General features: G+C 68.4%; 55 protein-coding genes and 1 pseudogene (2 of these 56 running past the window's edge). 29 read left to right on the top strand and 27 right to left on the bottom strand.

Features of this window, described 5'->3' with window-relative positions; genetic code table 11:
* The 3 genes from RS85_RS19610 to RS85_RS18560 all read right to left on the bottom strand — a co-directional run.
* A protein-coding gene (locus tag RS85_RS19610) for a discoidin domain-containing protein (RefSeq protein WP_046014903.1) crosses the window boundary here: on the bottom strand, window positions 1-1,083 show its 5' portion. The gene continues 288 nt to the left of window position 1, outside the view; only the first 1,083 of its 1,371 coding nucleotides appear in the window; its start codon is at window positions 1,081-1,083; its stop codon lies off the left edge, out of view.
* 193 nt (window positions 1,084-1,276) lie between these two features.
* Window positions 1,277-1,630: a hypothetical protein gene (locus RS85_RS18565; RefSeq protein WP_046014902.1), complete on the bottom strand. Its 354-nt coding sequence runs from the start codon at window positions 1,628-1,630 to the stop codon at window positions 1,277-1,279.
* On the bottom strand, window positions 1,627-2,319 hold the full coding sequence (locus RS85_RS18560; RefSeq protein WP_046015020.1) for a hypothetical protein: 693 nt from the start codon (window positions 2,317-2,319) through the stop codon (window positions 1,627-1,629). The genes RS85_RS18565 and RS85_RS18560 overlap by 4 nt, the downstream gene beginning before the upstream one ends.
* 305 nt (window positions 2,320-2,624) lie before the next feature.
* On the opposite strand from RS85_RS18560, the gene RS85_RS18555 reads away from it, so the two are divergent.
* On the top strand, window positions 2,625-3,557 hold the full coding sequence (locus RS85_RS18555) for a hypothetical protein (RefSeq protein WP_046014901.1): 933 nt from the start codon (window positions 2,625-2,627) through the stop codon (window positions 3,555-3,557).
* Here the strand turns inward: RS85_RS18555 and RS85_RS18550 are convergent.
* Window positions 3,545-4,381 carry a sulfurtransferase gene (locus RS85_RS18550; protein ID WP_046014900.1) on the bottom strand — a complete coding sequence of 279 codons (837 nt, stop codon included), beginning with the start codon at window positions 4,379-4,381 and terminating at the stop codon, window positions 3,545-3,547. The genes RS85_RS18555 and RS85_RS18550 overlap by 13 nt on opposite strands.
* A 101-nt stretch (window positions 4,382-4,482) precedes the next feature.
* On the opposite strand from RS85_RS18550, the gene RS85_RS18545 reads away from it, so the two are divergent.
* The gene (locus RS85_RS18545; protein ID WP_046014899.1) at window positions 4,483-5,142 is read left to right on the top strand and encodes a GTP cyclohydrolase II; all 660 of its coding nucleotides are present in this window, start codon (window positions 4,483-4,485) and stop codon (window positions 5,140-5,142) included.
* Between the two features lie 29 nt (window positions 5,143-5,171).
* Complete coding sequence (locus RS85_RS18540) at window positions 5,172-5,600, top strand: MarR family winged helix-turn-helix transcriptional regulator (protein ID WP_235282486.1); 429 nt, start codon at window positions 5,172-5,174, stop codon at window positions 5,598-5,600.
* Between the two features lies 1 nt (window position 5,601).
* Here the strand turns inward: RS85_RS18540 and RS85_RS18535 are convergent, their stop codons facing one another.
* Both RS85_RS18535 and mscL read right to left on the bottom strand, forming a co-directional pair.
* Window positions 5,602-10,677, bottom strand: coding sequence for an Ig-like domain-containing protein (locus tag RS85_RS18535; protein WP_046014897.1), 5,076 nt, complete (start codon window positions 10,675-10,677; stop codon window positions 5,602-5,604).
* 75 nt (window positions 10,678-10,752) lie between these two features.
* Window positions 10,753-11,166, bottom strand: coding sequence for a large conductance mechanosensitive channel protein MscL (gene mscL, locus RS85_RS18530; protein WP_046014896.1), 414 nt, complete (start codon window positions 11,164-11,166; stop codon window positions 10,753-10,755).
* 279 nt (window positions 11,167-11,445) lie between these two features.
* Here mscL and RS85_RS18525 point away from each other — a divergent pair, with 279 nt between their 5' ends.
* Window positions 11,446-11,805: a helix-turn-helix domain-containing protein gene (locus tag RS85_RS18525; protein WP_046014895.1), complete on the top strand. Its 360-nt coding sequence runs from the start codon at window positions 11,446-11,448 to the stop codon at window positions 11,803-11,805.
* 14 nt (window positions 11,806-11,819) lie between these two features.
* On the opposite strand, the gene RS85_RS18520 is transcribed toward RS85_RS18525, so the two are convergent.
* Window positions 11,820-12,416, bottom strand: coding sequence for a ClpP family protease (locus RS85_RS18520; protein WP_046014894.1), 597 nt, complete (start codon window positions 12,414-12,416; stop codon window positions 11,820-11,822).
* Window positions 12,413-13,027: a ClpP family protease gene (locus RS85_RS18515; protein WP_046014893.1), complete on the bottom strand. Its 615-nt coding sequence runs from the start codon at window positions 13,025-13,027 to the stop codon at window positions 12,413-12,415. Before RS85_RS18515 ends, RS85_RS18520 begins: the two co-directional genes overlap by 4 nt.
* Window positions 13,028-13,183: 156 nt before the next feature.
* Here RS85_RS18515 and RS85_RS18510 point away from each other — a divergent pair, with 156 nt between their 5' ends.
* A complete protein-coding gene (locus RS85_RS18510; RefSeq protein ID WP_082087715.1) occupies window positions 13,184-13,654 on the top strand; it encodes an acyl-CoA thioesterase in 471 nt (156 codons plus the stop codon).
* Here RS85_RS18510 and RS85_RS18505 read toward each other — a convergent pair.
* Entirely contained in the window at window positions 13,651-14,919 is a 1,269-nt protein-coding gene (locus RS85_RS18505) for a trans-sulfuration enzyme family protein (RefSeq protein WP_046014892.1), read from the bottom strand. The two genes, RS85_RS18510 and RS85_RS18505, sit on opposite strands and share 4 nt — an antisense overlap.
* 112 nt (window positions 14,920-15,031) lie before the next feature.
* Between RS85_RS18505 and RS85_RS18500 the strand changes: the two genes are divergently transcribed.
* Entirely contained in the window at window positions 15,032-15,508 is a 477-nt protein-coding gene (locus RS85_RS18500) for an Lrp/AsnC family transcriptional regulator (RefSeq protein WP_046014891.1), read from the top strand.
* Window positions 15,509-15,530: 22 nt separating this feature from the next.
* Here RS85_RS18500 and RS85_RS18495 read toward each other — a convergent pair whose 3' ends face one another.
* Together RS85_RS18495 and RS85_RS18490 are read right to left on the bottom strand one after the other, a co-directional pair.
* Window positions 15,531-15,941 carry a hypothetical protein gene (locus RS85_RS18495; RefSeq protein ID WP_152642468.1) on the bottom strand — a complete coding sequence of 137 codons (411 nt, stop codon included), beginning with the start codon at window positions 15,939-15,941 and terminating at the stop codon, window positions 15,531-15,533.
* 143 nt (window positions 15,942-16,084) lie between these two features.
* Window positions 16,085-17,584 carry an MATE family efflux transporter gene (locus RS85_RS18490; RefSeq protein WP_046014889.1) on the bottom strand — a complete coding sequence of 500 codons (1,500 nt, stop codon included), beginning with the start codon at window positions 17,582-17,584 and terminating at the stop codon, window positions 16,085-16,087.
* Window positions 17,585-17,779: 195 nt separating this feature from the next.
* On the opposite strand from RS85_RS18490, the gene RS85_RS18485 reads away from it, so the two are divergent.
* The 15 genes from RS85_RS18485 (at window position 17,780) to RS85_RS18415 (ending at window position 32,928) form a co-directional block, all read left to right on the top strand.
* Window positions 17,780-18,766: an aldo/keto reductase gene (locus RS85_RS18485; RefSeq protein ID WP_046014888.1), complete on the top strand. Its 987-nt coding sequence runs from the start codon at window positions 17,780-17,782 to the stop codon at window positions 18,764-18,766.
* Window positions 18,767-18,926: 160 nt separating this feature from the next.
* The gene (locus RS85_RS18480; RefSeq protein ID WP_046014887.1) at window positions 18,927-19,856 is read left to right on the top strand and encodes a J domain-containing protein; all 930 of its coding nucleotides are present in this window, start codon (window positions 18,927-18,929) and stop codon (window positions 19,854-19,856) included.
* A 42-nt stretch (window positions 19,857-19,898) separates the two neighbouring features.
* Window positions 19,899-20,867 (top strand): hypothetical protein, encoded by a 969-nt coding sequence (locus RS85_RS18475; protein WP_046014886.1) that lies wholly within the window; start codon window positions 19,899-19,901, stop codon window positions 20,865-20,867.
* Window positions 20,868-21,048: 181 nt separating this feature from the next.
* Entirely contained in the window at window positions 21,049-22,056 is a 1,008-nt protein-coding gene (locus RS85_RS18470; protein WP_046014885.1) for a LacI family DNA-binding transcriptional regulator, read from the top strand.
* 38 nt (window positions 22,057-22,094) lie between these two features.
* Window positions 22,095-23,351, top strand: coding sequence for an extracellular solute-binding protein (locus RS85_RS18465; RefSeq protein WP_046014884.1), 1,257 nt, complete (start codon window positions 22,095-22,097; stop codon window positions 23,349-23,351).
* Between the two features lie 4 nt (window positions 23,352-23,355).
* Window positions 23,356-24,252 carry a carbohydrate ABC transporter permease gene (locus RS85_RS18460; protein WP_046014883.1) on the top strand — a complete coding sequence of 299 codons (897 nt, stop codon included), beginning with the start codon at window positions 23,356-23,358 and terminating at the stop codon, window positions 24,250-24,252.
* Window positions 24,249-25,091 (top strand): carbohydrate ABC transporter permease, encoded by an 843-nt coding sequence (locus tag RS85_RS18455; protein WP_046014882.1) that lies wholly within the window; start codon window positions 24,249-24,251, stop codon window positions 25,089-25,091. The genes RS85_RS18460 and RS85_RS18455 overlap by 4 nt, the downstream gene beginning before the upstream one ends.
* Before the next feature lie 30 nt (window positions 25,092-25,121).
* Window positions 25,122-26,123 carry a glycoside hydrolase family 130 protein gene (locus tag RS85_RS18450; protein WP_046014881.1) on the top strand — a complete coding sequence of 334 codons (1,002 nt, stop codon included), beginning with the start codon at window positions 25,122-25,124 and terminating at the stop codon, window positions 26,121-26,123.
* Window positions 26,124-26,127: 4 nt separating this feature from the next.
* A complete protein-coding gene (locus RS85_RS18445; RefSeq protein ID WP_046014880.1) occupies window positions 26,128-28,161 on the top strand; it encodes a hypothetical protein in 2,034 nt (677 codons plus the stop codon).
* 53 nt (window positions 28,162-28,214) lie between these two features.
* Window positions 28,215-28,550 (top strand): hypothetical protein, encoded by a 336-nt coding sequence (locus RS85_RS18440; protein WP_152642467.1) that lies wholly within the window; start codon window positions 28,215-28,217, stop codon window positions 28,548-28,550.
* Window positions 28,547-29,434 (top strand): hypothetical protein, encoded by an 888-nt coding sequence (locus RS85_RS18435; RefSeq protein WP_046014878.1) that lies wholly within the window; start codon window positions 28,547-28,549, stop codon window positions 29,432-29,434. The genes RS85_RS18440 and RS85_RS18435 overlap by 4 nt, the downstream gene beginning before the upstream one ends.
* 260 nt (window positions 29,435-29,694) lie before the next feature.
* On the top strand, window positions 29,695-30,201 hold the full coding sequence (locus RS85_RS18430; RefSeq protein ID WP_046014877.1) for a hypothetical protein: 507 nt from the start codon (window positions 29,695-29,697) through the stop codon (window positions 30,199-30,201).
* Window positions 30,202-30,252: 51 nt separating this feature from the next.
* Complete coding sequence (locus tag RS85_RS18425) at window positions 30,253-30,903, top strand: histidine phosphatase family protein (RefSeq protein ID WP_046014876.1); 651 nt, start codon at window positions 30,253-30,255, stop codon at window positions 30,901-30,903.
* 64 nt (window positions 30,904-30,967) lie between these two features.
* Entirely contained in the window at window positions 30,968-31,390 is a 423-nt protein-coding gene (locus RS85_RS18420; protein WP_046014875.1) for a Fur family transcriptional regulator, read from the top strand.
* Window positions 31,391-31,458: 68 nt separating this feature from the next.
* Window positions 31,459-32,928 (top strand): catalase, encoded by a 1,470-nt coding sequence (locus RS85_RS18415; RefSeq protein ID WP_046014874.1) that lies wholly within the window; start codon window positions 31,459-31,461, stop codon window positions 32,926-32,928.
* A 210-nt stretch (window positions 32,929-33,138) separates the two neighbouring features.
* Here the strand turns inward: RS85_RS18415 and RS85_RS18410 are convergent, their stop codons facing one another.
* A complete protein-coding gene (locus RS85_RS18410) occupies window positions 33,139-34,110 on the bottom strand; it encodes a hypothetical protein (RefSeq protein WP_046014873.1) in 972 nt (323 codons plus the stop codon).
* 27 nt (window positions 34,111-34,137) lie between these two features.
* Here RS85_RS18410 and RS85_RS18405 point away from each other — a divergent pair, with 27 nt between their 5' ends.
* Window positions 34,138-34,947, top strand: a complete 810-nt coding sequence (locus RS85_RS18405; protein WP_046014872.1) for an alpha/beta fold hydrolase — start codon at window positions 34,138-34,140, stop codon at window positions 34,945-34,947.
* 232 nt (window positions 34,948-35,179) lie between these two features.
* Here the strand turns inward: RS85_RS18405 and msrA are convergent, their stop codons facing one another.
* Window positions 35,180-35,722, bottom strand: coding sequence for a peptide-methionine (S)-S-oxide reductase MsrA (msrA, locus tag RS85_RS18400; RefSeq protein ID WP_046014871.1), 543 nt, complete (start codon window positions 35,720-35,722; stop codon window positions 35,180-35,182).
* Window positions 35,719-36,195: a peptide-methionine (R)-S-oxide reductase MsrB gene (gene msrB / locus RS85_RS18395; protein WP_046014870.1), complete on the bottom strand. Its 477-nt coding sequence runs from the start codon at window positions 36,193-36,195 to the stop codon at window positions 35,719-35,721. The genes msrA and msrB overlap by 4 nt, the downstream gene beginning before the upstream one ends.
* A gap of 153 nt (window positions 36,196-36,348) precedes the next feature.
* Here msrB and RS85_RS18390 point away from each other — a divergent pair, with 153 nt between their 5' ends.
* The 5 genes from RS85_RS18390 (at window position 36,349) to RS85_RS18370 (ending at window position 41,361) form a co-directional block, all read left to right on the top strand.
* Window positions 36,349-37,266, top strand: a complete 918-nt coding sequence (locus tag RS85_RS18390) for a DUF808 domain-containing protein (protein ID WP_046014869.1) — start codon at window positions 36,349-36,351, stop codon at window positions 37,264-37,266.
* A gap of 17 nt (window positions 37,267-37,283) precedes the next feature.
* Window positions 37,284-38,477, top strand: a complete 1,194-nt coding sequence (locus RS85_RS18385; protein ID WP_046014868.1) for a hypothetical protein — start codon at window positions 37,284-37,286, stop codon at window positions 38,475-38,477.
* A gap of 74 nt (window positions 38,478-38,551) precedes the next feature.
* The gene (locus tag RS85_RS18380; protein WP_152642466.1) at window positions 38,552-39,088 is read left to right on the top strand and encodes a GNAT family N-acetyltransferase; all 537 of its coding nucleotides are present in this window, start codon (window positions 38,552-38,554) and stop codon (window positions 39,086-39,088) included.
* A gap of 5 nt (window positions 39,089-39,093) precedes the next feature.
* Complete coding sequence (gene pnuC / locus RS85_RS18375) at window positions 39,094-39,798, top strand: nicotinamide riboside transporter PnuC (protein ID WP_046014867.1); 705 nt, start codon at window positions 39,094-39,096, stop codon at window positions 39,796-39,798.
* Window positions 39,799-39,978: 180 nt separating this feature from the next.
* Window positions 39,979-41,361: an LLM class flavin-dependent oxidoreductase gene (locus RS85_RS18370; protein ID WP_046014866.1), complete on the top strand. Its 1,383-nt coding sequence runs from the start codon at window positions 39,979-39,981 to the stop codon at window positions 41,359-41,361.
* 139 nt (window positions 41,362-41,500) lie between these two features.
* On the opposite strand, the gene RS85_RS19860 is transcribed toward RS85_RS18370, so the two are convergent.
* Both RS85_RS19860 and RS85_RS18360 read right to left on the bottom strand, forming a co-directional pair.
* Window positions 41,501-41,677 carry a hypothetical protein gene (locus tag RS85_RS19860; protein WP_046014865.1) on the bottom strand — a complete coding sequence of 59 codons (177 nt, stop codon included), beginning with the start codon at window positions 41,675-41,677 and terminating at the stop codon, window positions 41,501-41,503.
* A complete protein-coding gene (locus tag RS85_RS18360) occupies window positions 41,674-42,417 on the bottom strand; it encodes a MerR family transcriptional regulator (protein WP_046015017.1) in 744 nt (247 codons plus the stop codon). The genes RS85_RS19860 and RS85_RS18360 overlap by 4 nt, the downstream gene beginning before the upstream one ends.
* Before the next feature lie 61 nt (window positions 42,418-42,478).
* Between RS85_RS18360 and RS85_RS18355 the strand changes: the two genes are divergently transcribed.
* Complete coding sequence (locus RS85_RS18355) at window positions 42,479-42,685, top strand: DUF6194 family protein (RefSeq protein ID WP_046014864.1); 207 nt, start codon at window positions 42,479-42,481, stop codon at window positions 42,683-42,685.
* A complete protein-coding gene (locus tag RS85_RS18350; RefSeq protein WP_046014863.1) occupies window positions 42,682-43,218 on the top strand; it encodes a putative immunity protein in 537 nt (178 codons plus the stop codon). The genes RS85_RS18355 and RS85_RS18350 overlap by 4 nt, the downstream gene beginning before the upstream one ends.
* Here RS85_RS18350 and RS85_RS18345 read toward each other — a convergent pair.
* The 11 genes and pseudogenes from RS85_RS18345 to RS85_RS18295 form a co-directional block, all read right to left on the bottom strand.
* A complete protein-coding gene (locus tag RS85_RS18345; protein WP_046014862.1) occupies window positions 43,204-43,539 on the bottom strand; it encodes an L-rhamnose mutarotase in 336 nt (111 codons plus the stop codon). The genes RS85_RS18350 and RS85_RS18345 overlap by 15 nt on opposite strands.
* A gap of 60 nt (window positions 43,540-43,599) precedes the next feature.
* Window positions 43,600-44,691 (bottom strand): mandelate racemase/muconate lactonizing enzyme family protein, encoded by a 1,092-nt coding sequence (locus tag RS85_RS18340; RefSeq protein WP_046014861.1) that lies wholly within the window; start codon window positions 44,689-44,691, stop codon window positions 43,600-43,602.
* Window positions 44,679-45,140 (bottom strand): annotated as a pseudogene (locus RS85_RS18335) (gfo/Idh/MocA family oxidoreductase); the annotation flags it as partial. The gene RS85_RS18340 and the pseudogene RS85_RS18335, both read right to left, overlap by 13 nt.
* A 93-nt stretch (window positions 45,141-45,233) precedes the next feature.
* Entirely contained in the window at window positions 45,234-47,411 is a 2,178-nt protein-coding gene (locus tag RS85_RS18330) for a beta-galactosidase (protein WP_046014860.1), read from the bottom strand.
* Window positions 47,408-48,730, bottom strand: a complete 1,323-nt coding sequence (locus RS85_RS18325) for an alpha-L-fucosidase (protein WP_046014859.1) — start codon at window positions 48,728-48,730, stop codon at window positions 47,408-47,410. The genes RS85_RS18330 and RS85_RS18325 overlap by 4 nt, the downstream gene beginning before the upstream one ends.
* Window positions 48,731-48,759: 29 nt before the next feature.
* Complete coding sequence (locus RS85_RS18320; RefSeq protein WP_052703648.1) at window positions 48,760-49,578, bottom strand: carbohydrate ABC transporter permease; 819 nt, start codon at window positions 49,576-49,578, stop codon at window positions 48,760-48,762.
* Window positions 49,575-50,465, bottom strand: coding sequence for a carbohydrate ABC transporter permease (locus RS85_RS18315; protein WP_046014858.1), 891 nt, complete (start codon window positions 50,463-50,465; stop codon window positions 49,575-49,577). The genes RS85_RS18320 and RS85_RS18315 overlap by 4 nt, the downstream gene beginning before the upstream one ends.
* A gap of 28 nt (window positions 50,466-50,493) precedes the next feature.
* On the bottom strand, window positions 50,494-51,783 hold the full coding sequence (locus RS85_RS18310) for an ABC transporter substrate-binding protein (RefSeq protein WP_046014857.1): 1,290 nt from the start codon (window positions 51,781-51,783) through the stop codon (window positions 50,494-50,496).
* 59 nt (window positions 51,784-51,842) lie between these two features.
* A complete protein-coding gene (locus RS85_RS18305; protein WP_046014856.1) occupies window positions 51,843-53,021 on the bottom strand; it encodes an ROK family transcriptional regulator in 1,179 nt (392 codons plus the stop codon).
* A 65-nt stretch (window positions 53,022-53,086) separates the two neighbouring features.
* Window positions 53,087-55,216, bottom strand: a complete 2,130-nt coding sequence (locus tag RS85_RS18300) for an alpha-galactosidase (protein WP_046014855.1) — start codon at window positions 55,214-55,216, stop codon at window positions 53,087-53,089.
* Window positions 55,217-55,308: 92 nt separating this feature from the next.
* Window positions 55,309-55,768, bottom strand: the 3' end of a protein-coding gene (locus RS85_RS18295) for a galactose-binding domain-containing protein (protein WP_082087713.1). The gene runs 2,213 nt beyond the window's last position; only the last 460 of its 2,673 coding nucleotides appear in the window; its start codon lies beyond the right edge, outside the window — the gene reads right to left on this strand; its stop codon occupies window positions 55,309-55,311.

Raw genomic sequence — 55,768 nt, 5'->3', positions numbered from 1 at the left:
GGTGAGCCCGTCGTCCGATGCGGAGACCATCCAGTTGCGGGGATCCCGGTCGGGCTGGTCCGGGGCACTCGTGAGCACGTAGCCGGTCAGCGCGAGCTTCGCAGCGAGCTCCACCTGCCAGATCGCTCCGGCACCGGCATCCGCCACCTCCCACACCGTCGTCGGGTCGGCGTCGATGCTGCCGACGAGCGCGTCGGCGTGTCCGCTCGGCGAGGACACGTACACCGCGCTCCCCCGCGCCAGGTCCACGCCGCCGAGCGCGACCTCGGCCACCTGGAAGTGGCTGACCCCGGCCTTGGGCGCGAACACGATCCGAAAGTGGCCGTAGGCCGTCGTGTTCGAGAAGGAGAACGTCTTCGTGAGGCGCCTCTGCGCGAAGGGCGCCTCGCTGCGCGTGTCGAGCGTGGTCCAGGTCGTGCCGTCGGTCGAGCCCTCGAGACGCCAGTCCTGCGGGTCCCGGGCGGGCACATCGTTCGCGCTGGTCAGCGAGTACGAGGCCACTGCTGCGGGCTCGGCGAGGTCGGCCTGCCAGATCACCTCGGCGGGCGGGGCGATGAGGCACCACTTGGTACCGGAGTCGCCGTCGAAGGTCTTCTCCACGCTCTCGCCGCCCGACACGGTGTACGGGCCGCCGGGAGACGAGACGGCGGTCCGCGCGCCGAACGACACGGTGACCTCACCGAAGTCGCGGAACGATCCGAACCCCGTCACGCTCGTGTCGTAGGCACCGTCGGGCTGACCGGCGAGGGCGTTGTCGTAGTCGTTGACGCCGCCCCAGAAGCTCTGCTCGCTGAACTGGATCACCTCGGCATCCGGGTTGCCGAACAGCTTGGCCCCGAGTCGGGCGTTGCCGATCGGGAGCGCCTGGGTCTCCCAGCTGGTAGCGGGAGTGCCGTACCAGAGCGCATGCGTGGACAGCTCAGGTCGAGGGATCGCGCCGGCCGCGACGGCCCGCAGGGAAGTCCCCGACCCGAAGGTGGCGGCCGCGGCGGGCCGAGCCGCGAGGAACTGAGGGACGAAAGGAGCGAGGAGGGCGAGACCGCCCACCTGGAGCGCCTGACGGCGGGAAATGGGGTCCATCATCACAGCAAACCTCCGGAGCATCGTTGATCATCTGGTGCCGTGCGGTCTCGCAGTTCGATCATGCGAGACGCGTCACGAGACAGTGTGTGACACCAGACCTCGGATGTCTACAGACGATCGGACAGAGCGATTCGCCGAAAGTCAGGGACTACAGCGAGACAGTCACTTAGCGAGAGAGGCTTTGATCGGATGTTCAGGGGGATGCCGGGCGCTCCGGCTTGTCCGAGCCCGCGTCGTCGTCCGGCTCCGGGTCGTACAGAACAGGACGGTCGATGGTCTTCGTCACCTCGGCGGGATCGACCGCGAGAATCAGCATCGCGAGGATCAGCAGCGTCGCGATGAACGCACCTCCGCCGACGACCAGCGCGAGCGCCAGGGGCGTCAGCCCGTCGTAGGTCCCCTCGGCGATCGCCGTATTGACGCGGAGGGTGAATGCGCCGGTCGTGACGAGGGTGACGACCATCGCGAACACGCCGCAACCCAGCGCGATGCCGAGCAGGTGCAGCGGCCGCAGGATGTCTCGGCGGGTCGGCTTCTCGTCGCTCATCGCTCTCCTCCGCGCTCGGCCGAGGCTGCGCTCTGATCGGTGCCGGATGCCGTGACACGGTCACCCACCGGCTGTGCGTCGTCGGTCGCTGCCGTGCCCACGGCATCCGCTCGCTTCGGAGTCAGACCGGCGATGCCGAGGAAGACCGCGACGATCGCGGCGTAGCCGCCGAACATGCCGACGCCGAGGATGATGCCGGAGAGCAGGAACGTGCCGGCCTTGTCGATCGTGTACTCCTGGATGAATCCGGCGGGGATCAGCAGGAGGACGATGCCGAGGAGGATGCCGAAAGCGCCGACCGTCACTGCGTCGCGCGCCAGCGGATCGGCGGTGCGGCGAGCGCGGAAGCCGGCGAGGAGTTCGATCCCTCCGCTGAGGAGCGCCCAGGCCGAGACGACGACGAAGAAGAGGTCATCGGAGCGCCACGCCGGGATGCCGGTCGCCATGCCGGCGATGACGCCGAGCGCGGCGAGGAGCACGTAGGACCACCGCGATCCCTCCGGCAGCACGAGCCAGGCGGCGAGCACCTGGACCAGGGCCGTCACGAAGACGAAGCCGCTGAACACGGAGAGTCCGACGGGAGACGAGTGATCGGAGGAGAAGGTGATCATCAGCGCGGCGATGGCGGCGAAGAGCGCGCGCAGCAGTTGCACGTGTCGCATGGTGAATGCGCGGGCAGGGGCAGACATGACGATCCAGAGTCCTCCGGGGTGTTCCTCCCAGTCTACGCGGGGCCGCAGGGCCGACGCGTCGGAGGGCACGAGAGAGGTGTTCGTGAAGCCCGGTGGATCTCCCCAGATCGATCACCGGGCTTCACGACGAACGCAGCAAGGGGCTTCACTGCGATCGGACTGGACGTGCGCAAGGTCGGGCACCCTGCCCTTCGACGACACAGCCGATGACCACACTCGCCCACCCGGTCCCCTGAGGTGCACGTGCGCGGTCGTATGCTCACTCTATGGTTGTGGCTTTCACATACCTGAGGGGGCGTGTGATGAGTTTCGAATATGACGTTCCGGGAACGTCATCGGACGCGTTCGCCGGAGCGCTGCGTGATGCGATCAACGCGAAAGGCGTCACACTGTCGTGGCTGCAGCAGCGACTCAAGCGCCGAGGGAACCGCGTCTCGATGGCGACGCTCAGCTACTGGCGCTCGGGCGCCCGCAGCCCGGAGGGCGCCCAGTCGATGGCCGCACTGGCCGACATCGAGGACCTGCTCCACCTCGGCGAGGGAGAGCTCACCCGGCTCCTGCCCTCCACGAAGCGGACCGGACCACTCGGGCCGAGTCAGTTCCCGCTCAACGAGGAGACGATAGAGAACGCGGTCAAGGAGGCGTACGCCGCATTCGGCACGCCCTACCCCGACGCATCGCGCGAGGTGACGACGCATTCGGTGACCGACGTCGACGCGAACGGCAACCTGTCGTTCAGCAGCACCCGGAGTCTTCTCCAGGCGACCTCCGGCGTGGTGACCGCCACCCCGTTCCTCGAGGTGACGCCGGGCCTGCGCACCGCGCGGCCGATCTTCACCGCGGTGTCGGGCGGACATCTCGCCGGCGAGTATTCGCATGAGAGCGGCGAGGTGCACGGCGTGCTCTTCCAGCTCGATGCTCCGTTGACGGCCCCGGAGACGACGATGGTGGAATGGTCGGTCGAGTATCCCGCCGACTACCCGCCGACGCGTGAGACGGGTCACGGCGTGTCCCGTCAGTGCCGGGAGCTGCTCGTCTGGACGCGGTTCCACCCCGATGCCCTGCCGGACTGGTGCGAAGAGCGCGTCCAGACCCCCGCCGGCGTCACGGTCACGCCGGTGTCGCTCAACGGCAGCGGTTCGGTGCATCAGCTCCATCGCTCCTTCGGCCCGGGAGCCGTCGAGCTGCGCTGGGGTTACGGTCCCCGAGAGGAAGAGGACGGTCAGCCGGGCTGATCGCCCGTCGCCACGGGCCGGTCCGGCGTGTTCGACCATTGACTCCATGACCCGGGGAAGACCTTCGCCTCGATGCCGACCTCACTGAGGATCAGCGCGGTGTGCGCGGCCGTGACGCCAGAGCCGCAGTACGCGGCGACGGGAGTCCCTGCGGTCACACCGACCCGCGCGAAGTTCGCGCGGACGGTCTCGGCATCGAGCAGACGTCCCTCGGCGTCGAGGTGCAGCATCGTCGGGAGATTGCGGGCGCCGGGGATGTGCCCGGCCACCGGATCGAGCGGCTCGGTCTCGCCGCGATAGCGCTCGGGGGCGCGCACGTCGAGCAGGACGCCGGATGCCGGGAACGCCGCGGCCTCATCGATCGAGAGGGCGTCCCGACCGATCGGGTCGAGGATCACGTCTCCGGGCTCGGGAGCGACGTCGTCGGTCGCGAGGGGCTCGCCGGCTGCGGACCAGGCCCGCAGGCCGCCGTCGAGCACCCGCACGTCAGTGCCCGCCTGACGGAGGAGCCACCACGCGCGCGCCGCAGCCGTGCTCTTCGCGTCGTCGTAGGCGATCACGATGTCACCCTGCCGGACGCCCCAGCGGCGCGCCGCGGTCTGCAGCGTCTCGGTCGTGGGCAGCGGATGACGGCCCTCCGAAGGCTCGCCGTGCGTGGAGAGCTCGGTGTCGAGTGGGACATAGACGGCCCCGGGGATATGCCCCCGAAGGTAGTCCTCGTGGCCGTTCGGACGGTCGAGCCGCCACCGCACATCGATCAGCCGCACCGGTGCGCCCTCGGACAGAAGGGCCTGCACCTCGGACACGCTCACAAGACTGCTCATCCTTCGAGGCTAGCGAGTCGTTCCCGGCATCCGATCTCCCCCGTCTTCCGCCGTCACGACCGGACCGGGAATAGCGGCCGCCCCGTCGCGTTGCATCTCGCATGATTGAAACTTCAACCGTCGTGCCGGTGGCCACCGAGCGGACCCGTGTACGTGTACCGCTGCGCTTCGCCGACGGTTATGCCACGACGGCGGACGTGGTCACGTTCGCCGGACTGGTCGACGGCCGGGAGCACCTGCTGCTCGGCCTCGGCGACTGGCGGTCTGCGATGGAACGAGCGGATGCCGGTGGCGAAGCGCCGCTCGCGCGCCCGCACAGCGAGTGCCTGACCGGTGACGTCTTCGGCTCGGAACGCTGCGACTGCGGTCCGCAGCTGCGCGAGGCCGTCGAGCGGATCGCCGACGAGGGCGGCTTCCTGCTCTACCTCCGTCAGGAGGGTCGCGGCATCGGCCTGTACGCGAAGCTCGACGCCTACGCCCTGCAAGATGCCGGTCTCGACACCTACGAGGCGAATGTGGCGCTCGGGCACGGCGAGGACGAGCGCGATTACACGGTCGCGGCGCAGATGCTCGCGGCCATGGGCGTGGACGGCATCCGTCTGCTCAGCAACAACCCCGACAAGGCCGTGCAGCTGGAGCGCCTCGGCATCCGGGTCGCCGACCGCGTTCCCACCGCCGTGCACCTGTCGGACGCGAACTCCCGCTACCTGCAGGCCAAGCGCGACCACACCGCCCACACCCTCGACCTCTCCGCCGCGTGATGGACGACCGGCGACTCGACGACGCCGAAATGGCGACGTGGTTGCCCACGATCCGCTTCGTTCAGCTGCTGCCGCAGGTGCTCGACCGAGCTCTGAAGGCCGAGACCGGGTTGAATCACGCGCACTACGCGATCCTCATCACTCTGGCGGGCAGCGGCGAGGGCGTCGTGACGATGACCGAGCTCGCTCGGATCGCGGGGCTCAGCAGGTCGCGCCTCAGTCACGCCCTGGATTCCCTCGAGGAGCGCGGCTGGGTGACGCGATCCCCGTGCGGCAGCGACAAGCGCACGCTGTCGGCGACCCTCACGCCTGCCGGGCGCGAACTGCTGCGGTCCGCCGCCCCGGTGCACGTCGCGCAGATCCGCGAGCTCGTGCTCGATCCACTCACCGAGGAGGAGCGAGGCCAGCTCGGCGGCATCCTGACGAAGCTGCTGCCCGGGGTGGCGGCGGCGCTCTGACTCAGCCGGCGGACCGCCTGCGGATCAGCATCGCGACGCCCGCGAGCAGCAGTAGCAGCCCCGCACCGAGCGGCACCCACGGGACGGTGCCACCCGTCGTCGGAAGCGCCGCATCCGCCGACACCGTCACCGTCACCGTCGCGGTAACGCGCGTGCCGTTCGCATCCGCCACCGAGTACGTGATCGGGGTCGTGGTGCCCACGAACCCGTCGTCCGGGGTGAACACGATCCGGCCGTCGATGACGGTCCAGACTCCTTCGCCGGGAACCACGAGTTCTGTGACCAGCGCGCCGCCGGAGCCGACGATCCGCAGGGAGGCGCGGTCGAGCGGCGCGCCGTCAGTGCCGGGCGAGTCATCGCCGAGCACATCGATGACCACCTGAACGCCGGGTCGGGTGGTCGCCGTGTCGTTCCTGGCAATCGGATCGATGCCGGGAACGGTGATGGTCAGCCTCGACGCGGCCGCGTTGCCGAGCGAGTCGGTCACCGCGTAGGCGATAGGAGACGCGATCCCGCGGAATGTCCGAACCGGCGTGAAGGTGACCTGCCCGTCGGTTTCGATCTCGTACACGCCCTCGCCGGGAACGTCGAGCGACTTCCCGCGATCACCCAGCGTGGCACCCGCGGGCTGACCCGCGGTCGTGAACACGACGGATGCCGCGACGAGTGCGGCATCCGTGCCGTCGGCGCGCTGCCCGGGGCGGTCGTTACCGAGGATGTCGACCGTGACCGGCACGTTCTGCGGCGTGCGCTCCGCATCGGGATTCGCTGCAGGCCCGGGGCGCACCGTGACACTCAGGGCGGCCGCCGTCGACGAGCCGTTCTCGTCGAGGATCGTGTAGCGCACCGGCGTGGTGTCTCCGTGGAATCCCGTAGCGGGCGTGAACGTCACGGTGCCGTCGTCGCGCAGCGTGTAGACGCCCTCATCGGCGACGTCGAGCGTTTTCCCGTCGTCGCGGATCTCGGCGGCGAGCCCGGCCGGGATGCCGGACGCCTCGAACACCGCTGACGCCGGGTCCAACGGTACGGCGGGATCGCCCGGCTCATCGTTGCCGGCGACGTCGAACGTCACCGGGGTCGCGAAGGGCGTCGCAGCCGTGTCATCCGCCGCGGACGGGACGACCGGGACGACGTCGATCGTGATGGTCGAGGTCACGGCATTGCCGATCTCGTCGGTGCCCGTGTACGTCACCGGGGTGGCGGTTCCGCTGAACTGCGGGAGCGGCGTGAACTCGACCGAGCCGTCTGCCGCAGCCGTGTATGCGCCCTCTCCCGGCACCACGAGCCTGGTGCCGCCGTCGAGGACCTGCGCGTCGGCCGGCTGCCCGATCGTGGGGAACCGCAGCGTGCCGAGATCCCAGGCACCCGCCGAGTCGTCGGCATTCCGCGACGCGACATCGTTGGCGAAGGGCTGCTCCGTCACCGGGATGCCCTGCAGAGTCGTCTCCGTGTCCGGCGCGGCCGACGGGCCGGGCCGCACCGTGACCTGGATGCCGGCGTCGGCGGTCGTGCCGTTGGCATCCGTGATCCGGTAGAGCACCGACGTCGTCGTTCCTGTGAAGCCGGCCGCGGGAGTGAAGACGACGGTCCCGTCGGCACCCAGCACGAAAGTCCCCTGGCGGTCGATCGTCAGCGTGCGGCCGTCGGCGGACACAGCGACGCCGCCGGGCTGGCCAGCCACCGGAAAGACCGTGCTCGCGGGAACGAGCGGGGCGGACGTGTCTCCGGCACTGTCGTCGTCGAGCAGATCGAGCGCGACGGCCACGCCGTACGCCGTGGTCGCACTGTCGTCCTGTGCGCGGGGCGTCACGGGGGTGACCGTGATCGTGATGGTGGATGAGAGCGCCGCGTCGTGCGAGTCCCTGGCGGTGTAGACGACGGCGCTCGTCCGCCCCGTGAACTGCGGCTCGGGAGTGAAGGTGACCTGGCCTGCGGGGTCGGCGGAGTAGACGCCCTCTCCCGGCACCGTCAGCCTGGTGCCGTCATCGGCGACGGTCGCACCGGCGGGCTGACCGTCGATCGGGAAGGCGACGCTCGGCGGGAAGAGGACTCCGGTGTCGCATCCTGCCGGCCCGCCGGGATCAGCAGGGTCGCACGGATTTCCGAGATCGCTCGGGAAATCGTTCGCGAGGACGTCGATGACCGCGGCGGTGTTCTGCAGGGTGGTCTCGGCATCCGGTGCGGCGATGGCACCGCTGCCGACCGTCACCGTGATCTCCGCCGTCGCGGGCGTGCCGTTCTCATCGGAGACGCGGTAGGTCACGGGAGTCGCTGGGCCGCTGAATCCGGGCACGGGCGCGAACCGCGCGGTCCCTCCGCTCTGCACGGTCCAGGTGCCTTCGCCGGGTACGACGAGCGTCTTGCCTCCGTCGGTCGCATCCGGCGACGTGAACACCACCGAGGTCGGGACGAGGGGTGCGGATGCCGCTCCTGGTTCGTCGTTGGCGAGGATGTCGAGCATCACGGGCGTGCCACCCGGAGTCTTCGCGGCATCCCCGATCGCGGTCGGCGTCACGGCCGTTACCGTCACCGTGATGGTGCTCGACGCGTCGTTCCCGAACTCATCGGTGACGGTGTAGGTCACCGGAGTCGCCGTCCCGGTGAACTGCGGCTCAGGATCGAACGTGACCTCCGCGCTCGCCGGGGCGAATGTGTAGACGCCTTCGCCGGGAACCGTGAGCACTCGTCCGTCCGCGCTCAGCGCGCTGCCGGCTGGGAGAACCGGAGTCACATCGAATCGGAGCGAGTCGGCATCGAAGGTCCCCGCGCTGCCGTCCGCGGCCGTGCCGGGGACGTCGTTGTCGATCACCGGGAACGACACATCGACGTTCTGGGCGGTCGCGGCGGAGTCCGCCGAGGCGACCGGTCCGGGGCGAACCGTGACGGAGACGCTCGCGGAGCTCTGCTGTCCGTTCTCGTCGGTGATGCGGTAGGGGGTCGTGGCGGTGCCGGAGAAGCCGTCTGCCGGCGCGAACTCGACCCGGCCCCCTGGCGTCACACGCCAGGTGCCCTGAGGGGTCACGAGCACCGTGCCGCCATCGGTGGCCGCAGGGTCGGTGAGAACGGTCGAGGTGGAGACGATGGCCCCGCCGGGCCCGGGGCGGTCGTTCCCGACCACGTCGACGGTCACCGGCGTGCCGTGGGGAGTCGTGATCGCGTCGTTGACCGCGGTCGGATCGACCGCCGAGACGGTCACCGTGATCTTCGCCGTCGCCGGGTTGCCCAGGCTGTCGGTGACGCCGTAGGCGATGGTCGAGGCGGTCGGCCCGTCGAAGGTCGTATCCGGTGCGAAGGTCACGACACCGGTGGTCGGATCGATCGTGTACGCGCCCTCGCCCGGCACCTCGAGCCGGCGGCGATCGTCGCTGACGACGGTGCCGGCCGGCTGACCGGTGACCTCGAAGAGAACGGATGCCGGCGAGATCGTCACAGCCGTTCCGTCAGCGTTCCGTCCCGGAGCATCATTGCCGAGGACGGCGATCTGCACGCTCGCGCCCTGGGTCGTCGCGGCGGTGTCATCGGCCGCCGTCGGGCCCGGCCGTACCGTGCCTGTCGCGGTGGAGGTGGAGGTCTGGCCGTTGTCGTCGAGGATGCGGTACTCCGCCGTGGCGTCGCCGCTGAATCCCGGCGCCGGCGTGAACGTGATGCGGCCGTCCGTGCCGATCGTCCAGACACCGTCCGCGGTCTCGAGACGTTTCCCGCCGTCGGTCGCGGCCGGATTCGTGAACACGGTCCGATCCGGGAGGATCTCGCCGGTGCCCGGCTGGTCGTTCGTCGCTCCTGCCAGCGTGATCGGGTCTCCGAATGTCGCCACCCCCGTGTCCGCGACAGCGACGGGTGGAGGGAGCACATTGACGAACGAGCAATCGATGTTCGCCCCATCCGTGCCGGAAGGCGCGGTGAAGGTCGCCGTATTTCCCGAGCCGCTGGCGATGACGGTGCCGGCAGCATCCGTGCAGGACCACGTCGTCTCGTAGTCATCGAGGTCGGTGGTGCCGACGGGGTCCTGACGCATCGTGTACGTCTCACCGGGGATGATGAGCCCCGGTTCGCTCGTGACGCCGGCACCGTCATCGCCCGACGTGCTCGGAGGGAAGTCGGGGGTCGTGCCGTTCGGCCCGTACGAGCCGCCTTCCACGACGACGCGCGCTTGGTCCGTGGGTTGAGCGCGCGGTCCGTCGAAGCTGGTGACGATCTCCGCCGTCGAGGGGTTCGCGCAGGAACCCAGGTCCGCAGACGAGACGTCGGTCAGCGTGTAGGTGGTCCCGGTGGGCGCGCCCGTGATCGGGTTCGTCTTCTGGAGCACGGTGGTACCGCCGAGATAGAGAAAGCCATCGGATCCGAAGGCGATGCCGTTCGTCGCGACGGTGGTCGAACCTCGCGAGAGCTCTGTCGATGTCAGCGTGGTACCAGTGCCAGAGGTCGGGATGACACCCTCGGCCACATAGAGCGCTGCCACGGTGGCGCTTCCGGAGACGATGTAGAGCCGTCCAGCCTTGTCGAACGCCATGTCCCCATTGCGGCCAGGAGCGTTCACCGTGCTCACCGAGACGACGGGGCCCGGGGGTGCGGTGTTCGTCGCCGGATCGAAGACGTAGATGTTGACGGTCGTCCCCGCGTAGCCGCCGTAGTAGTAGAGCCCGTTCAGTGGGTTGACGGCACCCATCGTTCCCTGAGCGACGCCCGGGGTCTTCGGCGAGACGGTGATGGTGCCGTCAGCACTCGCCTCAGGCTCGTACTCGAGGACACTCGTGGATGTTCCGGCGATGGCGACCGATCCCCCGGCGCCGATACCCAGCTGGTTGGTCGCCGTTCCGGCATCCGCCGGGGTGGTGAACACGGGAGTCGTGGTCGTGCCGGTCGCCAGATCGATCTTCCCCACGTTTCCCGGCGAATGGGTGCTGAAGTACACCGTGTCGAAGCATTCCAGGGCCGCGGCGGCCGCCGCGGGTGCCGCTGGTCCGGTCGCGGTCAGTCCGGCGGCGAGCAGGACGACGGCTGTCGCGATGGCGAGCGGGCCCACCAGCGATGTCCGTCCCTTCTTCGCGCGGATGCGGGGGACAGATGACAGCGACATGCGGGGCCTCTCAACGGTGATCGACTGTGGGAGCAGTCGGTGCGCGCCGGCGGTCCAGCGCGCACGCGAGGGTTGTCAGACGGATCTGCGGGACTGCAGCAGATCGCGGATCTCGACGAGCAGCTCAGCCTCGCTCGGCAGCGGCGCGGGCTCGACGACCGCGGGGCGCAACCGGTCTGCACGCTCCTTCGCCTTGTTCATCGGCATCACGAAGACGAAGTAGACGACCAGCGCGACCGCGAGGAAGTTGATCACGGCACCGATGATCAGGCCGAAGGAGAACACCGACACCCCGCCGCCGAGGGTCTCCACCTTGACCTGCAGGGCCTCGTCCAGGCTTCCGGCGTTGAAGAAGAGGCCGATCAGCGGATTGATGAGAGCCTCCACGAGGACGGTCACGATGGAGGTGAACGCGGCTCCGATCACGACGGCGACCGCCAGTTCGATGACGTTGCCGCGAAGGATGAATTCCTTGAATCCGTTGATCATGTTGTTCCGTTCTCCGTTCGTGGTCGGGGCGGCGAAGGGAGCGAGGCCGACCCGGCGTGGTCGGCCTGCGCGCCCTACCCCGTGATCCCCAACAGGGTTGCGCCGACTCGTTCCCTGCAGCTGACGGATCGGCGGTCAGAAAATTACCAGGATCGCTTTCACGGTTTCCCCGCGAACTGTGAACGCGAACGCCCGTACGTCGTGGCCCGTGCCGAGCGGGCATTTCTGCTCTGAGCAGAACCGCTCGAACCGGACGGATGCCGCGGCATATCGTGAGGCATGACCGACATCGCTCCCTTCTCGCGCGCTCCCCGCCTCCCCCGCCGTCCGCAGCCGAGCGACCCCGAGCCCCTGTGGCGTCAGCTGCTCGGCGATCAGCTGCGACGCCGTCGGCATGAGCGCGAGGAGACGCTCACCGAGACCGCCGAGAAGGCCGGCGTCTCCCCGCAGTACCTCTCCGAGGTGGAGCGCGGTCTCAAGGAGCCGTCGAGCGAGATGATCGCGGCGATCAGCGGCGCCCTCGAGACCTCACTGATCGAGCTCACCAGCGCGGTGGCCGATGAGTTGCGGACGGCCATGGCACCGGCATCCGCCCTGGTCTCGAACGGTGGCCGCGCCGCCTTCGCGCTGGCCGCCTGAGCTGCGGCAACCGCTCAGCCGGCGACTCGCTCTCCGAGCACCGTGTCGATGAGGCCGTAATCGAGGGCGGCGGATGCCGTGAACACGCGGTCGCGGTCGGTGTCGGTCCGCAGCTCCTCGACCGTGCGCCCGCTGTGCCTGGCGAGGATCGCCTCCATGTCGGACCGCACGCGCACGACCTCGTCGGCCGCGAGGATCAGGTCAGGAATCGCACCGCGCGACTGGCCGGCGGGCTGGTGCAGCACGATCCGCGCGTGGGCGAGGGCGGACCGCTCGCCCGCTGCTCCCGCCGCGACGAGCAGCGCCGCCGGGCCGATCGCCTGGCCGACGCAGGTCGTGGCGATGCGCGGACGGATGTGCCGCATGGTGTCGTAGATCGCGAGCGCCGCGCCCGGATCGCCGCCCTCGCTGTTGATGTAGAACTGCACGCCGCTCTCGGGACTGTCGGCATCGAGGTGAAGGAGCTGGGCGATGAGCGCATTGGCGACGCCCGCATCGATGCCGGTGCCGAGGTAGATGACTCGTTCGGCGAGCAGATGGGAGTAGACGTCCATGATGCGCTCGCCGCGGGGGTGCTGGGCGATCACGTTGGGGATCGAGTAGGTGCTCATGCGCTCGTCCCCAGCCCGACGCGTGCACGTCGTCGCGGCATGATGTCGGCGAGGGAGCCGACGATCTCGTCGATGAAGCCGTAGTCCAGAGCCTGCGGGGCGGTGTACCAGCGGTCGTGCAGCGAGTCGTCGAAGATCCGCGTGATCGGCTGGCCGGTGTCGTCGGCGATGAGGCCGAGCACGGTGTCGCGCATGTGGCGCAGGTCGTCGGCCTGCGTCTCGATCTCGACAGCCGAGCCGCCGATGCCCGCGGAACCCTGATGCATGAGGATGCGCGCGTGCGGTAGTGCCCGGCGCTTTCCCCTGGTCCCTGCCGAGAGGAGGAATTGACCGGCGCTGCAGGCGAGGCCCAGCGCGAGCGTGGACACGTCGTTGGGCACGAGCCGCATGAGGTCGCGGATCGCCAGCATCGACGGCACCGAGCCGCCGGGCGAGTGGATCCACAGGGCGATGTCGGTGTTGGCGTCCTCCGCCGACAGGGCGAGCAGCTGCGTCATGAGCAGCGTGCCGTTGTCGTCGTCGAGGGCGCCGTCGAGCACGAGCACGCGCTCGTGGAACAGCGCGCGTCGGGCTTCGGGGCCGAACTGCGGGATGGGGTTGTCTTCGCTCATGCCCCCAGCATCCGTCCGTTCTCGCGCTCTCAGGCCGTGATCCGCCCCGGGCAGATCCGCCTTGAGCAGAGGGGTGCTCTCCCTCCTCCGCCGAAGGAAGGCGTATGAAAACCGCCCGTAACACCGCCGACTCATGAGACTCCTACGCTCGGCATCATGGCGAAGCAGACGGCACCCGCATGGCACTGGTCGGAAGACGGGATCAACTTCCGGACGCGAAAGTGGGTACGACCGGAAGACCTCAACGCGAACGGATCGCTGTTCGGCGGGAGCCTCCTGAAATGGATCGATGAAGAGGCGGCGATCTACGCGATCGTGCAGCTCGGCAACTACCGCGCGGTCACCAAGCACATCTCGGAGATCAACTTCGAGGCGTCGGCGGTGCAGGGCGACCTGGTCGAGATCGGTCTGACGGCGACGTACTTCGGCCGCACCTCGCTCACCATGCGGGCGATGGCGCGCAACATGATCACCCGCAAGCGCCTCCTCACGATCGAGAAGATCGTGTTCGTCAGCCTCGACGAAGACGGAGTGCCGACCCCCCACGGCTACACCGACATCACCTACGACCGCGATCGGATGCCGACGGAGCGGCTCGCGACCGGGACGATCCGCCTTCCCAGCTAACGCCGAGCGGCCCCCTTCTGCGCGAGCGGCCCCCTTTGAGCGCTGCGCAAGGGGCCGGTTCGCGCAGAGAGGGGCCGGTCGGCGGTGGGGGCGCGGGAACATTCGAACGCCTGCGCGAGGTCGGCGATCAGGTCGGCGGCGTCCTCCAGGCCGATCGAGAGGCGCAGCACGTCGGCGGCGGGGCGCGCCTCGGGAGGAACCGGGCGGTGCGTGAGCGCGGCCGGATGCTGGATGAGCGAATCGACACCACCCAACGAGACCGCGTGCGTGAACAGCGTCGTCGCGCTCGTGACGGCGGATGCCGCGGCGAAGCCTCCCCGCATCCGCATGGCGATCATCGCGCCGGTCCCTCGCATCTGACGTTCCAGGATGCCGTGCGGATCACCGTCGAGCCCCGGGTAGAAGACCTCGGTCACCTCCGGGCGGTCGATCAGCCACTGCACGATGCGCCGCGCGTTCTCCTGCTGCTGCCGCATCCGCACCGGCAGAGTCGCGAGCCCGCGGTGGAGCAGGTAGGCACCGAGCGGATGCAGGAGGCCACCGGTCACCGCTCGCACGCGGCGCAGCGCCTCGGCCGTCTGTTCGCTGCAGGCCACGACGCCGGCGATGACGTCGCCGTGCCCGCCGAGGTACTTCGTGGCGCTGTGCAGCGACATCGCCGCACCGAGGTCGAGCGGGTTCTGCAGGACCGGAGTCGCGAAGGTGTTGTCGACGACGACCGGCACCGTTGCCGCCTGGCGGACGACATCGGCGATGTCGGCGAGGTCGAGCGTCGGGTTGGCCGGCGTCTCGAGCACCACCAATCCTGTGTCAGGGCGGATGCTGCTCGCCACCTCATGCGGATCGCAATAGGTGACCTCCGCCCCGAGCAGACCCGAGCCGAGCAGGTGGTCGGTGCCGCCGTAGAGCGGACGCACGGCGACGACGTGCCGCTTGCCGACCGCGTTCGTGTGAGCGAGGATCACGGCCGTCACCGCCGCCATCCCCGAGCCGAACGCGACGGAGGCTTCGGCGTGCTCCATCTCGGCGAGCGCGTCTTCGACGCGCGCTACCGTCGGATTCCAGAGCCGGGCGTAGACCAGACTCCCGTCCGCGGGCGGCCGACCGCCGGTAGCCATCGCCTCGTACGAGTCGCCGCCGCGCTCGATGTCGGGCAGGGGGTTCGTGGTCGAGAGATCGATGGGCAGCGCGTGGACCCCGAGACCCTCGAGGTCGGAACGGCCGCTGTGGACGGCGACGGTGTCGGGATGCAGCGGTGCAGTCATCCCTCCACGTTGGCGGAAATTCAGTCCCAGCGCTTCACATCGACAGCATCCGCCACTTCAGTCGGGGATCTCGCTATTCTGAGCAACGACGCACGCCGATCGGAGGGCTTCGTTGTCCAAAGCACAAGGGACGCCACTCGATGAGATCGACCTCGAGATCCTCGCCGCTCTCACCCACGATGCGGAGATCACGAACAAGGCGCTCGCGCGCGGACTCGGCCTCGCGGAATCGACGTGCGCTCACCGCGTCCGCAGTCTTCGCGAGCGCCGCGTGATCCGCGACACGCGCATCCGCGTCGACGGCGCGGCGCTCGGTTTACCGCTGCAGGCGATCATCAAGGTGCGCCTGGCGAATCACACCGGTCCGAAGGTGACCGCGCTGTTCGATGCGCTCGCGAGCGTCCCCCGCGTGCTGCAGGTGTTCCATGTGGCGGGAGTCGACGACTTCCTCGTGCACGTGGCCGTCGAGGACGCGACTGCGCTGCGCGACATCGTGCTCGAGCACATCACGGTCCACCCCGTCGTGCGGGGCGCCGAGACGCAGCTCGTGTTCGAACTGCGCGACGGCAGCGGCCTGCTCGCCCGCTGACCCCGACGGGAACGCGTCGGCGTCAGGAGACGATGGAGACCGAACCCGTCTTGGTCGAGACGGTCGGAACGCTCGAGACGGTCGACACCACGCGCCGTGCAGGCACCGGCGCCTCCGCGCGCTCACGCCGACGCGCCTCGCGTCCGACCTCGGTGGCGTTCAGGATCGCTCGCACGACACCGCCGAGCACGAGCATCGCCACCAGGACGGCGCACGCGACGAGCAGCGGCATCCACTGATTGGCGAACGATGCCATGAAGCTCATCAGCGCGCAGACGATCCAGAGGCCCACGGCACCGCCGCTGAGCCCTCCGGCACCGCGGACGATCGCCACCGCCGCCACGATCGCGCAGACCGTGGCGAGCGCCGCCCCCACGATGCCGATCGGCACCATCACGGAAGCCAGATCGTTGGCCACCCTCAATGTCGTCATGACGACCCCCCGTCAGCGGAATGTCCGCTCCTTCGACACTAAGAGAGTGTCACCGAGAGGGCATCCGTCTCAAGAGCGACGCGGCATCATCCTCGAGAACGATCTTCTTCCTGCGCGTCCTGTTCCTTTTTCGTCGCGCGGCGTCACCGCCGGGCGCGCTCGGAGGGGCGTCGGCGCAGCGTGAGCCTGCGCATCCGGGAGGCGCGGATGGTCTGCAGCGGCTGGGTGATGACGGCATCCACGACCATCGAGCCGTCGGTCGGACCGACGATGGCCATCGCCGACGTCTCGGTTGCCTCGAGCGGATCGACGGGCATCCGTCCGAGATCGCGGTGCGCGCGAACATAGGCGGGGACGAGCAGGACGATCGCTCCGACCCACGCGAGCGGATTGCTCAGCGCGACGCCGTCGAACCCGATCCATGCACCGAGCACGATGGCCGCGCCCACGCGCATGATCAGTTCGATCACCCCGGTCACCGTCGGCACGAGCGTGTGGCCGAGTCCCTGGAGCGCGCCCCGCAGCACGAACAGGATGCCGAGCGCCCAGTAGCCGCAGCCGTTGATGATGAGCATCCGGTGCGCCATGTCGACGACCTCGTCCGACCCCTCTCCGACGAACAGGCGCACCATCGTCGCGCCGAAGGCGATCAGCAGTCCACCCAGCACGATGCCTGAGACGATCGCCATCCACGTCGCCTCGACCACCCCGCGACGGATGCGGTCGGGTCGACGACCGCCGTGATTCTGCGCCGCGTACATCGAGACGGCGAGGCCGAGCGAGGAGAGCAGCGCGACCGCGAGGCTGTCGACGCGGGATGCCGTCGTGTACGCCGCCACGGCGTCGGAGCCGAGCGTGTTCAGCGCGACCTGCACGGTGAGCGTGCCGATCGCGATGATCGAGGCCTGGAATCCCATCGGGAGCCCGAGGCGCAGGTGGTCGGCGATGTCGGCCCGGGTGATCCTCCAGTCGACGCGGCGCAGGTGCAGCATCGGGAGGCGGCGACGGACGAACTCGAGGCAGAGGAGGACCGAGACCGCCTGCGCCACGACCGTGGCGAGCGCGGCTCCGGCGACACCCCACTCCAGTGGCCCGACCATGAGGACGACCAGACCGACGTTCAGTGCGCACGAGACGGTGAGGAACACCAGCGGCGTGCGGGAGTCGCCGATCGCGCGGATGATCGCGGAGAGATAGTTGAAGAACATCGTCGCCCCGGCGCCGAGGAAGCTGATCTGCGTGAAGACCGTGGCCTCGGCCATCAGCTCGGGCGGAGTCTGCAGCAGAGCGAGAAGCGGCGCGGCGATCAGGGGCGCGACGACGGTCAGCAGCACGCTCGTCGCACCCGAGAGCAGCACGCCGGTCGCGACCGAGCGACGTACGGCGGCGTCGTCTCGCGCGCCGAAGGCCTGCGCGATCGGGATGGCGAAGCCGCTGGTCAGACCCCAGGCGAAGCCGAGCAGCAGGAACAGCAGCGGACCGGTCGCGCCGACGGCCGCGAGCGCGTTCACGCCGAGGTGACGCCCGACGACGATCGCGTCGGCGAAGTGGTAGAGCTGCTGAACGACGTTGCCGATCAGGAGCGGGATCGAGAAGGCGAGGATGACACGCCACGGGCGACCCGTGGTGAGGGGAGTGGCCATGAAGAAGCGGCTCGCAGAACTGGGGGATGATCGGGGGAGGCTCCAGTTTATCGAATCGATTCGGTGAGGGGGATCCCGATTCGGCGACGATCAGCTCGAGGGGTACTGTCAGGCCCTCCCTCACGGACGAGTCCGCGCGTAGCGTCGATTCCACAACCCGCGGATTCGCACCGCGGCCCGACCAAGGGAGCATCCATGCAGACACGCACACTCGGACAGGGCCTCGAGGTCTCGGCGGTCGGCCTCGGCTGCATGGGGATGTCGCAGAGCTACGGACCCAACCCGGGAAGCCGCGACGAGATGATCGGCGTGCTGCGGTCGGCTCTCGACCACGGCGTCACGTTCTTCGACACGGCCGAGGTGTACGGACCCTACGTGAACGAGGAACTCGTCGGCGAGGCGCTCGCACCGGTCCGCGATCAGGTCGTCATCGCCACGAAGTTCGGCTGGCGCATCGAAGACGGGAAGAGCGTGGGGCTCGACAGCCGGCCGGAGCAGATCCGCCGCGTCGCCGAGGAGTCGTTGCGGCGCCTGCGCACGGACGTGCTCGACCTCTTCTACCAGCACCGCGTCGACCCCGCAGTCCCCATCGAAGATGTCGCCGGCACCGTGGCCGAACTGATCGCGGAGGGCAAGGTGCGCCATTTCGGGTTGTCCGAGGCATCGGCATCCACCATCCGCCGGGCCCACGCCGTGCAGCCGGTCACCGCGCTGCAGAGCGAGTACTCGCTGTGGACGCGCGATCCGGAAGCGGACGTCCTCCCGGTGCTCGGCGAACTGGGGATCGGGTTCGTGCCGTTCAGTCCGCTGGGAAAGGGATTCCTCACGGGCACGGTCGACCGGAGCACGACCTTCGCCGAGGGCGACATCCGCGGGACGATCCCGCGCTTCAGCGAGGAGAACCGCGCGGCGAATCAGGCGCTCGTCGAGCACGTCGCCGGCCTCGCCGCGGCGAAGGATGCCTCCCCCGGGCAGATCGCACTCGCGTGGCTCCTCGCCCGCTCGCCCTGGATCGTGCCGATTCCCGGCACGAGGCGAACCGCGCGGATCGCCGAGAATGCGGGATCGACGGCCGTGGCGCTCTCGGCGGACGACGTCGCCGACCTCGACCGACTGGCCGACCGCGTCGGCGTCGCCGGCGACCGGTACAACCCGCAGCAGATGGGTTACGTCGACCGCTGAGCGGGCGGCGGCGACGCTCAGGTCGCAGATGGCGTCGCCTCCCGGCCGTGGAGGCGGCACGAACTGCGACCGGAACGAGCCGAGGCGGCCGGAACTGCGACCGGAACGCTGGGCGGCGGCGAGGCAATAGCCTGGATGCTGCGACGGCGGAAGGAGCGCGATGTTCGACAGTCCGCTCTCGGCGTCGGCGTACGAGGTGCTCGGCGTCGCCTCGACCACCGACGACGACGAGCTGCGGCGTGCATATCGCCTCCGATTGCGGCAGACCCACCCCGACACCGGCGGCGATGCGGCCGTGTTCATCCGCGTGCAGCGCGCGTGGGAGCTGGTCGGCACGCCGGAAGGCCGCGCGGCCTATGACCGCAGTCACGGCATCGGCATCGAGACCGAGTGGGGCGGATGGCGCGCCCCGAGCGCTCGCACCGACACTCGTCCGCGACCCAAGACCTACGGCGAGCCCGGTGCGTGGCGGCGTGCTCGGTACGTGGCCCTCCTGCAGGACTGGGCGGGCGAGGAGATCGCGGATCCGTACGCGCCGTCGCTCGTGCGCGCGGCACCCCGCGAGCTCAAGCGCCTGCTCGCCGACGCCCTCGCCGAAGAGGGCACGGCGGCCGCGGCATCCGGCCTGGGCATGGGCTTCACGCTGTGGCACGGCATCGCCGTGGCGGCATCCGCCGAGAAAGAAGTGACGGATGCCGCGGAACGACTCGACCACGTGATCCTCGGCCCGTCCGGCCTCTACGGCGTGATGTCGGCGGACTTCGGCGGCACGGTCGGTTTCCGTCGCGGCGAGATCACCGGTCCGAGCCTCGGGCACCGCGCGCCCGTCACGACTCTGCTCTCTCAGATCAACGCGGTCGCCCGTGCCGCCCGCGTGCGTTTCAGCGGCGCGATCGTCGCGCTTCCCGACGATGACCTGTCTCAGGCGGCGACGCCGCTCGGCAGCATCCGCGGTCTTCCCGTCGTGGTGATCCGTCGCAGCGCGCTGCCCGGCCTGCTGCGGCGCGGTCTTCCCGGCGCGCGGGTCATCGGCGGCAACGAGCTGTTCGACATCCGCACCCGCCTGACCCAGACCTCGCGCTTCGTCTGACACCCTCTTTCCCCCTTCCCGGGCCTCGGGTAGCGTGCGGGCATGGCGATCTCGACGACGCTCCGCGACTGGCTCCTCGACAGCGATCCCGCTCTGCGCTGGCAGGTCGAGCGCGATCTGATCGGGGCTGCGCCCGAGGTCTGGGAGGCGACCCGTTCCCACGTCGCGACCGAGGGCTTCGGTGCGGCGATGCTCGCCGAGGAGGATGCCGACGGCCAGTGGGCCGGCGGCTCGTACTTCCCCGCCGGCTACTTCGGCAGCGCCGAGGCGGAGCAGCCAGGGCAGCCGTGGGTCGCGACGACCTGGTCGCTGAAAGAGCTGCGCGAGTGGGGCCTGGATGCCGCGGTGCTGAGCGGCACCGCGGAGAAGCTCGCGGCGAACAGCCGCTGGGAGTACGACGATCTGCCGTACTGGGGTGGCGAGGTCGACGTGTGCATCAACGCGTTCACGCTGGCCACCGGGGCGTGGCTCTGCGTCGATATGACCGACCTCGCCCGGTGGTTCGTCGAGCACCGCCTCGAGGACGGCGGGTGGAACTGCGAGGCGGAGGAGGGCGATTCGACGCGGTCGTCGTTCCACTCCACGCTCAATGCACTGCGCGGGATGCTGACCTTCGAGCGCATCACCGGCGACGCCTCGCTGCGCGAAGCCCGGCACGGCGGCGAGGAGTATCTGCTGCGTCGACGGCTGATGTACCGCGAGTCGACCGGAGAGCTCGTGGGCGACTTCGTCGGGCAGTTCACCTATCCGCCGCGCCACCGCTACAGCGCCCTGACCGCACTCGATCACTTCCGCGAGGCGTCGCTGCTCGAGGGCACGGCGCCCGATCCGCGCCTCGCCGACGCCGTCGCGCTGATCCGCGATGCTCGGCAGCCCGACGGCACCTGGCTGCAGGGCGAGCCTCTCGCCGGACGCACCTGGTTCGCGGTCGACGTGCCGGAGGGCGAGCCGTCGAAGTGGCTGACTCTGGTCGGCACGCGCGTCCTCGACTGGTGGGATGCCGCAGGCTGAGCCCGCCGCATGGCCTGCGTTTCGAATCGCGCAACTGGTCGATAATCCCGCCGACTACCCGCCATTTGCGCGATTCGAAAGAGCGGAGACCCGTTGACAGGCCTCTGCAAACCGGTTTACACTCGTGCAAACCGGTTCAACCGCCCTACAGAGCGCCGGTGCGAAACCACGAGGAGGTGGCATGAGCCGCACGACGATCGCCGATGTCGCCCGCGAAGCCGGCGTCACGAAGGCCACGGTCTCGCACGCGCTCAGCGGCAACCGCCCGACCTCCGAAGAGACCCGCGCGAAGGTTCTGGCCGCGGCCGAGAAGCTCAACTGGGTGCCGAGCCAGAGCGCACGCGCCCTCGCGACGAGCCGTGCCAACGCGATCGCCGTCGTCTTGGCGCGCGACCCCGAGGTCATCGCGAACGACTCGTTCTTCCCCGCGTTCATCGCCGGTGTCGAGTCGGTGCTCGCCGAGACCGAGACCGCTCTGCTCCTGCAGGTCGTCACGGATCAGGATGCCGAGGAGCGGGCGTACCGCACGCTCAGCCACGGCCGCGCCGACGGCGCACTCCTGCTCGACCTCCGCGCCGACGACTGGCGCGTGCCGCTCCTGACCGAACTCGCCCTGCCCACGGTGCTGGTCGGCGCTTACGACCAGCCGACCTCGTTCTCGTGCGTCCGCACCGACGACGCCGCCCCGGTTCGGGAGCTCATCGCGCACCTCCGTGCTGCCGGCCACGAGCGCATCGCCCACGTCTCCGGCCCGCTCGACTACGTGCACTCCCGCGCTCGCGCGGATGCCTTTGTCGCCGACATCGGGTCCGACGAACTGCTCCGCGAGGGCGACTTCACCGCGGCGAGCGGCCGCGATCGCACCGAAGAGCTCCTGGCGCTCCCGGACCGCCCCACCGCCATCCTGTACTCGAACGACACCATGGCGATCGCCGGTCTCTCGTTCGCCCGCTCGCAGGGCCTCTCGATTCCGCGCGATCTCGCGATCTCGGGCTTCGACGACGACCACCTGTCGGCGCACCTCTCCCCCGCGTTGACCAGCGTCTCATCCGATCCCGCGGCCCGCGGCCGCGCGGCGGCCCGCCTGCTCCGCGCCGACATCTTCGGCGCCGACCCACGCACCGAGGTCGTCGACTGCAACGTCGTGCACTTCCGCGACAGCACCGCAGCGCGGTCGGCATCCGCATAACCCACCAGACAGTCAGCCCCTGTGTCGAGGAGGACACCATGAAGAAGATCCGAGCAGCAGCACTCATCGGCGCGGTCGCGCTGGTCGTCACCGGATGCTCGTCCGGCGGGGGCGGCGGAGCCGACGCCACCGGCCCGATCGACATCTGGCTCTCGAACAACGAGCAGGAGGTGGAGTGGGGCAAGGCCGTCGTCGAAGCCTGGAACGCCGAGCATCCCGATGAGAAGGTCACCGCACAGGAGATCCCCGCGGGATCCTCGTCGGAAGAGGCCATCACCGCAGCGATCACCGCGGGCACTGCGCCGTGCCTCGTGTACAACGTCGCTCCGGCGGCCGTCTCGGGCTGGGTCAAGCAGGGCGGACTGGTCGACCTCAGCACGATGGAGGGCGGCAGCGACTACATCACCGAGCGAGGCGGCGACGTCGAGTCGTACTCGACCGATGGCAGCTACTACCAGCTGCCCTGGAAGTCGAACCCCGTCATGGTCATGTACAACAAGGCACTCTTCACCGCGGCCGGCATCGACCCGGAGAACCCGCAGATGAACACCTACGACGCGTTCCTCGAGGGCTCCCGCAAGATCGTGGACTCCGGCGTGCAGAGCGCGATCTGGCCGGCGCCGACCAGCGAGTTCTACCAGCCGTGGTTCGACTTCTATCCGCTGTATCTCGCCGAGACCGACGGCACCATGCTCGTCGAAGACGGCAAGGCCACGGTCGATTCGGATGCCGGCCGCACGGTCGCCGAGTTCTGGGCGACCATCTACGAGGAGAAGCTGGCGCCGAACGAGGCGGCTACCGACGACGCGATGTCGTCGGGCACCACCGCGATGCAGCTCGCCGGCCCCTGGGCCATCCCGTCCTACGCCGAGACCGTCGACGTAGGATTCATGCCGGTGCCGACCAGCGACGGGCGCGAGACCCCGACGACCTTCGCCGACTCCAAGAGCGTCTCGATGTTCACCGCCTGCGAGAACCAGGGGACGGCGTGGGAGTTCCTGAAGTTCTCCACCAGCGTCGAGAGCGACGGCCAGTTCCTCGAGGCCACGGGCCAGATGCCGATGCGCACCGACCTGACCGAGAGCTTCGCGGACTACTTCGACGCGAACCCGAACTACGTCGCGTTCGCGGAGCAGGCCGAGGCCACGGCCGATGTGCCCAGCATCCCGAACTCGGTGGAGGCCTGGCAGGCGTTCCGCGACGCTTACTCCCCCGCGGTGATCTTCGGCAAGGACTCGATCGACGACTTCCTGAAGAACGCGTCGACCGAGATCGACGAGCTCGTCGCCGAGTGATCCGATGACCGACAACCGGCGGTTGCGCACCCGATGGCTGGGTGCGCAACCGATCGGCGGCCTCTTCACGCTGCCGTATTTCGTGTTCGTGATCGCGATCTTCGCCTACCCGCTCGCGTTCGCCGTCTACATCGCCTTCCACGACTACTTCTTCACCGCGCCGGGCACGGAACCCGACCGTCCGTTCGTGGGCTTCGACAACTTCGTCACCGTGCTCACCGATCCGCGGGTGCTCGAATCCTTCCGCAACACGCTCGTCTTCCTGGTGATCAACGTGCCGCTGACCGCGGTGCTGTCCCTCGTGCTCGCGGCGGCCCTGAACACCGGCATCCGCTGGGTGGCCGCGTATCGCGTGGCGTTCTACGTGCCGTACCTGACGGCAAGCGTCTCGCTCGTCGGCGTGTGGATGCTGCTGTTCTCGGGCAACGGCCTGATCAACTCGATCCTCGGGCCGCTCGCCCCTGAGCCGTCGTGGCTCGTGAACAGCGCTCTCGCGATGCCGATGATCGCGCTGTACGTGACGTGGAAGCAGCTGGGTTTCTACATCCTGCTGTATCTCGCGGCGCTGCAGAACGTGCCGAAGGAGCTGTATGAATCGGCCGAGACCGATGGAGCGGGCGCCTTCAAGCGCTTCCTGCACGTCACGGTCCCCGGCGTGCGCAGCGCCACGACACTCGTGCTGATCCTGTCGATCATCACCGGCGCGAACCTCTTCACCGAGCCGTACCTGCTCACGAACGGCGGCGGTCCGGATGGGGCTTCGTCGACTCCGGTGCTGCTCATCTACCAGCTGGGCATCCAGCAGCAGAACCCCGATACCGCGGCAGCCATCGGCATGATCCTCGTGATCCTCGTCGGGATGCTGTCGCTCGCGGCCAACCGAGCGACCAGGGAGCGATGATGAAACGCAGAAGCAAGGCTCCACGCATCATCAGCGTCATACTGCTGACGGTCGCGGCCATCGGGTTCGCCTTCCCGTTCTACTTCATGATCGTCGGGGCTTTCCAGGAGAGTCCGACGAACGCTCCGAACGAGCTCTTCCCGACGAGCGGCTGGACGGTCGACAACTTCGTCGCGATCGACTCGCGCATCGACCTGGTCGGCTCGCTGCTGAACTCGCTGATCTTCACGGCCGGCGTCCTGCTCGGCACCGTCGTCTTCGGCCTGCTGGCCGGGTACGCGATCGCCCGGCTCGACTTCCGCGGTCGCGGAGTCGTCTGGGTGCTCATGCTGCTCGTGCAGATGGTGCCGTTCCAGCTGCTGATGATACCGCTGTACGTGCAGATCACACGCAGCTACGGTCTCGGCGACTCGTACCTCGGCATGATCCTGCCGTTCGCGATCAACACGACGGCGGTGTTCATCTTCGTGCAGTTCTTCAAGGCGCTGCCGGTCGAGATCTTCGAGGCCGCGCGCATCGACGGCGCCGGTGAGATCCGCCTGCTCACGTCGGTCGCGATACCGCTGATCAAACCCGTGCTGGTGACCGTCATCCTCGTCACGTTCATCGGACCGTGGAACGAGTTCCTCTGGCCGTTCCTGATCACGAAGGATGCCACGCTGCAACCGCTCGCGGTGTCGCTCGCGAATTACATCTCGAACGTCGCGCAGTCCACGGCGAACCCGAACGGGGCGATTCTCGCGGGCGCGACCGCGCTGGCCTTCCCCGTCGTCATCCTGTTCATCGTCTTCCAGCGGTTCTTCCGCGCCACCGACCTCGGTGCAGCCGTCAAGGGCTGACCCATAGCTGCCTCACCAGAAAGGGCTTCCATGTTCACCGGAGCATCCTTCCCCCTCGGACCGTTCACTCCCTACGAGGGCAACCCGATCCTGCGCCCGCGCGGCGACAGCTGGGAATCGGCGAACCTCTACAACCCCGCGGCGATCGTCGACGGCGACGAGGTCGTGCTGCTCTATCGGGCGCACGCCGACGACATCATCTCCCACATCGGCCTCGCCCGCTCGAGCGACGGCGTGAACTTCACCCGCGAGGACGCGCCGATCCTCTCGCCCTCCGAGGATTACGAGACCTACGGCTGTGAAGACCCGCGCATCGCGCTCATCGACGGCACGTACTACCTCACGTACACGGGCTGGGATCGCCGTAGCGCGCAGCTGTGCTTGGCGACCTCGACGGACCTGCGCACTTGGACCAAGCACGGTCCCCTGTTCGACGACTTCGACACGTTCAAGACCATGGATCCTCGCGGCTTCAACTGGTCGAAGGCCGGAGTCATCGTGCCGCAGCAGATGCACGGCAAGTGGTGGATGTACTTCGGCGAGGGCGCGATCTACTGGGCGACCAGCGATGACCTCATCCACTGGACGCCCGGCACTGCCGACACCGAGCCGATGTACTCGCCGACCCCCGGCACCTGGGACGAGGCGCTCGTCGAGATCGGCACCTCGCCGGTCGTCACCGACAACGGGCTGCTGCTCTTCCTGACGAACGGCGCGACCCGGGTCGTGCACGACGACGGCTCGGTCGACGTCGACTACCGCTGCGGACAGATCGCGATCGATCCGGATGAGCCGACCAAGGTCATCGCGCGCCTGCAGGAGCCGTGGCTGCGGCCGCAGACCTTCGAGGACCTGCACGGTCTCATCTCGAACGTGACCTTCGTGGAGGGGCTCGTGAAGTTCCAGGAGAAGTGGTTCGCGTACTACGGGCAGTCCGACACGACCCTCGCCGTCGCCATCCACGATCCGGCGGAGCCCTGGGGCCGCGCGCTGCGCGATGCCGCGCATTCCTCTTCGAATTCCGGGGAGTGACGACATGGACACCTCACGACGCTCGTTCCTGACCATTGCGGCGACGGCATCCGCTCTCGCCCTCCTCCCGACGGATGCCGCGTTCGGGGCAGCCGCCCCGTTTCCGGGCACTCCCGGGCTTCCCCTCGCGGCCGCTCGCGGAGCGCGCCTGACGAACCTCGCGCACCTGCGGTTCCTGCTCGCCGACGTACCGGTGGTCGCGAGCACCACCCACACGACCTACGGCATCGGCGCGCGCCCCCTCGTGCGCGCGCCCTGGACGTATGCCGACACCGACGGCGCAGGCGGCTTCCGCCCGGTCGGCGGCGGCACCCGCGACGCGGTGACCGGCTACTGGACGCAGGGCGCGTACAACGCCGACGACATCGCCCGGGCAGCGATCGTGCTCCTGCGCGAGTGGAGGGCGACTGGTGACGCCCAGGCGGCCGACGAGGCGCGGGACGTGCTGCGTTCGCTGGCGTTCCTGCAGACCACGAGCGGTCCGAACGCCGGTCGGGTCGTGCTCTGGCAGCAGGAGGACGGCACGCTCAACCCGAGCGCGATCCCGGTCGAGCTGCCCGATCCCTCCGACTCCGCCGAGTCGTACTGGCTCGCGCGCTCGGTCTGGGCGTTCGGCGAGGGCTACGCCGCGTTCCGCGATGCGGACCCCGATTTCGCGGCCTTCCTGCTCGCCCGCCTGCATCTCTGCCTCGACGCCCTGGCAAAGGAATCGCTGTCCCGCGCCGGCCAGTGGGTGCTGAGCGACGGGCGAAGGCTGCCGGCGTGGCCGATCGCCGGAGGAGCGGATGCCACGGCCGAGGCCATGCTGGGCCTCGCCGCCGCGACCGACGCCGGAGATGCCCGCAGCCGCCAGGCGCTCCAGACCTACGGCGAGGGCGTGGCCGCGATGGCCACCGACCCGTCGCAGGGCTGGCCGTTCGGTGCGGTGCTGCCGTGGACCGGGTCGCTCGGGTTCTGGCACGCCTGGGGTGCGGCAGCTCCCGAGGCGCTCGCGCGCGGCGGTGCTCTGCTGCGTCGACGGGACTGGTCGGCCGCGGCGATCGCGGATGCCGGAAGGTTCACGCCCCAGGTGCTCGCCTCCGGCGGGCCGCACAACGCGTGGGCGCCGATTCCGGCCGAGGCGCAGATCGCGTACGGTGCGCACGGCCGCGTGGCCGGTGCCCTCGCCGCGGCTGCGGTCGGCGGCGAAGGGCTGCGCGTGCTCGCGGGGCTGGCCGCCGGCTGGTTCTTCGGAGCCAACACCGCCGGCATCCCGGTGTACGACCCGGCGACAGGTGTCACGTTCGACGGCGTGGAGACCGACGGCCGCGTGAACCGGAACTCGGGGGCCGAGTCGACGATCCACGGCCTCCTCACGATGCAGCTGCTCGACGCGAACCGCGATGTCGCCGAGGTCGCGACCTCGATCACGGGCCTGCGCTCGTTCTCGGGGCTTCGTGTTCTCGAGGCGGAAGCCGCGCGCCTGTCGCCCGGCGCAGTCGTCGTGAAGCCGGACGGCGGTGCCTGGATCGGCGAGGGCAATCTCTCGGGCGGATCCTTCGTGCGCCTGGCCCCCGGCGAGTGGGCCGAGTTCGATGTGACCGAGGCCGGCGGCATCCTGCATGGCCTGATCTGGCGGCAGGCGGCGGATGCCGGCCAGGCGACGTGGGAGGTCTTCGCCGGCCGCAAGACGGTGTGGAGCACGCGCACGCCTGCGGGCGGGACCGGCGATCGAGGCCTCACCGAAGCCGACGGGATGCTGGTTCCCCAGCTGCTCGGCGGCGACCTGCCCGACGGGCCCCTGGTCGTGCGCTGCACGAGCCGCGGTGACGTGCGCCTGGACGCGCTCGTGATCCAGCCGCGCGTCGCGACCGCGGTGTACGCGACCAAGACCGGCTCCGCGGTGCTCTACGCCAACGGCGCACGGAAGGATCAGCGCGTCTCGCCGCTCGCTCCTGGCGCGGGCCGGGCGTACGAGGCCGACGGCTCGCAGCGCGGACAGGCTGCGCAGGGCGGGAAGGTGCGCGTGCGCGGGGAGGGCTTCACGATCACCCGGTGATCATGTCTGAGGGTGTCTATAGTGTGGACTAAGGAAACCAAGCCTTCATGGGGGTGAAAGCGTTGGATAAAGACGAACGTAGCTTCGCGCTGACCACGTCGATCAGTTTCCCGATGCTCGCACCGGAAAGACTCGGAGAGGTCGCGGAGCGGCTTGACCACGCCGTCTACGAAGCTACTGGCGACGTTGCGGCTGTTACTGGCTACTTCGTGGCCGTGAATGCTGGTGCCGGAGAGATCGAAGTCGGCTTGCGCTTCGAGGGCATGGCGCCTCGCTACATCAACGAAACAGCTCATGAACTCCTAGAGAGTGTGCTCAAGCAGGTCGCGCAGGATCAGATGCCGCCCCTTGCCTCGGTACGTGAAGAATCGGCACTCACGCCGGCATGACGTCTGACGATCGCGCCATCAGCGCACTCACGTGGCTGTGGCGACTGATCAAGGGATGGTCGCCGCAGACACTTGGGGTTCTCGCCACTTTCTTCTCGATTATCTGGGGCTCGTACGACGTCGACAAGGCCTGGACCGAAGGGATCTGGGCCTTCTACTGCGCGCTTGGGCTCCTTGTTGCGGCTCTACTCGCTCAAATCTTTATCCAGCGGCCGACGTATATGTCTCTCGCCAAACGGTTGCGAGAAACAGAGCAGAGGGCGGCGATCGACAAGCAGAATATGAGCGATGACGCCGACGCGAAGTCAAGGGTGATCGCCGACACGATGGAGGTTCTACTTCGGAAGATCGCAGAGCACTGCAACGCGGATAGCAACAGTGACCGAGTGTCTGCCTACTTCTTTCACAACGGCAGCTTCATCAATCTTGCTCGGCATGCGCTCCATCCGGAGTATCGACTTCGCGGTAGGTCCAAGTATCCGGTGGGGCAGGGAGCTATCGGCGACGCCTGGGAGATCGGGTCGATCGCAGTCAACCTTCCGACGACCCGCAAGCAGTGGGAACGTCGACTCGTCAGCAAACACGGCTACTCGGCGGAGGAGGCTGCCAGCCTCCGAATGCACAGCGTTAGCATTGCGGCCCTTCGCATCGAGGTAGATCATCGTGCCGTAGGAGTAATCGTCTTCGAATCGGACGAGCTCGAGAACGTAGGCCAAGACACGATCGACGCTGCGAACGCTTCCATGTTGTTTTCTGCACTCAGCGAGATCGTTTCGTCTGCTGCCATGCACACGCCTGGGGTGAAGCAGATTGGACCCGAACCTGCGCCGACTGCACGACCAGAGAGACCTTGGAAGCCGACGAAGCCGCGGTCCCCTTCTTAACGGCGGTCGATGACGCCCATGGAGAGCTTCCGACGCTCGTAGCGCGGACAGGCGGCGCGGGAAGGCGCGCGTGCGCGGGAGGGCTGCACGATCGCCCGCTTAGCGACCACCCGATCAGCGCACATGTTCACGATCGGGGGGCGAGTACGGCGAGTGCGTTCCTTGGTCCCAGCTTGCGCTTCTGACAGAAGATGTTCCGGCCGAGACGAGATGAATCGCTCGAAAGGAGTTACGGTCTAGCCGCCGCTAGAGTTCGGAGCATGAACGACGCTGAAGCCGCGATCCAGGCCGCCAACATCACTTTGTGGGGAGCGATCATCGTCGGCTCGCTGGCGATGATCGGAACGATCGTCAGCTCCGTCATCGCACCGATCTTGCGGGCCCGCGCCGAGGCGAAGCAGAGCCGGGAGAACGCCCGTACCGATGCCCTCCGAGAGATTATTCCGAGCTTGATCTCTCTCGCGATCAGGAACCGATTCCGCGCCTCCACATCGTCCGAAGAGGTGGCTGAACTCGCCGCAGCGGTCGCAAAGTTCGAAATGTGGCTTACGCCCGAAGAGGCGTTGATCGGCACGATCGCGAGGCGAGGGCTCGTGCTGTCACACGCCGTGACCTCAACGAAAGAACTCAACGATAAGGAGACAGCAGCCTTCACCTCGGCGACTGGAGTGTTGCCTCGCTGGGTGCGAGGCGAGCTCTCTCCGGATGAAGCCTGGAAGGAATTCGAACGGGACACTACAGCAGCTGCCAGCAAGGGCCAGGGCTAACTATCGAAGGCCCGCCCTCAGCGGAGTCGAGACTACGGTGGCGATGTGACCATGAACGATCCGCTGCCCGATCATCCCGCGCCCGACAATCCCACCGGGAAGCTCGTGCTCCTGCGCCACGGCGAGACGGAGTGGTCGCGCGCCGGTCTGCACACCGGATTGACGGATGTTCCGCTCACTACGCGCGGCGAGGATCTGGCCCGTGGCGCCGGCGAGCTCGTCACCGACTACGACTTCTCGCTGGTGCTGACCTCGCCCCTGCAGCGCGCCCGGCGCACCGCCGAACTCGCGGGACTGCACGCCGAGGTCGATCCGCTGCTCGTCGAATGGGACTACGGCGGGTACGAGGGGCGCACGACCAAGGAGATCCGCGCAGAGCTCGGCTACAACTGGAGCGCCTTCACCCATGGAGTCGTCCGCGGCGACACGCCCGGCGAGACGGTGGAGGAAGTCGCGGCGCGCGCCTCGCGGGTGCTCACGCGGGTGCTGCCCGCGATGGCCGAGGGCGACGTGGCGCTCGTCGCGCACGGTCATTTCCTGCGCATCCTCACCGCCGTCTATCTGCGCCAGGCTCCGCGCTTCGGCGCACAGATCAGCCTGGATGCCGGCTCGGTCTCGGTGCTGAGCTTCTATCGCGAGCAGCCGGCCATCCTCTCCTGGAACTACGGCCGCGAGCTGCCCCTGGAGCCCTCGGAATCCTGATGTTCACCCGATATTCCGGCATCCTTCTTTTGAATCACTCAAAATAACGTGTAGGGTCGAAGACATGGATACGGACCTCGACACGGTGTTGCATGACGCCGGTCTGAGGGCGACGGCGGGCCGCGTCGCCGTTCTCGAGGCGCTGGATTCCATGGCTCATTCGGATGCGGAGCGGCTCTACCGCACCGTGTTCGACGTGCTTCCGACGACGTCGATCCAGTCGGTGCACAACATCCTCGCGGACCTGACCACGGCGGGCCTCGTGCGCCGGATCGAACCGGCAGGCTCCGCGGCCCTCTACGAGCGGCGCATCGGCGACAACCACCACCACGTCGTCTGCACCTCCTGCGGTGCGGTCGGCGATGTGGACTGCGTGGTCGGCGAGGCGCCGTGCCTCACCCCGTCCTCGGCCGGGGGATTCACCGTCCAGACAGCCGAAGTGACCTTCTGGGGCCTGTGCCCCGGATGCCAGAACGTCGCGCAGTAGTAGGACGCGCCCGCCTGCCCACCCGGGCAGGGGTACTCGTCGCACCTGCGCGCAGAAGGAGAGAGAAAATGACGAATCCGTACGATTCGGCGAAGCCCGCCACCACGACCCAGACCGGCACCCCGGCACCGAGCGACGCCCACTCGCTCACCGTCGGCGCCGACGGCCCCACGGTCCTGCATGACCGCTACCTCGTCGAGAAGCTCGCCTCCTTCAACCGGGAGCGCGTGCCGGAGCGCAACCCGCACGCCAAGGGCGGCGGCGCGTTCGGCGAGTTCGTCGTCACCGAAGACGTCTCGGCGTACACCCGTGCCGCAGCCTTCCAGCCCGGCGCGACCAGCGAGACGCTGCTGCGCTTCTCGTCCGTCGCCGGTGAGCAGGGCTCGCCCGACACCTGGCGCGACGTGCGCGGCTTCGCGCTCCGCTTCTACACGACCGAGGGCAACCTCGACATCGTCGGCAACAACACCCCGACCTTCTTCCTGCGCGACGCCATGAAGTTCCCCGACTTCATCCACTCGCAGAAGCGACTCGGCGACTCGGGTCTGCGCAACGCCGACATGCAGTGGGACTTCTGGACGCTCTCCCCCGAGACCGCTCACCAGGTCACCTACCTGATGGGCGACCGCGGGCTCCCGCGCAGCTGGCGCCACATGAACGGCTACGGATCGCACACCTACCAGTGGGTGAACGCCGCCGGCGAGCGCTTCTGGGTGCAGTACCACTTCATGTCGAACCAGGGCGTCGAGGCTATGGGCGCCGCCGAGGCCGAGCAGCTGGCCGGATCGGATGCCGACTTCTACCGCCGCGACCTGTTCGACGCGATCAACACCGGCGACTTCCCCTCCTGGGACGTGTACGTGCAGATCATGCCGTACGAGGAGGCCAAGGCCTACCGCTTCAACCCGTTCGACCTGACGAAGACCTGGTCGAAGAAGGACTACCCGCGCATCAAGGTCGGCACGTTCACGCTGAACCGCAACCCGCAGAACTTCTTCGCCGAGATCGAGCAGGCCGCGTTCTCGCCCGGCAACCAGGTTCCCGGCACGGGCATCTCGCCCGACAAGATGCTGATGGCCCGCGTCTTCGCGTACTCCGACGCGCAGCGCTACCGCATCGGTGCGAACTACAACCAGCTGCCGGTGAACCAGCCGCACGCGGCCGAGGTGCGCAACTACATGCACGAGGGCCAGATGCAGTTCACGCCGAACCCGGCCGAGCACCGCACCTACACGCCGAACTCCTTCGGCGCTGCCGGCGGACCCGAGGCCGACCCGGTCGCCGGTGTCGAGGCGAGCTGGGAGACCGACGGCGAGCTGATGCGCGCCGCCGCGACCCTGCACCTCGACGACGACGACTTCGGTCAGGCCGGAACCCTGTACCGCACGGTCTTCGACGACGAGCAGCGCGCCCGTTTCCTCGAGACCCTCACGGGTCAGGGCCGCGGCATCACCATCGACGAGATCCGCGAGCGCTTCTTCCAGTACTGGACGAACGTGGATGCCGCCCTCGGCGAGGCCCTGCGCCGCACGGTCTGAGTCAGTCCCCGGTGGTTGAGCGAGCGAAGCGAGACGAAACGCCTCGGACTCGTTCGGTGAGCGAACCGTAGGCGAGACGAGACGCCTCGTCGGATGTCGTGACCTCAGGTCGCGCTTCCGTCGGGGCGTTTCGTCTCCCTCGCTTCGCTCCCTCGCTCAACGAGCGGGGTCTGGCGCCAATTCGTCCGGGTAGACGATGTGACGCGCTCCTCAGCCGACCACCCTGGCGAACAGCAGCTCATCCGATGACGCGAGCAATGCGCGGTCGTCGCGCACGTCGACGAGCGCGAACTCTGCCGCGCCGCGAATCCGCGGTACCTCGTCGAGCGCGCCGTCGTCGAGTGACAGCATCCGCTGCCGCCCTTTCCAGTCGCCGGTCGAGAAGACGGGGGTGAGGATCGCTGACGTCTCGTCCGACGTGAATCGCGAACGGATGCCGTGTTTGCCGGCTCGCTTCTTCCAGCCGCTCTCCTCGTAGACGCGCCGAGCGACTCGTCCGCCGGAATCGAGCTCGGCGACGGTGAAGAAGTCGGAGCCGTACCTGTTCAGGCTCATGGTGTCGCTTCCCTCGACACCCACGAAGCGGATGCCGCGGGCCTCGAGCACGTCACCGACGATCGGGGCCTTCGCGCCGCCCGGGGCGGTGCTGGTGCGTCCGCCCGCCATCGGGAAGTCGGCACCGGCGAGCAGCTCGACGCTCGTCCACGTCGCGGAATCGCCGTCGATCAGCAGCCTCGCGATCGTGCGGGCGTTCTGGAAGGTGACCGGATCGGTGAGCACCACGAGGAAGCCGCCGTCAGCCGCGGCACGAGCGATCCCACCCGCGGTGAGTCCCTCTCCGCGATCCGCGGCATCCGGCCCATCGACGACCTCGACGACGCGAGGCGACCCCAGCTCGTCATCGCAGAACACCGCGGTGCGGTCGTCGGCCAGCACGACGACGCCCTGAGCACCCAGGTCGAGGATCACGGGCTGGGCGCCGAACTCTCCCTCCGGGAGCAGCACTCTCGCCCGCTCGCCGGAATCGTCGACGTGCACGACCTCGGTGCCCCAACCGTCCTCTGCCCGCTGCGCCACCACCGCGAGCGCGGAGCCGTCGGCACGCAGACAGACGGTGGGGGGATGCGGGAACGCGAGTGCGCCTTCGCCGAGGTCGACGCGGGGGCCGGGGAGGAGCTTCACGCCCCGACCCTATCCGGTGGGGCCAGAATGGATGCCGTGGCCGTTCCTCTCTCCGACCTGACCAGCATGCCCGAGCCGCAGCAGGTGTACGCGGCCGACGGCACCCGGCTCGCGACGTATACCTGGGGCGAGCTCGACGCCCCGGTCGTCGTCACGGTGCACGGCTTCGCGTCGAACGCTCGCGACAACTGGGTGCTCACCGGCTGGGTGCGCGAGCTCACGAAGGCCGGGTACCGGGTGCTCGCACTCGACCAGCGCGGCCACGGCCACAGTCAGAAGCCGCATCAGCCCGAGGATTACGGCATCCGCACGCTCGTGACAGACGTCGAAGCGGTCATGGACGCGTATCTCGTCGACGATGCGTTCTACGTCGGCTATTCGCTCGGCGCCCGCGTCGGCTGGGAGGTCGTGCGCGACCTGCCGCAGCGCATCGGGCGGGCGGTGCTCGGCGGCGTACCGGACGGCATCCCCCTCGCCCGGCTGAACCTCGACCAGGTGCGCGCGTACATCGCCGATGGAACGCAGGTCGCCGACCAGACCACGCAGAACTACATCGCGCTGACCGAGCGCGTGCCGGGCAACGACCTGCAGGCGCTCGTCGCTCTCGCCGAGGGAATGCGGGCATCGGGCACGATCGACCCGGACCCCGCGGATGCTCCGACTCGGCCGATCCTCTTCGCGACCGGTTCGAAGGACGGGATCATCGGGGGCTCGCGGGCCCTGGCATCCGCCGCTTCGGACGGAACCTTCTTCGAGATCCCGGGCAGGAACCACTTCAATGCGCCGGGCTCCCGCGACTTCAAGGAAGCGGCGCTGGCCTTCCTCGCGGAAGGCTGAGCCGGCCTCTCGTCGCAACGCGGCTCATGGTCGGGCTGAGAACCTGCGTAGGGCTGAGGATCCGCAGCATCCGCTCCTCCCCACGCTGCGTTCGCCTCCCCCCGCGGCGCGCGAAGCACCTTCGGCGCCGAGCCCGGACGCACGCCGGGGGCCTGGTCAGCCCCAGGCACGACGAAGGCCCTCCGCCCCGAGGGACGAAGGGCCATTCGACAAGCTCAGGGCCCGAGCGGCGTCAGACCGCGGCGCTCTCGCGCTTCGGCAGCACCCAACCCGCACGCGGGAAGTGGCACGTGTAGCCGTTCGGGTACTTGAGCAGGTAGTCCTGGTGCTCTTCCTCGGCCTGCCAGAACGGACCCTCGGGCTCGATCGTGGTCACGGCCTTGCCCGGCCAGAGACCCGAGGCGTCGACGTCGGCGATCGTGTCGCGCGCGACGGTCTCCTGCTCGGGAGTGAGCGGGAAGATCGCCGAGCGGTAGCTCGAGCCGCGGTCGTTGCCCTGACGGTCCTTGGTGGACGGGTCGTGGATCTGGAAGAAGAACGCGAGGATGTCGCGGTACGTGGTCTTCGTGGGGTCGAAGACGATCTCGACGGCCTCGGCGTGACCGGGGTGGTTGCGGTAGGTGGCGTGGGCGTTCGACCCGCCCGTGTAGCCGACGCGCGTGTCGAGCACGCCGGGCTGGCGGCGGATCAGGTCTTCCATGCCCCAGAAACAACCGCCGGCGAGGACGGCCGTCTCGGTGCCGGGGGTGCGGGTGATGGTTCCGGTGTCGGTCATGACTGCTCCTCAGAAGTATCAGTGGCGGTGGTGTCGAAGAGGTGGCTGTAGCGACCGTACCCCTCTTCCTCGAGCCTGTCAGCGGGGATGAACCGCAGAGCGGCGGAGTTCATGCAGTAACGCAATCCTCCCGCGTCGCGCGGCCCGTCATCGAAGACGTGACCCAGGTGACTGTCGGCTGCGGCCGAGCGGGCTTCGGTGCGCTTCATGAACAGCTTGCGATCGGTGCGCGTGGTCACGGCATCCGCATCGATGGGCTTGGTGAAGCTCGGCCATCCGGTGCCGCTGTCGAACTTGTCGGCGGACGAGAACAGCGGCTCGCCCGAGACGACGTCGACGTAGATGCCGTCGTCGTGGGTGTTCCAGTAGGCGTTGCGGAACGGCGGCTCCGTCGCGTCCTGCTGCGTGACCTCGTACTGGAGGTGCGTCAGGGCGCTGACCGCCTCGGGGGTCCTGGTGTACTCATTCGACATGATCCGACTCCTTGTCCGACGTCGCTGGCTGCGCCGTCATAAGAGGAGAACGGATGCCGGGCCTGTTTTGGTCCCGCGGGACTGGGAGCGGGCTGTGAGTTTCCGCCGACTCGATAGAGTTACTCCCCTGAGCCACTCACCCTGGGGGAACACATGTCGGTAGGTCTGCTCGCCGTCGTCGACGACATTCTGAGCGCTGCGATGAAAGCATCGGCGAAGGCGGCCGGTGTCGTGATCGACGACGCCGCGGTCACGCCGCAGTACGTGCAGGGCATCACGCCGGCGCGCGAGCTCCCCGTGGTCGGCAAGATCGCGCTGGGTTCGCTCGCCAACAAGTTCCTCATCATCATCCCGGCAGCTCTCCTGCTCACCGCGTTCGCGCCGTGGGTGCTCCCGTATCTGCTGATCCTCGGCGGCGCGTACCTCTGCTTCGAAGGTGCGGAGAAGGTGCTCGAATGGTTCGGGGTGCAGCACGGCGAAGCCGATGAAGGCGCTCGCGACGAGAAGAAGCTGGTCCTCGGCGCGGTGCGCACCGACCTGATCCTCTCGACCGAGATCATGCTCATCTCGCTCGCGAGCCTCGAGAAGGGGCTCGACATCTGGACGACTCTGGCGATCCTGGCCGTGATCGCCCTGATGATGACGGTCGTCGTCTACGGCGCCGTCGCTCTGCTGGTGAAGATCGACGACATCGGCCTCAAGATGGCGAAGAACTCGGTACAGCGCGTGCGCCACACCGGCACCCGGATCGTCCGCTCGATGCCTGCGGTGTTCCGCTTCATCAGCATCCTCGGCACCGTCGCGATGCTCTGGGTCGGCGGCCACCTGGTGCTGCTGAATCTCGGCGAGGTGGGCTGGCACTTCCCCATCGACGCCCTGCACGCCGTGGATAAGGCGCTCGAGCCGGCCGGCGCCGTCATCGTCTGGGTCGTCAACACGATCATCTCTGCGATCGCCGGCCTGGCCCTCGGCCTGCTCATCGTCGGCATCATCCTCGGGATCGGACGGATGCTGGGCAAGAAGCCGAGCTTCCACGAGGGCGAGGAATCCCCCGCCGACGTGCACGTCTGACGCGCAGCCTCGATACCATGGCCGCCACCCCGAAGAGCCGGAACGCGCGGCGAGACGCCGATCGCTGGTTCCGCGAGCAGGGGCTCCCGACCTTCGTGCCGCTGCGCCGCTGGTTCACCGACCTGCCGCGCCGCGTCGCTCCGCTCATCGTCTGGGTGGCGATCGTGGTGTACCCGCTCGGAAGTGGAATCCAGGTGGCGGTCGACGTTGCGGACGATTCGACCTCGGGCGAGGCCGCGCTGCTGACCCTGCTCGTCGCGGTCGTCCTCGCGGTCGCGGCGGCCGTCACGTGGGGCGGCTACTTCCTCGTCCGCGCCATCCTACGCCGCCTCTCGGTCGGGATCGGCACGCTGGTCGCACTCGTGCTGATCGTCGTCTGTGTCGGCGGGATCATCGCGGATGGCTACTCCGACAACTCGCGCGCGACGGTCGGGCCGGTGTTGACGGCGCTGCTGATCCTCGCGCTGTGCATCCTCGTGACCGGGATGGGCGGCGGCGCGCTCATCTCGTGGGCGTCGCGTCTCGCCGTGCGCAACGCCTCGGCGATCGGGCACATGGCGTCGATCGCGCTTCCGGTGATCCTGATGCTCGTGGTCTTCGCGTTCTTCTCCGCGGAGGTCTGGCAGATGGCATCCGCTCTGAACTGGGGCTCGATCGCGCTGGTCGGCCTGGTCGTCGCGATCCTGGCCGGCATCGTCGTGATGCGGGTCAGCGCTTCGGAGATCGACGACGAGGCGCAGACTCCGACCGAGGTGCAGCGACGGGCGCTGCTCGTCGGCACGCCTGCCGAGCACCGCGAGGCACCAGCGGCGCATCAGCCGCTGCGCGCGCCGCAGCGCTTCAACATCCTGCTCGCGATGACCTTCGCTCAACTCGTGCAGGCGCTGTTCTTCGCCCTGCTGCTCGCGGCGCTGCTCATCGTGATCGGCAGCATCGCCATCCCGGCGGGTGTGATCGAGATCTGGCTCGGCCCGGGCCGCGAGTCTCAGCCGCTCGCGGTGGAGCCGCTCATGGTCGCCGGTGCGACATTGCCGATCACCGTGAACCTGCTGAAGGCGGCGATGCTGCTCTCGCTGATCGCCACTCTGCCGTTCGTGTTCTCGGCCGTGAGCGAGGCCCGGTACCGGGAGCGGTTCTTCGACCCGATCATGGTCGACATGCGTCGCGCCATCCTCGTGCGCGATGCGCTGGCCACGAAGGCGCCGCGCTAGAGCCCCGCCCTCCGGCATCCTGCTAGCGTCGTCGATGCGCACCCGAAGCGCAGAAGACGAGAGACACCCCGCCGATGAGTACCGTGCAGATCAGGGATGCCGAGACCACCGATCTCGAGACGATCACCGCCATCCACAACCACGCCGTCGTGCACACGACCGCGATCTGGAACGAGGATGCCGTCGATGTCGACGATCGCACGGTCTGGCTCGCCGATCGCACCGCCAAGGGCTACCCGGTCATCGTCGCGGTCGACGAAACCGGCGTGGTCGGCTACGCGTCGTATGCGCAGTGGCGGCCGCACAGCGGTTACCGGCACACGGTCGAGCACTCGGTCTATGTGCGCGGCGACCAGCGCGGAAGAGGCATCGGGAAGACCCTGATGACCGAGCTGATCGTGAGGGCGCGCGGCGCCGGCATCCATGTCATGATCGGCGGGATCGAGAGCGGGAACGTCGCATCGATCGTGCTCCACGAGCGGCTCGGGTTCAGCGAGGTCGGACGGATGCCGCAGGTCGGGGCGAAGTTCGGGCGCTGGCTCGACCTCAGCATGCTTCAGCTCGTGCTGGACGACCGCGCGACGCCCGACGCGCCCGCTGCGGCTTCCTGAGCCCGATGGATCTGCTGCGCTGGCTCGCCGAGGCCTTCAACTCGCAATGGATCCTGCCCGGCGGGCAGACCCTGCTGATCCGGGAGGTCGTGGGCAACGCCTTCGGCCTCGCGAGCGCGATCGGCGGCATGCGACGCAAGATCTGGGCGTGGCCGGTCGGCATCGTCGGCAACGTGCTGCTGCTCACGGTCTTCCTCGGTTCGGTCCTCAGCCCCGACCAGTCCCTGCCGCATCTGCTCGGCCAGGCCGGGCGTCAGGTGATGTTCATCGCGGTCGCCATCTACGGCTGGGTGCGCTGGCGGAACGCCGAGGGCGGGCGCGTGACTCCGCGCTGGGCGCCGACCGGAGCGCGCATCGGACTGGTGCTCGGGATGATCGTCGGCACGGTCGCCCTGACGCCGCTGTTCCGCGCGCTCGGGTCCTGGGAGCCGGTGTGGGCCGACGCCTGGACCTTCGTCGGCTCGCTGCTCGCCACGTACGGCATGGCGAAGGGCTGGACCGAGTTCTGGCTGATCTGGATCGCGGTCGACATCGTCGGGGTGCCGCTGCTCTTCGGGTCGGGCTATTACGCGACCGGGCTCATGTACGTCTTCTACGGCATGTTCACCGCGACGGGCTTCGTCATCTGGTGGCGCGCGCAGGTGCTGGCGGCGCGCCCGGTCGAGATCATCCCGCCGGATCCGAGCCCCCGGGCGGCTGAACGCGGCTGAGGTCGTGGCATCCGCGGGTGCTCAGCGGTACACCTGTCGGGCGACACGCCAGATGTCGGACCGATTTGCCGAATCTGCCCGACAAGTGGCGTTTCATCCGACATCTGTACCCGGCGCGAATATGTCCGACCGTGTCGGCGGCACTGGTCAGGTGCGGCATCCTCCCGTTTCATGGGTTGCATGACTCGTCAGATCCGCTTCAACGCCTTCGACATGAACTGCGTCGCCCACCAGTCGTCCGGTCTGTGGCGGCATCCGGACGATCGTTCCCGCCAGTACAACACGATCTCGTACTGGACGGATCTCGCGAAGCTGCTGGAGAGCGCGACCTTCGACGGCATCTTCATCGCCGACGTGCTCGGCACCTACGACGTGTACGGCGGCACCAACGAGGCCGCGATCCGCAACGGTGCGCAGGTGCCGGTCAACGACCCGATCCTGCTGGTGAGCGCGATGGCCGCGGTCACCGAGCACCTCGGCTTCGGCATCACGGCCGGCACCGCGTTCGAGCATCCGTATCCGTTCGCCCGCCGACTGAGCACCCTCGACCATCTCACCCAGGGCCGCATCGGCTGGAACGTCGTGACCGGCTACCTGCCCAGCGCCGCACGGAACATGGGCCAAGAGGATCAGCTCGCCCACGACGACCGCTACGACCACGCCGACGAGTACGTCGAGGTGCTCTACAAGCTGTGGGAGGGGTCGTGGGAAGACGACGCCGTCATCGAGGACCGCGAGAGCGGTGTCTTCACCGACCACACGAAGGTGCACCCCATCGGGCATGAGGGGAAGCACTTCAGCGTTCCCGGCATCCACATCTCCGAGCCCTCACCGCAGCGCACCCCGGTGATCTATCAGGCCGGAGCGAGCCCTCGCGGAGTGCGTTTCGCCGCCGAGAACGCGGAGGCCATCTTCGTCGCCGCCCCCTCGAAGGAGGTGCTGGCGGGTACCGTCAAGCGCATCCGCGACGCTCTCGAAGCCGCCGGCCGCGACCGATACGACGCGCGCATCTACACGCTGCTCACGGTGATCACCGCGGCGACGAGCGAGGAGGCTGCCGCGAAGCACGCGGAGTACCTCACCTACGCGAGCCCCGAGGGCGCGCTGACCTTCATGTCGGGCTGGATGGGCGTCGACCTGTCGCAGTACCGCGAGGACGAGCCAGTCGGCAACGTCGAGTCGAACGCCATCCAGTCGGTGCTGCAGCACCTCAAGGAAGAAGCGGATCTCGGCCGCGAATGGACCGTGGGCGACTTCGGCCGGCACAACGCGATCGGCGGCCTCGGCCCCACGGTGGTCGGTTCCGGCGAGGAGATCGCCGACGAGCTGCAGTCGTGGGTCGATGAGACCGACATCGACGGGTTCAACCTCGCCTACGCGATCACCCCCGGCACCTGGCAGGACGTGATCGACCACGTGATCCCGGTGCTCCGCGAACGCGGCCTGTACCCGGAGGAGTACACGCCGGGTACGCTCCGCCACAAGCTCCAGGGCAAGGGCGACCGCGTGCAGGACACGCATCGCGCCGCGAAGTACCGGGTGGGGGCGCCGGCACGCGTGTAGCCGTCGGCTGCGCCGGTGTTCCGGTCGCAGTTCCTGTCGCTTGCCGGTGTTCCGGTCGCAGTTCCTGCCGTTCCGCGGGTGAGGTGACGGCAGTAATTGCGACCGGAACGGCCGGTCTCAGGGGGCTCAGCCCCAGGACTCAGTCGTCGGCGCGGGTGAACACGCTGCGGATCACGAGGAACACGACGACGGCGACGACCGCGACGATCGCGAGCTTGGCGATGAACCAGAGCACGGAGAACACCGCACTCACCAGCCACCATGCGATCACGACCGCGAGGATCACGCCGAGGATGGTCCAGATGTTCTTCGTCATGGGTCCAGCCTACGGATACCCGCGGCCTCCCGGTCACGGAGGAGCTCGTGCAGGTGGCCAGCGGCCCCGAGGAGTGCGACGCTCCGCCGGGTGAGGTCGTCGAGCCGGTCCGCCAGGATCCGTCGGGCGTCGGCGGTCAGCGTCTGACCGCCGAGCTGTTCGAGGATGCGGGCGATCGGTGGGATGCCGTATCCGCCGCCGCGCAACGCGGCGACGATCCGCGCCTCGGTCACGGCTCTCGCCCCATACGAACGGACCGCGGATGCCGTCGCGCGGAGTGGATGCAGGAGACCCTCCCGCTCCCAGTGACGTAGGGCCGAGGTGCGCACGTCGAGTGCCTGCGCGAGCTCGCCGATCGACATCGCGTCGTCGTCGCCGAGCACGTCAGCGGATTCGGCGACCGCGACGTCGAGACCGCGCAGCGCCTCCCTGACCCTCGATCGCTCACGCGCCAGAGACGCGTGAAGGTCGTCGATCCGCTCCGCCGCATCCTCGACCGTGCCGTCGAGCAGTTCCGGCAGGAGCCGACGGGCGGGGACCGGCCCGATGGCCGCCGCCATCGCGCGGTAGGCCCGAAGCGCCTTCAGATGCCGCTGCTGATAGCGGCGGTAGCCGTTGGCTCCGCGCTCGGCGGGAGGGATGACGTGGAGGCGCTCGAGGTCCCGCACCTGCTGCGTCGAGTAGCCGACGTGGCTCCCGATCTGAGCAGTCGTGAGGGAGGTGACTTGAGGGTTGACCACGGCATCCTCTCGCTTCTCGCCCAGAAAGTCCACATAAGCGGGTGAACCTCATCATTGAATCATGGACATGACGCAGATCATCGAGACGGCGGACACCGATTCGCGGGAGGCCGACGTCTTCCACCGGCATCCGCTCTACGGCGACGCCGGGTGGGTCTGCGTGATCGAACCCGCGGAGAAGACGACGGATGCCGCGCTCGCCCTGCTCCGCGAGGCACACGAGGCCGCGCGGAAGAGGGCCGCCCGGCGGGCGGAGACGGCGCAGTGACCGGCTCGCCGCAGGCGCTCAGCGATGCGGATCGCCGATTCGTCGCCGTCTGGGCGGCGGACTGCGCGGAGCGGGTGCTGCCCCTGTTCGAAGCCGAGGCGCCGGGCGATGACCGCGCTCGAGACGCGATCGCCCGTGCGCGGGCCTTTGCGAGCGGGGAGCTCACGGCGGCGGGCGAGATCCGTCGGCGGTTCGTCGCGGGACGGGCGGCGGCGAGCGCGCACACGCCTGCCGGCGTCGCTGCGGCCAGGGCTGCCGCTCAAGCCGCCGGCGTCGCGCACATGGGAGCGCATGCGCTCGGAGCGGCGGCGTATGCAGCCACAGCAGTCGGGCTCGCACATCCGGATGATTCCGGCGCCGTCGAGGTCGAGGTGCGCTGGCAGCTCGAGCACCTCGCGCCGAATGCAGCTGCCGCTCTCCGCCGACTACCCCTGCTGGGCGCAGACACGGCCGGCCCCCTCGGCCCCGGGCTCCTCGCCTCCGGGGCGCGCGGCACCGTCATCCGCCGTATCCAGGGATCACTCGGAGCCTGACAGCTGTCCTTTCATCGACCAGACCCGTTCGATCGGGGAGAACGCCACTTCGCCGTCAGGGCCGAAGAAGCCGTCGACGAACCTGCCGATATTGCGCTGCCATCGCTCGTTAGCCGGGTGCGGCTGCACGATGCTCATGGCGTGCGCGAAATCGTCGCACTCGACCAGATGGAACAGGTGCAGCCCCGACCGCCATATGGTCCAGTCCGCGATGCCGGCCTCCCTGAACAGGACGCGAAGCTCCTCGGGGATGTCCGCGTGGTGGGTCACGTAACCTTCGACGGCACCGCCGATGATCATCGAGTGCAGGGCGACGCGCATGATTCCTCCCGTGTTCGGCTCAGTGTGCGGACGACCGTCATCGCTGGCTCCTGCGAGACGTCAGAGCACGGTCCTGTCGTCCATGGCGTCGCGGTTCCAGTCGATCCCGAGCCCGAGGGACTCCGGCGCGAGCGCACGACCGTCTTCGATGATCATGCCGGTCTTCGTGATCGCGCGCAGTTGTGGGATGTGTTCGACGTAGCGGCCGTTGGGAACCGCGGCCACCAGACTCACGTGCAGTTCCATGAGGAAGTGCGGGCAGACGTGCACGTTGAACGACTCGGCAAGGTGCGCCACCTTGAGCCAAGGCGTGATGCCCCCGACCCGGGCGGCGTCCACCAGCACGATGCCCGCGGCACCTCGATCGAGGTACTCGCGGAACTGCGCGATCGAGTACATCGATTCCCCTACCGCGATCGGGGTGCTGGTGGAGGCAGCAAGCCGCGCGTGACCTTCGATGTCGTCGGCGGGCAGCGGCTCCTCGATCCACCCGAGGTCGAGTCCGTCGAACAGGCGCGCGCGACGGATCGCTTCCGCGCTCGTCATCGACTGGTTGGCGTCGACCATGATGTCGAAGTGCGAACCTACGGCCTCGCGGACAGCCGCGAGGCGTTCTCGGTCCTCCTGTCCGTTCGGCTTGCCGATCTTCACCTTGACACCCTTGAGGCCCGCGCGCTGCGAGGCCAGCGCTCCTTTCACGAGCTCTTCGACGCCGAGATGCAGCCATCCCCCCTCGGTGTCGTACAGCGGAATTTCGCGCCGAAACCCGCCCGCCAACCGCCACAATGGCAGCGCGGCCCGTCGCGACGCGACGTCCCACAGCGCCGTGTCGACCGCCGCAAGGGCGAGTGACGTGATCGCTCCCGTCGTCGTCGCGCGGGTGGAGGCGAAGAGGCGGTACCAGACCGCCTCGATCCGGTCGGCCTCCTGTCCGATCAGGATCGGTAGCAGGTGGTCGCGCAGCATCGACAGCACCGCGCGACCCCCTGTCCCGATCGTGTAGGAGTAGCCGAGGCCGTGTAGTCCGTCGCTCGTGGCGAGGTCGACGAAGATCGTCTCCTGCGACACGAAACTCTGCACGGCATCCGTGCGTTCGGTTTCCACGGCGACATCGACGAGGAATGCACGAGCGTCTGTGATCACACTGGCCATGCTGGCTCCTTCTTCCTGGGCGGTACCGTCGCGGGCGGTGAGTCAGCGGCCGCGGCATCGCGCGCGGCCAGCGGAGACGTCTCCGTCATGCCGCCCTGCCGCACGAAGCGCAGGAACTCGTCGATGAGAAGGCGGTCGGCGCCACCGTGCAGCGCCCCCGCCGGCGGTTCCGGCACGATGTGCACCTCGTCGGGTTCGGCGTATCCATCATGCCGACGGTTCCACACGTGCACGCGGGCACCCACCTCGTCGCCGAAGTTCTCGAGGCGGCCCTCCGTGCCGATGACCGTGTAGTTCCGCCAGTAGTCGGGCGTGAAATGACACTGCTGGTACGACGCGAGCACGCCGTTCTCGAGCACCATGTTCATCTGCGAGATGTCCTCGACGTCGACGACCGGATCGGGGCCGGTCTGACTGAGGGGCGGCCAGTTGTCGAGGTCGAACCAGTCCGGCACCCCCGTCCGGGCGATGGATGTCGCGCCATAGGATCGAGCGCAGGCCGAACCCGACGATGCCGATACGCAGATCTTCATCCATGGCTGTCATCCTTCTCTCGTCTCCCAGCCCACCCGCACCAGCGGGCGGAAGTCCCCTCGCCGAAGCCCATCGGGCCCGTCCGGTCTTTCGACTCCGCGGATGCCGTCGTCCCACGGTTCGATGTGCAGCATGAGCCGCCCGGGATGCCGCTTCACCACGTGCGCGAGATCGATCACCCAGGGCTCTCCGTGGAACAGGTCCTCTGCGATGATCTCGTCGTCTGCGCGCAGCGACGCGGACGCCCCGACGTAGTCCACGATCAACTGCGCCTCGGCGACGCCGTCGAAGGAGTGATCGTCCAGGTCGAAGAGCCAGCGCTCCCCGCCGATGCCGACGAGGTCGGGCGGCTCGACCGTTGCAGGAGGCACGGTCGTGACCCATCGGGCCGCGCCGGGTATCGGCGACGTCCCACCCTTGGTCCACTGACCACCCGGGGCCACGAGGTCGCCCGGGATGACATCGACGACGAGTTCCGTCTTCGGCGACGCGAGCCACGTCAGAGAGTCCTGGTCGACCAGATCGCCGTCGCGGCTGAAGACCAGTCGGTCGGCACCGCCGAACCGCAGCGGCGAGGCGGCGAGGGAGTCGGCCTCATCGACCACGACGACTCGGCCTCCTCCGATACGCGCGCTCCACGGTCCCGGCGAGGAGCGCACAGTGATCCCCTCGCCTGCGTCGCGGCGGACCACGTCGTGCCCGTCGTCGATCTCGACGGCATCCCGCGTGGCCAGCTCGCCGGTACTCCAGGAGGGTCGCCAGAGCACGACCGTGTCGACTCCGTCGATCTGCATCCGCGTGAGCGGCTGCAGCGTCGCCCAGAGGATCTGCGCCTCACCGACGAGGAGACGCACGGGGAACGCCGCGAATGCTCCGGGCGGCACGCTCATCGGCCGGTCGGGAACCCTCAGCGCGTCCGACTTCGTCACGACCTCGGTCTGCACGTCGTCCCGCTGCGGCATCTCGACGTTGCGCTGACGGTTGTTCACGAACCAGAATCCGCTGCCCCGCTCGTCGAACCTGCCGATGTGTCGAAGTCGCGAGGTGTCGACGGGATCGTGCCGGGCATGCGGGTCGCGCACGACTCCGGCCGCGTCCAGCTCCGGGGTGAACGCTTTGATCAGGCTGTGCAGACGCCGGTACCGCGACCAGCTGGGTCGCAGCATGCCGAACTCGCCGATCGGCGCCTGGAAGTCGTAGCTCAGCGACCAGTCGCCGTGCAGTCCCGGCTGCTGCGTGCCGCCGTGGAACATGTAGTAGCCGAGCATCGATGCCCCGCGGCCGAGGGCATCGTGGGCCTGAGCGACCACGTCGTCGGGATCCACCAGGAACCGGTCGCAGCCGCGCATCGGGCTTCCGGTGCCCATCTCGATGTAGCCGCGCGGGTACTCCTCGGCGGCGTAGTAGATGCGGCCCAGGTCCGTCGTGGCCTGCCACTCGTCGGTGCCGAAGGAGTAGCCGCTGACCGCCTCCGAACCGCCGCCGGGTTCCCACCCGCGATACGCGTATCCGCCCAGCAGCGGCAGCACGGGCGACGAGCGATCGAAGCGCGTGTTCGCCGTGACGGAGAAGAACGGCGCATCCAGTCCGCAGCGCCGGGCGAGCGCGTGCAGCGTGGCGATGTGCGCGGGGTCGCCCTCATCGAACTCGTTCTCGAGCTGGACGGCGATCACCGGCCCACCGTCGGCGAAGAGGAGTCCATCGACCTCCTGGCCCAGGCGAGCCCAGTAGCGTTCGACTCGCGCCAGGTAGTCCGGATCGTCCGACCGACTGCCGGGGAGTGCGAAGTCGGGAAGACCGCCGTTCGTCGCCTCCGCATTGCAGTGCGGGCCGATCCGCAACCAGACCAGCAGACCTGCCCGTGCGCACTCCTCGACGAAAGCGCGCAGGTCCTCGTCTCCGTTCCAGCGCCATTCGTCCGGCGCGGGCTCGTGATGATTCCAGAGCACGTAGGTCGCCACGACGTCGAGGCCGGCCGCCTTCATCTTGACCAGCTCGTCGCGCCATCGATGACGCGGCGAGCGCGCATAGTGGTACTCGCCGCTGAGCGGGAACCACGGGCGCCCGTCGCGTCGCCACCCGCGCCTGCTCACCGACAGCGACATGCCGTCCCTGGTGTCGCCCGCCCACGGCAGAGGTGCCGACGACCGCTGCTCGCGATCGGCGACATCGAGACGATACGTCACGACCCGTCGGGCTCAGAGGGGACGAGCTCGATCGCGATGACGGTGTCGACGTCGTCCGCGAGCGGATAGGTGAACTGCGGATTCTCGCCGAAAGAGAGGAACACCGTGTCCGGATACGGATCGGTGAGCCAGAAGCTCACCGGCTCCATCGCCTCGCCTGTCGCGAGCAGGCGTGCCGAGCGGACGCGATCCTTGTCCACTCCCGTCAGCGCGAGAGGGCCGATCGGGCCCTCGAAGACATGCGCGTACAGCGTGTCGCCGCTCCGCGTGTAGTAGCCCCACTCCGGCTTCGGGATGTCGGCGATGCCGGCTCCGTAGATGCTCTCGCCGTTGCGATCCATCCATCCGCCCACCTCGTGCAGCGTCCGCACGGACTCCTCCGGGAACGTGCCGTCGGGCTGCGGACCCACGTTGAGCAGCATGTTGCCGCCCTTGCTGACGACCTCGACGAGTTTGCGCACGATCGTGCGCGTCGACTTGAAGGCCGTGTCGCCCCGGAAGTACCCCCAGTTGTTGTTGTGGGTGAAGTTCGCCTCCCAGGGCACCGGGTCGCCGTGGACGTTGCGGATGCCCTCGGCCGGGATCAGCTGCTCGGGGGAGACCCAGTCCCCTGCCCAATCGCTGGGATCGTCTTCGACGAGTGAGCCGAAGCCCCCGCCGCTGGTCTCCAGACGGTTGTTGATGAGGATGCCGGGCTGATGCCGCCGCACCATCTCGAGCAGCGCGTCGGCCTTCCACGTCTCGCCGACCATGGAGCCGTAGGAGAAGTCGAACCAGAGGATGTCGAGCTCGCCGTAGCCGGTCATCAGCTCCTCCACCTGGGCGTGCATGTACTCCAGGTAGCGGGGGAAGTCGGGCTTGTGGTCGGCCCAATCGGGATCGCCGCGGTGCGGGTGGTGCTCGTCCTCGTACGCCGGATAGTCGGGGTGATGCCAGTCGAGCAGCGAGTAGTACAGGCCGACCTTGATGCCGCGGGCGCGGAACGCGTCGAGGAACTCGCGTACGAGATCGCGCCCGAATCCATTGTGCATCGAGGTGTAGTCGGTGAGCTTCGAGTCGAAGAGGCAGAAGCCCTCATGGTGCTTGGCCACCATCACGGCGTACTTCATCCCGGCCGCGGCCGCGTCTTCCGCCCATTTCTCCGGATCGAAGTTCGCGGGCCGGAAGCCGTCGATGGCGGGCTGATAGTCCTCGATCGAGACGCGCTCCATCGAGCGCCACCATGCCTCGTCCTGGATGACGGTGTACCCGCCGAAGTGGATGAACAGGCCGAAACGGGCTTCCCGGAACCAGGCGGATCGGGCGAAGCGGTCGGTCATGGAGGGCCTTTCAATCGCAGGAACAGACATCAGCTCTTCACCGCGCCGGCCATGATCCCGGACATGATGTAGCGCTGGGCGAGCAGGAAGACGACGACCATGGGCAGCGCGGTCACCACGAGGTTCGCGGAGACCAGCGCGTAGTCGAACGAATGCAGGCTCTGGAAGTTGAAGATCGTCATCGGAAGGGTCCAGACGTCGGAGTTGGTGAGGAACAGCACGTTCTGGAACTCGTTCCAGGCGAACGTGACCACGAGGACCATCACTGTGAGCGTGACGGGTCGCATGAGCGGGAAGATGATGCGGAAGAAGATGGTGATCGGGCCCGCACCATCGATGAGAGCCGCCTCGTCGATCTCGCGCGGGATCTGACGGATGAAGCCGACGAGCAGCAGCGTCGTGAAGGGGATCTGCGACGCCACGTCGACGAGGATCAGTCCGAGGTGCGTGTTCGACAGCCCGACGAGCTGCAGCAGCCGGATGGCCGGGATCACCGCGAACGGGGCGATGAGCCCCACCAGCAGGTAGGCGTACACGCCCCTGCTGAACCAGTCGGTGCGCCGCGCGATCACATAGGCCGCCAGCGAGCAGACGGCGATGGTTCCGACCGTCACACCTCCGGCGACGATGATGCTGTTCATCAGGGCACGGGCGATCGCCGGATCGCCGAGCACCGTCGCGTAGTTGGAGAACATCCAGGTCTCCGGAAGCGCGAAGGTGAAGGTCGCAGCCTCGGCGGAGGACTTCACCGAGTTCAGCAGGATCAGCAGCAGCGGAGCCAGATAGACGAACAGCACCGCCGCGGCGGCGAGATACGTCAGGATGCGGGGAATGGCCGGAGTCTTCACAGGTCCTTCACCTTCGTGCTGCGGTTGATGACGGCGTTGAGCAGCAGCGCGATCAGCGTCACCAGCATGAACTGGGTGAAGCTCACCGCCGAGGCGTAGCCCAGGTTGGAGGTGCTCAGCGCTTTCATGTTGAAGATGGTCAGCACGCTCGTCGCCGTGCCCGGCCCTCCGCCCGTGGTGGCGATGATGATGTCGAACGCCTTCATGCCTGCGACGAACGACAGCAGCGCCGTCAACGTGATCGCGTGCATGATGAACGGGATCTTCAGGTAGCGCGTCATCTGCCAGGCGGAGACCCCGTCGAGCTCCGCCGCCTCGATCAGGTCCTTCGGCACGGCTTGGAGGGCTGCGAGGACGATCACCATCGTCCAGCCGACCCCCATCCAGGTCTCGACCACCCCGACGGTGTACAGCGCCAGGTCGAAGCTGCCGAACCAGTCCTGCGCAAGGAATCCGAGACCGACGCCGCGGAGCGCCTGATTCACCGGGCCGTCGTTGGCGAGGAGGAAATAGAAGGTGGAGCCGACGACGATCGTGGAGAGCATCATCGGCAGGTACACGAGTGCGCGAAGGCCGTGATTGCCCCGGAACGCGCGGTCGAGGAGAAAGGCCAGGGCGACCCCGGCCACCGTTTTCAGCACCGTCACGATCACCGCGTACAGGAACTGCAGTCCGACCGAGTTGAGGAACGCGGGCAGGTTGTCGACGTAGAGCAGCTCGAAGTTGCCGAGACCGATGAACTCCTGCGTGCGCGAGAGGGTCGAGGCATCGGTGAATGCCAGGACCAGCCCGAGCAGTGCAGGGAAGAGGAAGAAGATCGTGAAGACCACGATGGCCGGCACGAGGAACGTCCTCGGATACACGCGTGCCGTCAGTGCGTTCTTCATCTTCTTCCTCTTCCCCGAGCCCTTCGGCTCAGAACCCTTCGAGTCCGGCGGTCTTGCCGGCTGCCTGCCAGGCCGTGTCGAGACGCGTGCCGAACTCGGCCACGTCGATCCGTCCGGCCAGCAGCTCCTGGTACGCCGCGATGATGTCGTCCTGCGGGGTCGGGAAACGCGCCGCCGTGTCGAACGCGGCGCCGGTCTTCTCGTCGTCGACCCAGATCTGGATGTCGCTCATGATCGGGTCGGGCTCGCCCACGGTCACATCGGTGAAGGCCGGGACGCCCGGCGTGCTCGCCAGGAAGTTCTCCACCTGTGCCGGTTCGATCAGGAACTCGAGGAGCTCGCGCGCCGCTTCCGGCTGGGCGCTGTCCTTCGCGATGTGCATGATGTTCGGCTGGCTCAGCGCGATCTGCGTGGTGCCCTCCGGGTTCGGCAGGGCGAAGAATCCGAAGTTCCCTTCCGGGTTCGCCGCGCGGATCTCGCCGATGACCCAGCTGCCGTTGATGATCGCACCGGCGGTGCCGTCCGCGACTGCCGCCGTGCTCTGCTCGTAGCTCGCGGTCAGGACGTCGGCGTTCGTGAGGCCGCCCTTCGCCCAGTCGGCGAGGTTCTGGTACTGCTGCTCGAAGCCCGGGATCTCGGTCCACGTGCCCTCGTTCGCTGCCAGCTGCTGCGGCAGCTCGGCGTTGTCACCGATGAAGTCGGCGTTCACGGCGTTCCGGTGCTGCAGCAGCGTCCAGCCATCCTTACCAGAGAGGAACAGCGGCGTCACGCCCGACTCCTTGACTGCGGTGAACGCGGCGGTGAGGTCCTCGAGCGTCTCGGGCGTTTCGGTGACGCCGGCCGTCTCGAAGACGTCCTTGTTGTAGAAGACGCCGAAGGTGCTGAGTCCGTCCGCGGCGGGAACGCCGTAGAGCTTGCCGTCGGTCGCCAGCATCGACTCGAACACCGAGGCTGACATCCGGTCCTGGAAATCGGGGTCGGAAATCTCGGTCATGAACGAGCCCGGGTCCTTCTCCTCGTTCAGTCCGGCGAAGATGTCGACACCGCCGCCCGAGGAGATCTTCGCGCGGACGTTCTGGTCGTACTGTTCGTCGGGCACGCCCTGCACCTCGACCTCGACGCCGGTCTTCTCGGTGTAGGCGTCGATGTTCTCCTGCAGTCCCTGGTAGTTCGCCCAACTGCTGGGGACGAGGTAGACGAGCGGCTTGCCGCCGCCGTCACTCGGGGTTTCGGGAGCACCGGAGCAGCCGGCGAGGGCGATGGCCAGCGAGGATGCCGCTGCCGTGAGCGCGATGATGCGCACAGTCTTCTTTGACATGGTTCTTCCTTGGTGCGAGTGAGGGTCCCCGGTGCGGGTGCGCCGGGGGGATAGGCCAATCAGACCCGAGCGGGTGCGTGGCCACCGATCGCGGGAGACAACAGGGTGCGATCGAGAAGGTGGGGCGCCATACCGGGACCGATGAGGTCTTCGGCGGCTCCGTCGAGCGCGGTGAGTGCGGCGCCGATCACGGTGCCGAACTGACCGAACTCACTGACGACGACGGGGGCGACGACGGGAAGGGAATCTTCCAGGCGCTCGACGACCCGCGTGACGAGAGCGTCATGGATGGCGAGAGGTCCGTGCAGGACGATGATCTCGGGGTCGATCACGAGCTGCAGCATCGCGATCTGATCTGCGGCGAGTGCGCTGAAGCGATCGAGGGAGGATGCTGCCGCGGTATCGCCCGCGGCCTCGGCGGCGACCAGCGAGGAGACCTCTGGATCGGACGGCCATTCCAGGTCATCGGCGGCGTAGGCGTCCGCCGCGCGGAGATCGGATCGCTGATGCAGGTTCCCGGCACGGCCGGTGGTCCCGCCGTGGACGCGCCCGGAGACGACGATCCCGGCGCTGACGCGATGCCACAGGATCGGCACGACGAATGTGGAGACATCGACCGCAGCGCCCATCCGCTGTTCGGCGAGCATGGCGCTGGCGACGTCGTGGAGCACGTCGACGGGTACCGGGAATGCAGCGCGGACGATCGGGGGCACAGCCCGTCCCCGCCATTCCGTGAACGCCGCGCTCTCGACGAAGATCCCGGCGGGATCCATCGCGCCGGGAACCGCCACGCCGACGCGGACCAGCTTCTTGCCGAGGCTCTCGGCTGAGGTACGAACCCAGGCCGCGGCATCCGCCAGCCGATCGTCGGCGTGGTGGATCGTGACCGGGCGCTGTCCGTGCCAGAGCTCGCGTCCGAGCAGATCCGTGAAGATCAGCCGCTCGACGTGCTTGCCGAGCTCGAGACCCGCGACGATTCCAGCATCCGCGACGAAGGCGTACCGCGTGGCAGGGCGGCCAGCCCCCTGGGGCGCATCCGCCGAGATCTCGACGACGAGTCCCGCGTCCTGCAGATCCTGGAGGCGAGCGGTGACGGTGGGCCGCGAGAGGCGCGTGACCTCGGCGATCTGCGCGATGGTCATCTGACCTGTCGCGCGGATGACCTCGGCGCAGCGTGCGCTGTTCGCGCGACGAAGGTCGAGAAGCTGCTCCGCCGTCGCTGCCGTCGAGTGCGCCATACCGACCTCCATGTCGCCGCCTGCAAATCCGTCACCCTATTTATAAATAGGGTTGCTTATAACTGTCAAGTGGTTTCGTAAACGAGTTCTGCGGAGATGATGACGGGATCATCGACATCGACACCGGGCGCCTCGATACCGACGGTCTGAAGAACTTGCCCCGAGAGGACGCACTCGGCTCGTGCCCACGGCGGCGTCTGGTGCGCGGCCAGCGGACGCCCGAGGCGCACGCGATATCTGCGATCCGCATCCAGGCCTGGGAGGCGCAGTCGGCCCACGGGCCAGTCCGCAGGCCGCTCCCGCACGAGATAGAGATACACGGCACCGGCGTCGCCGACGACACCGTCGAGGAGGGCCGCGCCGCCGGCCGCGTCGGCGTGCACCACGCGCCCGCTGTGGAGCAGCGGTCGGTGCTCGCGGTGAAAGGCGATCCAGTCCGCCAGTTCCGCCCTCTCGTCATCGTCCAGTGAGCCCAGTTCGGCTTCGACGCCGAGTTGCCACATGCTCGCGACGGCGGCGCGGAAACCCAGGGTCGCGGTCCGGCCCGTCGAGTACGCATGCGCCTCGCCGATGTGCGTGCCGATGAGCTCGGGCGGCAGGAGCAGCGATGTCCAGCGGTTGATGTCCACCCGCTCATGAGGATCACTGCAGTCGGACGCCCAGACCCGATCGACGCGCTCGATCATCCCGAGATCGATCCGCCCTCCCCCGCTGGCGCACGCCTCGATCTCGAGGCGCGGGAAGCGCGCGCGGAGTTCGTCCAGCAGGCGGTAGAGGGCCAGAGTCTGCGCCCGATGACCCGCTCTTCCCGTCGGCGTGTGGCCCGCATCGAGCAGCGAGCGGTTGTGGTCCCACTTGATGAAGTCGATGCCCAGCTGCTCGATCAACGCACTCATCTGACTCAGCACGAGGTCGAAGGCGCCCTCGTGTCCGAGGTCGAGCACGTGCTGATGGCGTGACGGGATTCCGACCCCGTGCCCCGCGTCGAAGACCCAATCCGGGTGAGCGCGGACCAGATCGGAGTCGAGGTTGACCATCTCCGGTTCGAACCACAGCCCGAACGCCATCCCCAGCTCGTGCACGCGGTCAGCAAGCGGGTCGAGCCCGCGCGGCCAGACCTCGGGTGACACCACCCAGTCCCCGAGACCGGCACGATCGTGTCTGCGCGCCCCGAACCAGCCGTCATCGAGGACGAAGCGCTCCATCCCCAGCGCAGCAGCGCGCTCGGCTGCAGCGATCAACCGCGCTTCATCGTGGTCGAAGTACACCGCCTCCCAGGTGTTCAGAAGGATCGGGCGCGGCTGCGCGGGGGGATTCGGTCGTGCACGCAGGAAGCCGTGGAAGCGCGCGGCGAGAGCATCGAGACCGACGCCCCAGGAGCCGTACAGCCACGGCGACACGACCTCGTCACCCGGACCCAGCACGAGCTCGTCGGGGTACAGCAGTTCGCCGCCGCTCAGCATCCGTGATCCGCCAGACGTGCGTTCCGCGACGAGGCGCTGATTGCCGCTCCATCCGAGGTGGATGCCCCACACCTCACCGCGGCGGAAGTCGAACCCGTGCTCGCCTGCAACGGTGAGCGTCGGGGCCTCGAACCCGGGCTTGCCTCCCCGTGCTTCGCGCACCCAGGCGCCGATGTCGAACGGGCGGCGCTGCGGCGAGCGCTCCCTCGTCCAACGCCCCGCGAGGTCGAAGAGTTCATCGGCATGCGACGGCACGGGAAGCGCGAGGCCGAGGCGATCCACGCGATACGCGCCGCCGAGGTTTCGCAGCGTCGCCCGCGTGCGGAGCAGCCCCGCCTCGTGCAGTTCGACCTCGAGCTCGATCTCCAGATCGCTCTCGGGGTCTTCCGCGAGAACCACGAGCCGGTCGGTCGTCGAGGAATCCTCCCGTCGTGCGCGAGCACGGCGGAACAGCGGCGCCCACGCCGCTCCCTCGCGACTCCCCACCAGCCCCGGTTCACCCAGCCAGGCCTCGGCGAGCTGCGGCAGCATCGGCACGGGTTGCGGTGCGTAGATGACGGTGTCGCCCAGGGGCGGCAGCGCCGTCCGCTCCATCGCCTCGAGTTCGTCCCTGCGAACGTCGCCCAGGTCGGCTCCCCAATGAAGGATGCGCGGCAGACGCCCCTGGCTGAGGGTGACGACGACGCTGACGCCGCCGCGACGAAGGTGATGGATGATTTCCGGGCCGCTCATCGGGCACCTTTCTCCGAGATTCTTACGTGCACGCGCATCTGCGGCCCGGAGCGCGAGGGGAGCTCCGGACCGCAGATGGTTCTCTCCGCCTGCTAGCGCACCCTGACTTCGGCGAGCTGCAGGATCTTGCCCGTTCCGGGCACGGTGACCTTCACGTACCGTCCGGTGACGCCGCCGGTGCTGAGGGTCTCGTTCGGCGTCGGATACCCGACCTGCGTGCTCGACCACACGACGACGTTGCTCGCGTTGAGCACCTCGACCTTGTACCCGGCGAGACGGTCGGCGGCCTCCGCACGGTTCCAGATCTCGATCTGGTTGATCGGGACGGACGCGCCCAGGTCGACCTGCCACCACGGGTTGGATTCGGTGTTGGTGTGCGACACGGACCCGTTGACGAAGACCCCGTCGGTGTTGCCGTCGACAGCCCTCGACGCCGGCCCGGTGCCATCTCCTCCCGTGTAGGTGGAGCTCTGAGTCGCGGCCTTGTTGTAGGCCAGGTTCAGGCTGGACGCCTGACGCACGATCACCTCGGCGAGCGAGAGGATGCGCGAC

The sequence above is a fragment of the Microbacterium sp. SA39 genome (assembly GCF_000967865.1).
Lineage (GTDB): Bacteria > Actinomycetota > Actinomycetes > Actinomycetales > Microbacteriaceae > Microbacterium.
Note: the sequence above shows the minus strand (reverse complement) of the source record. Positions and strands in the feature narration are given on the sequence as shown.

Excerpts from the sequence above, each read along its gene's own strand:
- RS85_RS18345 (WP_046014862.1), bottom strand. The coding sequence starts at position 43,539 with ATGCGCGTCGCCCTGCACTCGATGATCATCGGCGGTGCCGTCGAAGGT.
- RS85_RS18490 (WP_046014889.1), bottom strand. The coding sequence starts at position 17,584 with ATGGCCACTCCCCTCACCACGGGTCGCCCGTGGCGTGTCATCCTCGCC.
- RS85_RS18515 (WP_046014893.1), bottom strand. The coding sequence starts at position 13,027 with ATGAGCGAAGACAACCCCATCCCGCAGTTCGGCCCCGAAGCCCGACGC.
- RS85_RS18370 (WP_046014866.1), top strand. The coding sequence starts at position 39,979 with ATGACTCGTCAGATCCGCTTCAACGCCTTCGACATGAACTGCGTCGCC.
- RS85_RS18355 (WP_046014864.1), top strand. The coding sequence starts at position 42,479 with ATGGACATGACGCAGATCATCGAGACGGCGGACACCGATTCGCGGGAG.
- pnuC (WP_046014867.1), top strand. The coding sequence starts at position 39,094 with ATGGATCTGCTGCGCTGGCTCGCCGAGGCCTTCAACTCGCAATGGATC.
- RS85_RS18315 (WP_046014858.1), bottom strand. The coding sequence starts at position 50,465 with ATGAAGAACGCACTGACGGCACGCGTGTATCCGAGGACGTTCCTCGTG.
- RS85_RS19860 (WP_046014865.1), bottom strand. The coding sequence starts at position 41,677 with ATGACGAAGAACATCTGGACCATCCTCGGCGTGATCCTCGCGGTCGTG.
- RS85_RS18555 (WP_046014901.1), top strand. The coding sequence starts at position 2,625 with ATGAGTTTCGAATATGACGTTCCGGGAACGTCATCGGACGCGTTCGCC.
- RS85_RS18455 (WP_046014882.1), top strand. The coding sequence starts at position 24,249 with ATGATGAAACGCAGAAGCAAGGCTCCACGCATCATCAGCGTCATACTG.
- RS85_RS18480 (WP_046014887.1), top strand. The coding sequence starts at position 18,927 with ATGTTCGACAGTCCGCTCTCGGCGTCGGCGTACGAGGTGCTCGGCGTC.
- RS85_RS18560 (WP_046015020.1), bottom strand. The coding sequence starts at position 2,319 with ATGTCTGCCCCTGCCCGCGCATTCACCATGCGACACGTGCAACTGCTG.
- RS85_RS18310 (WP_046014857.1), bottom strand. The coding sequence starts at position 51,783 with ATGTCAAAGAAGACTGTGCGCATCATCGCGCTCACGGCAGCGGCATCC.
- RS85_RS18430 (WP_046014877.1), top strand. The coding sequence starts at position 29,695 with ATGAACGACGCTGAAGCCGCGATCCAGGCCGCCAACATCACTTTGTGG.
- RS85_RS18475 (WP_046014886.1), top strand. The coding sequence starts at position 19,899 with ATGGCGATCTCGACGACGCTCCGCGACTGGCTCCTCGACAGCGATCCC.
- RS85_RS18340 (WP_046014861.1), bottom strand. The coding sequence starts at position 44,691 with ATGGCCAGTGTGATCACAGACGCTCGTGCATTCCTCGTCGATGTCGCC.
- RS85_RS18545 (WP_046014899.1), top strand. The coding sequence starts at position 4,483 with ATGATTGAAACTTCAACCGTCGTGCCGGTGGCCACCGAGCGGACCCGT.
- RS85_RS18325 (WP_046014859.1), bottom strand. The coding sequence starts at position 48,730 with ATGACCGACCGCTTCGCCCGATCCGCCTGGTTCCGGGAAGCCCGTTTC.
- RS85_RS18445 (WP_046014880.1), top strand. The coding sequence starts at position 26,128 with ATGGACACCTCACGACGCTCGTTCCTGACCATTGCGGCGACGGCATCC.
- RS85_RS18470 (WP_046014885.1), top strand. The coding sequence starts at position 21,049 with ATGAGCCGCACGACGATCGCCGATGTCGCCCGCGAAGCCGGCGTCACG.
- RS85_RS18520 (WP_046014894.1), bottom strand. The coding sequence starts at position 12,416 with ATGAGCACCTACTCGATCCCCAACGTGATCGCCCAGCACCCCCGCGGC.
- RS85_RS18485 (WP_046014888.1), top strand. The coding sequence starts at position 17,780 with ATGCAGACACGCACACTCGGACAGGGCCTCGAGGTCTCGGCGGTCGGC.
- msrA (WP_046014871.1), bottom strand. The coding sequence starts at position 35,722 with ATGACCGACACCGGAACCATCACCCGCACCCCCGGCACCGAGACGGCC.
- RS85_RS18435 (WP_046014878.1), top strand. The coding sequence starts at position 28,547 with ATGACGTCTGACGATCGCGCCATCAGCGCACTCACGTGGCTGTGGCGA.
- RS85_RS18385 (WP_046014868.1), top strand. The coding sequence starts at position 37,284 with ATGGCCGCCACCCCGAAGAGCCGGAACGCGCGGCGAGACGCCGATCGC.
- RS85_RS18550 (WP_046014900.1), bottom strand. The coding sequence starts at position 4,381 with ATGAGCAGTCTTGTGAGCGTGTCCGAGGTGCAGGCCCTTCTGTCCGAG.
- RS85_RS18420 (WP_046014875.1), top strand. The coding sequence starts at position 30,968 with ATGGATACGGACCTCGACACGGTGTTGCATGACGCCGGTCTGAGGGCG.
- RS85_RS18405 (WP_046014872.1), top strand. The coding sequence starts at position 34,138 with ATGGATGCCGTGGCCGTTCCTCTCTCCGACCTGACCAGCATGCCCGAG.
- RS85_RS18460 (WP_046014883.1), top strand. The coding sequence starts at position 23,356 with ATGACCGACAACCGGCGGTTGCGCACCCGATGGCTGGGTGCGCAACCG.
- RS85_RS18510 (WP_082087715.1), top strand. The coding sequence starts at position 13,184 with ATGGCGAAGCAGACGGCACCCGCATGGCACTGGTCGGAAGACGGGATC.
- mscL (WP_046014896.1), bottom strand. The coding sequence starts at position 11,166 with ATGATCAACGGATTCAAGGAATTCATCCTTCGCGGCAACGTCATCGAA.
- msrB (WP_046014870.1), bottom strand. The coding sequence starts at position 36,195 with ATGTCGAATGAGTACACCAGGACCCCCGAGGCGGTCAGCGCCCTGACG.
- RS85_RS18525 (WP_046014895.1), top strand. The coding sequence starts at position 11,446 with ATGACCGACATCGCTCCCTTCTCGCGCGCTCCCCGCCTCCCCCGCCGT.
- RS85_RS18505 (WP_046014892.1), bottom strand. The coding sequence starts at position 14,919 with ATGACTGCACCGCTGCATCCCGACACCGTCGCCGTCCACAGCGGCCGT.
- RS85_RS18390 (WP_046014869.1), top strand. The coding sequence starts at position 36,349 with ATGTCGGTAGGTCTGCTCGCCGTCGTCGACGACATTCTGAGCGCTGCG.
- RS85_RS18305 (WP_046014856.1), bottom strand. The coding sequence starts at position 53,021 with ATGGCGCACTCGACGGCAGCGACGGCGGAGCAGCTTCTCGACCTTCGT.
- RS85_RS18540 (WP_235282486.1), top strand. The coding sequence starts at position 5,172 with ATGGCGACGTGGTTGCCCACGATCCGCTTCGTTCAGCTGCTGCCGCAG.
- RS85_RS18300 (WP_046014855.1), bottom strand. The coding sequence starts at position 55,216 with ATGAGCGGCCCGGAAATCATCCATCACCTTCGTCGCGGCGGCGTCAGC.
- RS85_RS18495 (WP_152642468.1), bottom strand. The coding sequence starts at position 15,941 with ATGACGACATTGAGGGTGGCCAACGATCTGGCTTCCGTGATGGTGCCG.
- RS85_RS18450 (WP_046014881.1), top strand. The coding sequence starts at position 25,122 with ATGTTCACCGGAGCATCCTTCCCCCTCGGACCGTTCACTCCCTACGAG.
- RS85_RS18535 (WP_046014897.1), bottom strand. The coding sequence starts at position 10,677 with ATGTCGCTGTCATCTGTCCCCCGCATCCGCGCGAAGAAGGGACGGACA.
- RS85_RS18465 (WP_046014884.1), top strand. The coding sequence starts at position 22,095 with ATGAAGAAGATCCGAGCAGCAGCACTCATCGGCGCGGTCGCGCTGGTC.
- RS85_RS18425 (WP_046014876.1), top strand. The coding sequence starts at position 30,253 with ATGAACGATCCGCTGCCCGATCATCCCGCGCCCGACAATCCCACCGGG.
- RS85_RS18565 (WP_046014902.1), bottom strand. The coding sequence starts at position 1,630 with ATGAGCGACGAGAAGCCGACCCGCCGAGACATCCTGCGGCCGCTGCAC.
- RS85_RS18380 (WP_152642466.1), top strand. The coding sequence starts at position 38,552 with ATGAGTACCGTGCAGATCAGGGATGCCGAGACCACCGATCTCGAGACG.
- RS85_RS18415 (WP_046014874.1), top strand. The coding sequence starts at position 31,459 with ATGACGAATCCGTACGATTCGGCGAAGCCCGCCACCACGACCCAGACC.